At 66.8% G+C, this 57,671-nt stretch carries 44 protein-coding genes (1 of these 44 running past the window's edge); 9 read left to right on the top strand and 35 right to left on the bottom strand.

The genetic code is table 11. The annotated features are described in order from the left end of the window. Positions 1–253 precede the first annotated feature (253 nt). Complete coding sequence (locus tag VG556_RS18615; RefSeq protein ID WP_010481448.1) at positions 254–1,237, bottom strand: LysR family transcriptional regulator; 984 nt, start codon at positions 1,235–1,237, stop codon at positions 254–256. 208 nt (positions 1,238–1,445) lie between these two features. On the opposite strand from VG556_RS18615, the gene cysK reads away from it, so the two are divergent. Further along, a complete protein-coding gene (gene cysK, locus VG556_RS18620) occupies positions 1,446–2,405 on the top strand; it encodes a cysteine synthase A (RefSeq protein WP_100450540.1) in 960 nt (319 codons plus the stop codon). Between the two features lie 273 nt (positions 2,406–2,678). Continuing rightward, positions 2,679–3,278: an O-acetyl-ADP-ribose deacetylase gene (locus tag VG556_RS18625; RefSeq protein WP_014648231.1), complete on the top strand. Its 600-nt coding sequence runs from the start codon at positions 2,679–2,681 to the stop codon at positions 3,276–3,278. A gap of 92 nt (positions 3,279–3,370) precedes the next feature. Here the strand turns inward: VG556_RS18625 and VG556_RS18630 are convergent, their stop codons facing one another. The 8 genes from VG556_RS18630 to gap all read right to left on the bottom strand — a co-directional run bounded on the left by VG556_RS18630 (position 3,371) and on the right by gap (position 15,181). Further along, on the bottom strand, positions 3,371–4,513 hold the full coding sequence (locus tag VG556_RS18630; RefSeq protein ID WP_014648232.1) for a hypothetical protein: 1,143 nt from the start codon (positions 4,511–4,513) through the stop codon (positions 3,371–3,373). 129 nt (positions 4,514–4,642) lie between these two features. Beyond that, positions 4,643–5,647, bottom strand: coding sequence for a class I fructose-bisphosphate aldolase (locus VG556_RS18635; protein WP_032959170.1), 1,005 nt, complete (start codon positions 5,645–5,647; stop codon positions 4,643–4,645). Positions 5,648–5,871: 224 nt separating this feature from the next. Then, positions 5,872–7,338: a pyruvate kinase gene (gene pyk / locus VG556_RS18640; protein WP_014648234.1), complete on the bottom strand. Its 1,467-nt coding sequence runs from the start codon at positions 7,336–7,338 to the stop codon at positions 5,872–5,874. 210 nt (positions 7,339–7,548) lie between these two features. Continuing rightward, on the bottom strand, positions 7,549–8,202 hold the full coding sequence (locus VG556_RS18645; protein WP_100450541.1) for an HAD hydrolase-like protein: 654 nt from the start codon (positions 8,200–8,202) through the stop codon (positions 7,549–7,551). Further along, positions 8,199–9,374, bottom strand: a complete 1,176-nt coding sequence (locus VG556_RS18650; protein WP_049405010.1) for a phosphoglycerate kinase — start codon at positions 9,372–9,374, stop codon at positions 8,199–8,201. Before VG556_RS18650 ends, VG556_RS18645 begins: the two co-directional genes overlap by 4 nt. 625 nt (positions 9,375–9,999) lie before the next feature. Continuing rightward, positions 10,000–11,376 carry a DUF3999 domain-containing protein gene (locus VG556_RS18655; protein WP_100450542.1) on the bottom strand — a complete coding sequence of 459 codons (1,377 nt, stop codon included), beginning with the start codon at positions 11,374–11,376 and terminating at the stop codon, positions 10,000–10,002. Continuing rightward, positions 11,373–14,051: a DUF2339 domain-containing protein gene (locus VG556_RS18660; protein WP_111144314.1), complete on the bottom strand. Its 2,679-nt coding sequence runs from the start codon at positions 14,049–14,051 to the stop codon at positions 11,373–11,375. The genes VG556_RS18655 and VG556_RS18660 overlap by 4 nt, the downstream gene beginning before the upstream one ends. Positions 14,052–14,176: 125 nt before the next feature. Continuing rightward, positions 14,177–15,181 (bottom strand): type I glyceraldehyde-3-phosphate dehydrogenase, encoded by a 1,005-nt coding sequence (gap, locus tag VG556_RS18665; RefSeq protein ID WP_005414333.1) that lies wholly within the window; start codon positions 15,179–15,181, stop codon positions 14,177–14,179. Between the two features lie 192 nt (positions 15,182–15,373). On the opposite strand from gap, the gene VG556_RS18670 reads away from it, so the two are divergent. The 3 genes from VG556_RS18670 (at position 15,374) to VG556_RS18680 (ending at position 17,862) form a co-directional block, all read left to right on the top strand. Continuing rightward, a complete protein-coding gene (locus VG556_RS18670) occupies positions 15,374–16,003 on the top strand; it encodes an OmpW/AlkL family protein (RefSeq protein ID WP_014648239.1) in 630 nt (209 codons plus the stop codon). 228 nt (positions 16,004–16,231) lie between these two features. Next, the gene (locus tag VG556_RS18675) at positions 16,232–17,050 is read left to right on the top strand and encodes a S1/P1 nuclease (protein ID WP_100450544.1); all 819 of its coding nucleotides are present in this window, start codon (positions 16,232–16,234) and stop codon (positions 17,048–17,050) included. An 11-nt stretch (positions 17,051–17,061) separates the two neighbouring features. After that, entirely contained in the window at positions 17,062–17,862 is an 801-nt protein-coding gene (locus VG556_RS18680; RefSeq protein WP_014648241.1) for an MBL fold metallo-hydrolase, read from the top strand. Between the two features lie 53 nt (positions 17,863–17,915). Here the strand turns inward: VG556_RS18680 and VG556_RS18685 are convergent, their stop codons facing one another. Genes VG556_RS18685 through VG556_RS18695 form a run of 3 tightly spaced genes read right to left on the bottom strand, consistent with a single transcriptional unit; the run spans position 17,916 to position 20,075 of the window. Next, a complete protein-coding gene (locus VG556_RS18685) occupies positions 17,916–18,479 on the bottom strand; it encodes a hypothetical protein (protein ID WP_100450545.1) in 564 nt (187 codons plus the stop codon). Next, complete coding sequence (locus VG556_RS18690; RefSeq protein ID WP_100450546.1) at positions 18,476–19,717, bottom strand: M56 family metallopeptidase; 1,242 nt, start codon at positions 19,715–19,717, stop codon at positions 18,476–18,478. Before VG556_RS18690 ends, VG556_RS18685 begins: the two co-directional genes overlap by 4 nt. Continuing rightward, positions 19,710–20,075 carry a BlaI/MecI/CopY family transcriptional regulator gene (locus VG556_RS18695; RefSeq protein ID WP_014648244.1) on the bottom strand — a complete coding sequence of 122 codons (366 nt, stop codon included), beginning with the start codon at positions 20,073–20,075 and terminating at the stop codon, positions 19,710–19,712. Before VG556_RS18695 ends, VG556_RS18690 begins: the two co-directional genes overlap by 8 nt. Positions 20,076–20,193: 118 nt before the next feature. Here VG556_RS18695 and VG556_RS18700 point away from each other — a divergent pair, with 118 nt between their 5' ends. Continuing rightward, positions 20,194–20,751, top strand: coding sequence for a flavin reductase family protein (locus VG556_RS18700; protein ID WP_014648245.1), 558 nt, complete (start codon positions 20,194–20,196; stop codon positions 20,749–20,751). Positions 20,752–20,784: 33 nt separating this feature from the next. Further along, entirely contained in the window at positions 20,785–22,737 is a 1,953-nt protein-coding gene (locus VG556_RS18705) for an acetyl-CoA hydrolase/transferase C-terminal domain-containing protein (protein WP_242883971.1), read from the top strand. Positions 22,738–22,862: 125 nt separating this feature from the next. Here the strand turns inward: VG556_RS18705 and tkt are convergent, their stop codons facing one another. From tkt to VG556_RS18770, 13 genes are all read right to left on the bottom strand, one after another. Continuing rightward, a complete protein-coding gene (gene tkt / locus VG556_RS18710; RefSeq protein WP_069118235.1) occupies positions 22,863–24,860 on the bottom strand; it encodes a transketolase in 1,998 nt (665 codons plus the stop codon). Positions 24,861–25,091: 231 nt separating this feature from the next. Next, entirely contained in the window at positions 25,092–26,411 is a 1,320-nt protein-coding gene (locus VG556_RS18715) for a dicarboxylate/amino acid:cation symporter (RefSeq protein ID WP_014648249.1), read from the bottom strand. Between the two features lie 57 nt (positions 26,412–26,468). After that, positions 26,469–28,184, bottom strand: a complete 1,716-nt coding sequence (locus VG556_RS18720) for a BatD family protein (RefSeq protein WP_100450548.1) — start codon at positions 28,182–28,184, stop codon at positions 26,469–26,471. Continuing rightward, positions 28,181–30,019 carry a VWA domain-containing protein gene (locus VG556_RS18725; RefSeq protein ID WP_100450549.1) on the bottom strand — a complete coding sequence of 613 codons (1,839 nt, stop codon included), beginning with the start codon at positions 30,017–30,019 and terminating at the stop codon, positions 28,181–28,183. Before VG556_RS18725 ends, VG556_RS18720 begins: the two co-directional genes overlap by 4 nt. Then, positions 30,016–31,020 carry a vWA domain-containing protein gene (locus tag VG556_RS18730; protein ID WP_014648252.1) on the bottom strand — a complete coding sequence of 335 codons (1,005 nt, stop codon included), beginning with the start codon at positions 31,018–31,020 and terminating at the stop codon, positions 30,016–30,018. Before VG556_RS18730 ends, VG556_RS18725 begins: the two co-directional genes overlap by 4 nt. Then, entirely contained in the window at positions 31,017–31,466 is a 450-nt protein-coding gene (locus tag VG556_RS18735; protein WP_014648253.1) for a DUF4381 family protein, read from the bottom strand. The genes VG556_RS18730 and VG556_RS18735 overlap by 4 nt, the downstream gene beginning before the upstream one ends. After that, positions 31,463–32,392, bottom strand: coding sequence for a DUF58 domain-containing protein (locus VG556_RS18740; protein ID WP_046432294.1), 930 nt, complete (start codon positions 32,390–32,392; stop codon positions 31,463–31,465). Before VG556_RS18740 ends, VG556_RS18735 begins: the two co-directional genes overlap by 4 nt. A gap of 8 nt (positions 32,393–32,400) precedes the next feature. After that, positions 32,401–33,426 (bottom strand): AAA family ATPase, encoded by a 1,026-nt coding sequence (locus VG556_RS18745; RefSeq protein WP_014648255.1) that lies wholly within the window; start codon positions 33,424–33,426, stop codon positions 32,401–32,403. Between the two features lie 186 nt (positions 33,427–33,612). Then, the gene (locus VG556_RS18750) at positions 33,613–35,583 is read right to left on the bottom strand and encodes a type IV pilus secretin PilQ (protein ID WP_100450550.1); all 1,971 of its coding nucleotides are present in this window, start codon (positions 35,581–35,583) and stop codon (positions 33,613–33,615) included. A gap of 21 nt (positions 35,584–35,604) precedes the next feature. Continuing rightward, positions 35,605–36,138 (bottom strand): pilus assembly protein PilP, encoded by a 534-nt coding sequence (locus VG556_RS18755; protein ID WP_005418914.1) that lies wholly within the window; start codon positions 36,136–36,138, stop codon positions 35,605–35,607. Further along, positions 36,138–36,794 (bottom strand): type 4a pilus biogenesis protein PilO, encoded by a 657-nt coding sequence (locus VG556_RS18760; protein ID WP_005418916.1) that lies wholly within the window; start codon positions 36,792–36,794, stop codon positions 36,138–36,140. The genes VG556_RS18755 and VG556_RS18760 overlap by 1 nt, the downstream gene beginning before the upstream one ends. Next, positions 36,791–37,672 carry a PilN domain-containing protein gene (locus tag VG556_RS18765; protein WP_014648259.1) on the bottom strand — a complete coding sequence of 294 codons (882 nt, stop codon included), beginning with the start codon at positions 37,670–37,672 and terminating at the stop codon, positions 36,791–36,793. The genes VG556_RS18760 and VG556_RS18765 overlap by 4 nt, the downstream gene beginning before the upstream one ends. Next, complete coding sequence (locus VG556_RS18770; RefSeq protein WP_014038321.1) at positions 37,672–38,730, bottom strand: pilus assembly protein PilM; 1,059 nt, start codon at positions 38,728–38,730, stop codon at positions 37,672–37,674. Before VG556_RS18770 ends, VG556_RS18765 begins: the two co-directional genes overlap by 1 nt. Before the next feature lie 219 nt (positions 38,731–38,949). On the opposite strand from VG556_RS18770, the gene VG556_RS18775 reads away from it, so the two are divergent. Together VG556_RS18775 and VG556_RS18780 are read left to right on the top strand one after the other, a co-directional pair. Continuing rightward, positions 38,950–41,373 (top strand): penicillin-binding protein 1A, encoded by a 2,424-nt coding sequence (locus VG556_RS18775; protein ID WP_049407963.1) that lies wholly within the window; start codon positions 38,950–38,952, stop codon positions 41,371–41,373. Positions 41,374–41,928: 555 nt separating this feature from the next. Then, entirely contained in the window at positions 41,929–42,573 is a 645-nt protein-coding gene (locus VG556_RS18780; protein ID WP_014648262.1) for a hypothetical protein, read from the top strand. A gap of 454 nt (positions 42,574–43,027) precedes the next feature. Here the strand turns inward: VG556_RS18780 and VG556_RS18785 are convergent, their stop codons facing one another. The 10 genes from VG556_RS18785 to VG556_RS18830 all read right to left on the bottom strand — a co-directional run. Continuing rightward, entirely contained in the window at positions 43,028–43,774 is a 747-nt protein-coding gene (locus VG556_RS18785) for a membrane protein (RefSeq protein WP_049404510.1), read from the bottom strand. A gap of 69 nt (positions 43,775–43,843) precedes the next feature. Continuing rightward, positions 43,844–48,448, bottom strand: a complete 4,605-nt coding sequence (locus VG556_RS18790) for an ESPR-type extended signal peptide-containing protein (RefSeq protein ID WP_100450551.1) — start codon at positions 48,446–48,448, stop codon at positions 43,844–43,846. Positions 48,449–48,510: 62 nt separating this feature from the next. Next, on the bottom strand, positions 48,511–49,218 hold the full coding sequence (locus tag VG556_RS18795) for a pilus assembly protein (RefSeq protein ID WP_100450552.1): 708 nt from the start codon (positions 49,216–49,218) through the stop codon (positions 48,511–48,513). An 18-nt stretch (positions 49,219–49,236) separates the two neighbouring features. Further along, complete coding sequence (locus VG556_RS18800) at positions 49,237–50,370, bottom strand: CfaE/CblD family pilus tip adhesin (RefSeq protein WP_032962169.1); 1,134 nt, start codon at positions 50,368–50,370, stop codon at positions 49,237–49,239. After that, positions 50,367–53,096 carry a TcfC E-set like domain-containing protein gene (locus VG556_RS18805; protein WP_100450553.1) on the bottom strand — a complete coding sequence of 910 codons (2,730 nt, stop codon included), beginning with the start codon at positions 53,094–53,096 and terminating at the stop codon, positions 50,367–50,369. Before VG556_RS18805 ends, VG556_RS18800 begins: the two co-directional genes overlap by 4 nt. Before the next feature lie 60 nt (positions 53,097–53,156). Then, positions 53,157–53,654: a CS1 type fimbrial major subunit gene (locus VG556_RS18810; RefSeq protein WP_032956081.1), complete on the bottom strand. Its 498-nt coding sequence runs from the start codon at positions 53,652–53,654 to the stop codon at positions 53,157–53,159. Between the two features lie 460 nt (positions 53,655–54,114). Continuing rightward, positions 54,115–55,179, bottom strand: a complete 1,065-nt coding sequence (locus VG556_RS18815; protein ID WP_100450554.1) for a hypothetical protein — start codon at positions 55,177–55,179, stop codon at positions 54,115–54,117. A gap of 414 nt (positions 55,180–55,593) precedes the next feature. After that, a complete protein-coding gene (locus VG556_RS18820) occupies positions 55,594–56,871 on the bottom strand; it encodes a citrate synthase (RefSeq protein WP_014648268.1) in 1,278 nt (425 codons plus the stop codon). A gap of 296 nt (positions 56,872–57,167) precedes the next feature. Continuing rightward, positions 57,168–57,410, bottom strand: coding sequence for a type B 50S ribosomal protein L31 (locus VG556_RS18825; protein ID WP_010484049.1), 243 nt, complete (start codon positions 57,408–57,410; stop codon positions 57,168–57,170). An 88-nt stretch (positions 57,411–57,498) separates the two neighbouring features. Next, positions 57,499–57,671, bottom strand: the end of a protein-coding gene (locus VG556_RS18830) for a nucleoside hydrolase (RefSeq protein ID WP_100450555.1). It continues 766 nt past the right edge of the window; only the last 173 of its 939 coding nucleotides appear in the window; its start codon lies off the right edge, out of view — the gene reads right to left on this strand; its stop codon occupies positions 57,499–57,501.

The following is a 57,671-nucleotide window of genomic DNA, read 5'->3' on the forward strand; positions in this document are numbered from 1 at the left end:
CTGACAGAAGTGTCGACCAAGGTCGACACCTACCAAACGCCATCGGAATCCGTCAGAGGTGGGGCGGTGTCGGAGTGCGGGGTGTCAGCCGCATGGATGCGGCTGCCAAGCTTACAGGGACGTACTTGCAGCGTCCCCGCACTCCGACACCGCCCCGCCAACCCACGGAATGCCGCTTCTGCTGTTGCTGTTGCTGTTGCTGTTGCTTGAATGATTCGGCGGGTGCAGGGCTGCAAGCCCTGCTCGACCAACCTCACACCGTGATGGTCTGGGTCAGTGATTCCCAGGTCGGTGGCACCGGCCACGCGGCCGCCTGGTTGCCATCCAGCACCCGCCGCAGGTCGCGGGGATCGATCTGCGGTGCCAGCACATGCACCAGCTCCAGCGCGTAATCACGCAGCACGCGGTCGCGCGGCAGCACCGCCCAGGCGATGCACTCGCTGATCGGGTCCGGCGCCGGCCACGACCTCAGGTCTTCGTCGTTGGAACTGACCGCCATTTCGGCCAGCAGGCCCACGCCCAGGCCGGTACGCACATAGGTCTTGATCAGATCGGCATCCAGCGCGGTCAGCGCCAGATCCGGCACCAGCCCGTTGGCGGCAAACGCACGCTGCAGCGACGAATTCGGGCGGGTCGAGGATTCGTAGCTGATCAATGGTTGCCGGGCCAGCGCGGCCAGGTCCGGTGCACGCCCGGCGCGGTCCAGCGGGTGGCCCTTGGGCACCACCACCAGGCGTCGCCAGCGGAACAGTGGCACCGCGATGCCATCGGTGGGCTCCCCCCCAGCGGTGCTGATGATGGCGATATCCGCGTCACCCTGGTTCAAGCGATCCAGCGCGTCGGCTTCGCCGGCCTGCTGCAGGTGCACGCTCACCTGCGGGTAAGCCTGCTTGATCGCCGCCACCGCCGGCGGCAGCACGAAGCGCGCCTGGGTGTGGGTGGTGGTCAGGATCAGCTGGCCCTGGCTCTCGCGCCGCTGGTTGGCGGCGTAGGTGCGGATGTTGTTGGCCTCGGCCAGCACGGCGCGGGCGCGGGCGATCACCTCGGTCCCGGCCGGGGTGACCGACTCCAGGCTGCGGCCCTTGCGCACGAACAACAGGAAACCCAGCTCGTCCTCCAGCTGCTTGAGCTGCTTGGACAAGCCGGGCTGGGTGGCATGCACGCGCGAGGCGGCCAGCGTGATGTTCAGCTCGGCGTCGGCGATGGCAACCAGGTAGCGCAGCTGGGTCAGCGTCATGGGCAGGCAGGCGGCGTGGGGCGGAGGTCCACTCTAGGGTCAATTGCCGTCACCAGCTTATAACCAAAGGTTGTTTAAGAAAGGTATCTGGTCATTTCCGGGCGTCATATGCCGGCGCTACGGTCAGCCGGCAGCCGCTGGCCTGAACAGCCAGCCCTCCCCCTTCGCCCGCCGAAGCCCGGCGCGGCCCCGTCTCCGGAGCGCTTCCATGGCCCTGTACGACTCCATCCTCGACACCGTCGGCAACACCCCCATCGTCAAGCTGCAGCGTCTGGCACCGCCGCAGGTCAGCGTTTACGCCAAGGTCGAGTCGTTCAATCCGGGCGGCTCGGTCAAGGACCGCCTGGCTTTGGCGATCATCCTCGACGCTGAAGCGCGTGGCCTGCTCAAGCCGGGCGACACCATCGTGGAGGCCACCTCGGGCAATACCGGCGTGGCACTGGCGATGGTCGCCGCAGCGCGCGGCTACAAGTTCGTGGCGACCATGGTCGAGACCTTCTCGATCGAGCGCCGCAAGCTGATGCGTGCCTATGGTGCCAAGGTGATCCTGACCCCGGCCGCCGAACGCGGCAGCGGCATGGTGCGCAAGGCAGCCGAACTGGCCGAACAGCACGGTTGGTTCCTGGCCAGCCAGTTCGCCAACCCGGCCAACCCGGCCTATCACCGCAACACCACCGCCGCGGAAATCCTGCGCGACTTCGCCGGCAAGCGGCTGGACTATTTCGTCAGCGGCTGGGGCACCGGCGGCACACTCACTGGTGTGGGCGAAGTGCTGAAGGTCGCGCGCCCGCAGACCCGCATCATCGCCACCGAGCCGGCCGGCGCCGCCCTGCTCAAGGGCGATGACTGGAAGCCGCACAAGATCCAGGGTTGGACCCCGGACTTCGTGCCGGACGTGCTCAACCGCGATGTGGTGGACGAACTGGTCTCGGTCGAAGATGACCGCGCGATCGCCACCGCGCGCCGCCTGGCCGCCGAGGAAGGCATCTTCGTCGGCATCTCTGCCGGTGCCACCGTGGCCAGCGCGCTGGACGTGGCTGCCCGCGCCGAACCCGGCGCGGTGATCCTGGCGATGCTGCCGGACACTGGTGAACGCTATTTCTCCACACCGCTGTTCGCCGATGTCAACGAAGGCTCCGACGACGACTGGCTGGCCGGCCTGCCGTAAACCGCCCGGGGTCGGATCCCTTTGCCGCAGGGAAAGGGCTCTGACCCCACCCGCGTGGATCAGCGACAGGGGTCAGAGCCTTTCCCATGCGGGAAAGGATCTGACCCCGTTCTGCTTCAGCCTGCGTGAAGGCGTCGCCCGCCATCGTGCGTGAAGGCCGTCGGATCGCAGCGCGTGAGACGGTCATGACGCAGTATCGATGCCCTGTCCCCTACCGTGGGAACAGCCGGCGCAGATGCTGCGCGGATCACCTCACAGGCAGGAGACGGACGCATGAAGATCGAGGTTTGGCAGGGTGACATCACGACCCTGGCGGTGGATGCGATCGTCAACGCGGCCAACGAAACACTGCTCGGTGGCGGCGGTGTCGACGGCGCGATCCATCGCGCGGCCGGCCCCGCATTGCTGGCCGAGTGCGCGCAGTTGCCGGAGCTGCGCCCGGGCGTGCGTTGCCCGACGGGCGAAGTACGCGCCACCAGCGCCCATGCGCTGCCGGCGCGCCATGTACTGCACACGGTGGGCCCGGTCTGGCATGACGGCCAGCGCGACGAACCGGCGCTGCTTGCCAACTGCTACTGGAAGTCGCTGCAGCTGGCCGAGTCGCTGGGCGTGCAGTCGATCGCGTTCCCGGCGATCAGCTGCGGCGTCTATGGCTATCCGCTGTACCAGGCGGCGCAGATCGCAGTGACCGAAACACTGGCGTGGCAGCGCAGCCATGCGCAACCGATGCGCATCGTGCTGGTGGCGTTCAATACCGCTACGGCCAAGGCCTACCAGCAGGCGTTGAGCGCCGCCGGGCAAAGCGCGGACAGCGAACCGCGCGGGTCGATGCTGCCGCCGCTGGGTGATGCGGGTTTTGCCGCCGCGCACTGAATCCCGGTGCGCGACGTAAAGAAAAAGGCCGGGCAGTACCCGGCCTTTTCCGTTGCACCGTTGTGCTCAGCCACGCATGGCGTGGGTCACGCTCAACGGCTGGCAGCTTCCACCGCGGCGGCGTCATCGGCCACGGCGGCTGCGTCGGCTGCGGCGCGTGCCGCCGAGGCCGCAGCCCCGTCGGCGCTGGCGCCATCCACCTGCACGCGCACTTCCACCATGCCCGCGCCATTGTTCAGGCTGGACACGTCGACCGTGTAATGACCGGCCGGCAGGGTCTCTTCCAGGCGCGAATTGGTGCCGTTGCCACCATCGTCGTCGGTCAGCTCGACGTCGCCACCGACCACGCGCAGCACGGTATCAACCTGGCTGGAAATCGCATCCAGGCGCACATCGGCCGGGCGGTCCAGCGACAGCAGGAAGCGGCGACGGCCATCGTTGTCGAGCATCGTGTACACGCTGCCCGACTTCGGCAGTGCCGTGCCATCGCGCTCGACCAGATTGCCGGGCAGCTCGATGCGGTTGGCCGACAGGGTGAACATGCCGCTGACGCCGTCGCCGAGGCCGCGCGCGGTCAGGGTGTACTTGCCCGGCTTCAGTGACAGGGTCAGGCGCGAGTTGGTGCTGTCGCCGCCATCGTCATTCTCTGCATCCACGCCCTGGCCCGACAGCTTCAGCACCGGATCGAAGACATCCGACACCAGGCGGATCTCGTACAGGCCGGCCTTGTCCACCTGCAGGGTGTAGTCCTGGGAACCACCGGCCAGCATGTCGACGATCTCGCCGCTGCCCGCCAGCGGCTTGCCGTCGTACGGCACCAGCTTCTCGGCGCGCAGGCGGTAAGGACCGTAGTCGGTCGAGCCGTTGGCGTTGACCGCCACCTGGTAGGTGCCGCCACCGTTGGCACGGAAGGCCACCGAGACGTCGCCTTCGCGCTCGTAGCCGGTGTTGCTGCTGGCCACCAGGCTGCCGTTGTTGAACACGGCGATCGAGCCGCTCAGCGAACCGGTCAGCTTCAGCCCGACCAGCTGCTTGTCTTCCAGCTTGATCTGGTAGAGCTGGTGGTGGCTGCCGTCGTTGTAGTTGATGCCACTGCGCGAGGTGATCTCGCCGGATACCGGCTTGTCGAAATCGAGTGACGCGGCCTTGCCCGCGTCCGCGCCGCCGCCGATGCGGTTGCAACCGCTGGCGACCAGGACCGTGGCAACGGCCAGTGTGATTGCTGCCAAACGCATGTTGTTTCTCCTTGGCCTTCCATGTGGTTCCCGCATACCGGCCAGGCACGCGGGGGCGGAAAAGATACCCGCAAAAGCAAACGCCGGCGTGATGCCGGCGCTGCCTTGTTCATCCGGCGATGGGACGGATCAACCGTTCCACTTGCCCAGCGCGGCCAGGCCGTTGTCCTTGGCGCGCTCGTACACCGTCTTCTGGGCAGCAGCGTAGTTGCCCTTCATGTCCTTGGCCCACAGCTTCAGCGCGGCCTGCTGCATGGCGCGGCCGTAGGAGAAGCTCAGCGGCCACGGCAGGTTGCCCAGCTGGTTCATCGCGTTCAGGTGCTCGGTGGACTGCTCGTCGCTCTGGCCACCGGACAGGAACACCACGCCCGGCAGGATCGCCGGCACGGTGCTCTTCAAGCACATCACGGTCGACTCGGCCACTTCCTCGACATCGGCCTGCTCTTCACAGTCCTTGCCGGAGATGACCATCGAGGCCTTCAGGATGGTGCCTTCCAGCAGCACGTTCTGCTGGTACAGCGCGTCGAACAGCGAGCGCAGGGTGGCTTCGGTGACTTCGTAGCAGGTTTCGATGTCGTGGTCGCCGTCCATGATCACTTCCGGCTCGACCATCGGCACCAGACCGCATTCCTGGCACAGCGCTGCATAGCGGGCCAGCGCATGGGCGTTGGACTCGATGCAGGTGCCCGACGGGATGCTCTCGCCGATGTTGATGACCGCACGCCACTTGGCGAAGCGCGCGCCCAGCTTGTAATACTCCTGCAGGCGCTCGCGCAGGCCGTCGAGGCCTTCGGTCACCAGCTCGCCCGGGCAGCCGGCCAGCGGGTGCGCACCCTTGTCCACCTTGATGCCCGGAATCATGCCGTGGTCGGCCATGTACTTGGCGAACGGCACGCCGTCCTTGGTCGACTGGCGGATGGTCTCGTCGTACAGGATGGCGCCGGAAATGTGCTCGTTGAGCTTCGGCGTGGTCAGCAGCAGCTCGCGGTAGGCGCGACGGTTCTCCTCGGTGTTCTCGACACCGACGCCGGCGAAACGCTTGGCGATGGTAGCGGTGGATTCGTCGATCGCGATGATGCCCTTGCCCGGGGCGACCATGGCCTGGGCGGTTTCAGCCAGCTGTTCGATGCTCATGTATTTCCTGTGGCGGGTGCGGGAAAAACGTAAGTATAGCCCTGCTGCCCGTTGCCTCGCCGTGGAGGACAGGATGGAAACGCTTCCACGTCTACGCAGGACAAAGGATGTCCTGCGGCATGGGGTCAGAGCCCCTTCGGGGATCTGACCCTTGGTCAGTACGGGGTCAGATCCCCGCAGGGGCTCTGACCCCAGATCGGCAGCGCCGACCCGACCGTCAAGGCTTACAGATCGCCCAGGCCGATGGCGCGACCGTCCTCGCCCACTTCCAGCAGGCGGAGGGTGTTGGTGGCACCATGGGTTTCCATGTGCTCGCCGCTGGTGAACACAACGCGGTCACCGGCCTGCAGCAGTTCCGATTCGACCAGCAGGCGGATGCTGCCGCGCGCCGCTTCACGCGGGGTCAGGCCGCGGCTGTCGAAGTTGATCGGGAACACATCGCGCATCAGCGCCATCTGGCGACGCGCACCGTCATGGCGGGTGACCGCGAACACCGGCGCCTTGGCGCGGAAACGCGACAGGTAACGCGCGGTGCCGCCGGATTCGGTCATGGCCACGATCGCGCGCACGCCCACATGCTGCGACAGGAACATGGTGGCCATGGCAATTGCCTGGTCGGCACGTTCCAGGTTGCGCGGCGAGGCGTTGAAATCGGTCTCGGTCTGGAACTGGCGCTCGGCACCCAGGCAGATGCGTGCCATCGCTTCCACCGCCTTGACCGGGTAGGCACCGGCGGCGGTTTCCGCCGACAGCATCACCGCGTCGGTACCGTCGATGACCGAGTTGGCCACGTCCAGCACTTCGGCGCGGGTCGGGATCGGGCTTTCCACCATCGACTGCAGCATCTGCGTGGCGGTGATCACCACCTTGTTCTGCGCCAGCGAGGCCTTGATGATCTTCTTCTGCAGGCCCGGCAGCTCGGCATCGCCGATTTCCACGCCAAGGTCGCCACGGGCAACCATCACCACGTCGCTGGCCTCGACGATTTCTTCCAGGTTCTCGATCGCCTCGGTGCGCTCGATCTTCGACACCAGGGCGGCATCACAGCCGTGCGAGCGGGCGATGTCGCGCGCGTCGTTCATGTCCTGCGCGTTGCGGCAGAACGACACGGCGATGAAGTCCACGCCGATCTTGGCAACGATGCCGATCAGTTCCTTGTCGCGCTCGGTCAGGGCACCCAGCGACAGGCCGCCGCCCTGCTTGTTCAGGCCCTTGCGGTCGGACAACACACCATCGTTGAGCACGGTGTTGACGATGCGCTCGCCCTGCACTTCCACCACCTGCAGCTGCATCAGGCCGTCGTCGAGCAGCAGCACATCACCCGGGCCCACGTCCTGCGGCAGGCCGAGGTAGCTCACGCCCACCTGGCTGGCGTTGCCCGGGCCGGCGTTCTCGCTGGCGATCAGGTCGAAGCGGTCACCCGCCTTCAGCTGCACCTTGCCTTCGGCGAAGCGCTCGATGCGGATCTTCGGGCCCGGCAGGTCGGCCAGGATGCCCACTTCCACGCCTACGCGGGCCGCGGCAGCACGCACTTCGGCGGCACGCTTGGCCTGGCCGGACGGATCGCCATGGCTGAAGTTCAGGCGCACCACATTGACGCCGGCGCGGAAAAGATCCTCCAGCACGCCCGGCGGATCAGTGGCCGGACCGAGGGTGGCAAGGATCTTGGTGCGACGCTGACGCTCGAACATGGTGGATGGGCCTCTCCCGTTAAAGAACGGAAATTAGCACATCCTTCACGCCGCATGTATACGGTTACAGCCTTGTGCTGCCTGACTCCGCAGGTCATGCAACGGACATTGTCCGGACATACGCTGGCGCAGGGCATTCCGTAGAGCCGAGCCCATGCCTGGCTGGCCACTCGCCGGAGCAGCCGGGCATCGGCTCGGCGCTACAGCAAGCTAGGCCAGCAGCGTTTCCAGCTGCGCCGGTTCGCGTGCCAGCTGGCCAGCGCCGGCCGCGCTGAGTTCCGCCTCACCGCCAAAGCCCCACAGCACACCCACGCTGCGCAGGCCGTGGTGACGCGCGCCTTCGATGTCCATGCGGCGGTCGCCGATCATCCAGCACTGTGCGGGCTGCACCTGCAGCCGGCGCAGAGCTTCCCCGACCAGCTCCGGCTTGTGGCTGCGCGAGCCATCCAGGGTCGAACCGATGATCTCCTCGAACAGCCCGCCAAACGGCAGGTGCGCAAGGATGCGGCGCGCATGCGGCTCGTTCTTGGCGGTGACCACCGCCAGGCGGTGGCCACGGCCATGCAGCGTGCGCAGCGTGTCTTCCACCTGCGGGTACACCGTGTGTTCGCGCCAGCCTTCGACGTCGAAGCGCTCACGGTAGTAGCCCACCGCCTGTTCCACCCGTGCCGGTTCGACGAACAGCGGCGCGAAGGTGGTGCGCAGCGACGGACCGATCCAGCCCAGCAGCGTCTCCTGCGGCGGCACCGGATGGCCCATCTTCTGCAGCGCATAGGCGATGCAGGCGGTGATGCCCACCTGCGAATCGATCAGCGTGCCGTCGAGGTCGAAGAACAGGACATCCCTGCTACGGTCGGCACTCATGCGCCGCGCGCGTCGAGCGCGGCGACGGCCGGCAGGGTCTTGCCTTCCAGGAACTCCAGGAACGCACCACCGCCAGTGGAGATGTAGCTGACCTGCCCGGCGATATCGAACTTGTCGACCGCCGCCAGGGTGTCGCCACCGCCCGCGATGGAGAATGCCGGCGAGCTGGCGATGGCGCGGGCCAGCGCTTCGGTGCCCTTGCTGAAGGCTTCGAACTCGAACACGCCGACCGGGCCGTTCCAGACCACGGTGCCGGCCTTTCCGATCAGCTGCGCGTACTGCGCAGCGGTCTGCGGGCCAATATCCAGGATCAGGTCGTCCTCGGCGACGGCGTCGACCGCCTTCACTTCGGCAACAGCGTCCGGCATGAACTGCTTGGCGGTGACCACGTCGACCGGCAGCGGGATGTCGGCGCCACGCGCCTTGGCATCGGCCACGATCTTCTTCGCGGTGTCCAGCAGGTCCGGCTCATACAGCGACTTGCCGACCTTGTAGCCGGCGGCAGCGATGAAGGTGTTGGCGATGCCACCACCAACGATCAGCTGGTCGACCTTGCCGACCAGGTTGGCCAGCAGTTCCAGCTTGGTGCTGACCTTGCTGCCGGCAACGATGGCCAGCAGCGGCTTGGCCGGTGCGTCCAGCGCCTGCGCCAGCGCGTCCAGCTCGGCCATCAGCAGCGGGCCACCGGCCGCGACCGGGGCGAAGCGGATGACGCCATGGGTCGAGGCCTGCGCGCGGTGTGCGGTACCAAAGGCATCCATCACGAACACGTCGCACAGGGCGGCGTACTTCTTCGACAGGGCCTCGTCGTCCTTGCCCTCGCCGACATTCATGCGGCAGTTTTCCAGCAGCACCAGCTGGCCCGGCTGCACGTCGACGCCGTCGACCCAGTCACGCACCAGCGGAACCTCGCGGCCGAGCAGCTCGGACAGGCGCTGGGCGACCGGCGCCAGCGACTCCGCTTCGCTCCACACGCCTTCCTTCGGGCGCCCCAGGTGCGAGGTGACCATCACCGCCGCGCCCTGCTCCAGCGCGCGCTTGAGCGTCGGCAGCGAAGCGGTGATGCGCTGTTCGGAGGTGATGCGGCCATTCTCGATCGGCACGTTCAGATCCTGGCGGATCAGCACGCGCTTGCCGGAGAGGTCGAGGTCGGTCATGCGGACGATGGACATGGGCAACTCTTTGGCTCAGGGACGGGATGCCGGGCTACGGCAGGCGGCCATTGTATCGGGTGGCGATGCCTGCGGCAGGCAGAGGCGTACGGCAACAGCGAACTGCAACAGCCAAAGCGCTGGCGCTTCTTGGTGCTGAGGGTGAGCCGGGGTGCTGTGGGGTGGCAGGGGACGCCGTAAACCCGTCCATGGGGGCTTGGTCGCCGCATCCATGCGGCTCACACCCCTGCCACCCCACACCATCCCGGCCTCGACAGGTTCATGAGGCGGAGCGGATGGCAAAGGCAGGAGCAAGAGCGGTTTCTGATGTCGGAGAAACCAATGTAGAGCCGAGCCCATGCTCGGCTGGGTCTACCGCGAGCAGCAGCCGAGCGTGGGCTCGGCTCTACAAAGAGCGCCCAGCCAAGCAGCTTTTGCTCTTCTTTTTTTATTTCCGTGGGTGGACGCACACGGAAAGTGACCGCGGCGGGGGGGGTGGGCGGGCCAGGGGTATCCGCGCCATGGATGGCGCGGCTAAGCCTCCAGGGACGGATTCACGGCGTCCCCTGCCCAGCCCACCCGCTCGGCCCATCCCCGGGATCGCGCTTTGCAGCCACCCACGAGGGGCTGCGCCGTTCGCCGGAACCTACGCCGAAGGCGTCGGCTTCTGCCGAAGCAGGCTGAGCGCCAGGCCGCCAACGACCAACACACCCAGCCCCAGCAACGCCCACAGCAACCACGACTTCCAATCGTGCTGCGGTTTCAGCGCCGCATCGCCCGCCAGCGGTTCCGGGCTGCCTTCCAGTCGCGCCAGCGTCGGCTGCCACGACGGATCGTTGCGCTGCCGAAGTTCCTCGATCAACACCCCGATCGGCGCGTCCGTGCGGCGCGCGGTCGCGCTGCCCACCGCCAGTGCGTAGGGCGCCGCACCCTGGCTCAGGAACACCAGCACTTCGGGTTGGTAGCCCAGGCGCAGCGTCGGCGCAGTGGCAGATTCCGCCGGATTCGCCACCAGCTTCCAGTAGCGGTCGCGGTGCACGCCGCCCAGCGGCTGCGCCGCCGACTGCTGGCGCTGGCCCTGCGTGCCCTGTTGCACCTGGTAGGCGATCCACGGCGCGCTGCGGCGCTGCCACTCGGCACTCTCGTCATCACGACTGAACAGCGTCCATTGCACCAGGCTGTTGTCGGTGCTGGCCACATCGGCGCGCGCCACCGGGAACCGGCCATCCATCTCGAAGGTGTATTCGCCCTTGCCCTTCGACGTCGGCTCCAGCGACAGCCATTCCCACGGCAGCGTGGCCGGCGCTGGCGGCAGTTCCGCCAACACGCCGCGCAGGGTCGGCAACCGCGAGTCGCCCTGCGCCAGGATGCGCAGGTAGTGTGCAGTGCCGTCCACCTGCAGGCGGCGCTGCAGCAGGCGCTTGCCGGCGCGCTGCAGATCCACCAGCGGCACGTCGCGACCCATCGATCGCCAGTGCTGCAGGTCATCACTGGCATCCAGCTGAACCTGCGCCTGCAGCGGCTGGCCGCTGTCGGCCCAGTCCAGCACCAGCGCCGCCAGCGGCTGCTGGCCGAGCATGCTGGCGTCGATCAGCCAGCCGCCCTGCCCGTTCGCCGTCGCCCCGCCACTCACCCGTGCTTCGACCCGGCGCACGCGCCCATCGGTATCACGCTCGGTCAGCAGCTGCAGATCGTTGCGCTGGGCATCGGCCAGCGGCGGCAGCACGAACCACGGCAGCTCACGCTGCACCGGCGGTTGCGCCAGCGGCTGGTCCGGCGCCAGCAGTGCCGACGGCAGCAGCTGGCTGGCTGCATTGAACACCTGCAGGTCGCTGAGGTCGGGGCTCACGGCACGGCGGTAGATCGCCGGCTCCAGCACGATGCGGTAGGCACCGGACTGCGCGCTGGACAATGTGAGCGGCCATTGCTCGGCATACTGCGTGCGGTAATCAGCCGCCTGCACCACGACGGCGGCCAGCATGCCGAACATCGCCGGCAGCAGCGCCCTGCTCCACTTCCTCATTGCTTTTCCTCCACGGTCGGCGCCACGCTCGGCGGAGCCGGTGCCAGATAACCCACGACCGTGCACAGCAGGCCGTAGGCGATGAACGATGCGATGCCCAGCAGGTTGCCCAGGTGCTGGCGATCGACAATAACCAGCTTGGCCAGTACCACGCCCATCAGCACGGCACCGACCATCCACAGCACACGCTGGCCACGACGCGAACCCCACACCCAGGCAATCACGCCCAGCACGCTCCACAACACGGTCAGGCTGGTCTGGGCCAGGCTGAAGCGCATCATCGTCGCGTTCCACGCCAGCCCACCCCACTGGTGCACGCCATGCAGCACCAGGCTGGTCAGCGCGACGAAGGCCGCCAGTGCCAGCAGCGGCATGCGGATGTTCAGCAATGCCTGCGGGGCCTGCGATCCCTGATTGCTGTACAGCCAGCGCGCCAGCAGCAACAGGCTCAACCATTGGCCGATCTCGGCCGGATTCAGCACCGGCAGCCACAACAGCGGTGCGGCGTCGCCCGGCAGCAACTGGCCCAACAGCCAGCCGATCGACAGCAGGCCGAACAGCACGAACTGCAGCGGGACGCGCACGCTGTCGAAGGCCTGTCCCAATGGCCAGCGCAGCGCATTCCAGCGCCACAGCGACAGTGCCGCCATCAGCAGCCATGGCAAGGTCACCAGCAGGGTCGTCCAGCCCTGCGCCAGATCGGCTTCGCCACCGCCCCACAGGGCCAGCAGCGAAAGCAGCGACGGCCACAGCAGCCACCACAGGAACTGCGCGATGCGGGCCACGGTATCGCCGCCCTGACGCAGGCACAGCAGGGTCCGCACGCCCAGCACCGCGAACACCGCCCAGGCCAGCGCGCCATAACCGGCGAACGGCTGGTGGTGTGCATCGCTCTGCACCAGGGCCAGCGGGAAGCCCAGCGCGAGCATGGCCAGTGCGGTCACGCCCAGTGCACGTGCCGGCTGGCGACGCTGCACTTCGGCCACCAGCCAGGCAGTGACCGCGGCCAGCACCAGCAACGCGTCCACTTCGGTGCGGTACGGGAAGAAGCGCGTGATCTCATGGACCAGGCCGCCCAGCCACCACAGCAGGCCCCACAGGTAGTACACCAGTGCGACCTCATGACGTGGCCTGCGCTGGTAGCTCCACGCCGACGCGAAGCCGGCCAGGGCCAGCAACAGCGCGCCGATGGCGGTCGGGTTGATCAGGAAGCGCAGGTCTTCGTGCCAGTGGTCGCCACCGGCAACGAAGGCGAATGCGGCGCCGATCTGCAGCAACGCGCCGGATACCTGCGGCAGCCAGCGCTTCTGGCGCAGCCCCAACCAGGCCAGGCCTGCACCTTCCAGCGCAAACACGGCACCGGTGGCACGCGCCGACAAGGCCAGCGGCACCGCCAGCGTGGCGAAGCCCACCGCAAGCACGGCATGCGACTGCGCCAGCATGGTGTACGACGCACGTGCGATCAGCGCCCGTGCCAGTACCGCGTAGATCGCGGCCAGGCCCAGCGCGCATAGTGCCAGCGTCATCGGTTGTTCGTGCAGCATGCCTGCCTGCAACGAGAATGCGACCAGCGGCGCGCCGAACACCAGGCTGCCATCGATCAGATCGCGCCGGCCGGCCGGCTGGCCGCGCGCGTACAGCAGCGGGATCAGCAGGTAGAACACGAAGAACAACAGCAGGAACGGCTCAGTGCTGCTGAACTTGTCCGGTACGTACTGCAGCACGCCCCAGAAGGTGCCGATGCCGAAAGTGAAGGCGAAGCCCAGCAGGTTCAGCGCGCGCCAAGGGCGGAACCAGGCGATGGCGAAAATGCCTGCGTTAAGCACCGCGTAATAGCTGAACAGCCCCACGTGATTGCCGCTGCCGGTGGACAGCCACAGCGGTGCCATGAAGCCGGCCAGGATGCCCAGCACGGCCAGCGTGCGCGAGTTCTGCACCACCGCCAGCACGCACAGGCCGGCCACCAGGGCAATGGAGCTGGCGAAGGCGAAGCCCGGCGGAATCAGGTCGAAGCGCTTGAAGGCCGCGAAGATGGTCAGCAGCAGCACGCCGATGGCACCGCCCTGCAAGGCCAGCGCAAACAGGCGCCGGCGCTCGCGCTGGTGCCAGCCGAAGGCCAGCAGGCCCAGCGCGCCCACGGTGATGCCGGCCAAGCGCAGCTCGATCGGCAACACCAGCCAGCCCTGGTCGCTGACGTACTTCAGCAGCGCCGCGACACCGGCCAGCAGCACCAGCATGCCGATCTTGACCGGGACGTTGCCTTCGGTGAACCAGCGCTTGACCGCACTGATGCCGCGCTCGATGACGTTGGGCAGTGCCGGCTCGGAAGGCAGCGGCGGCTGCACCGGCACCGGTGGCACCGGCGGTGGCGCAGCAGGTCGGGGAACAGGCGCCTCGGTCGGCGCTGCTTCGCGCACCGGTGGCTGCGGGGGGTGCGGCGCAGCAGCGGCGACCGGCCGCAGGAACGGTGGATCGGCACTGGCCGTGGGCGTGGCCGCAGCCCGTTCAGGCGTGGGCGCGCTGGCGGCCGGCCTGGCGGTGGCAGGCGCGGCGGCCATCGCGCTTTCCAGCGCCGCGACGCGGCGGCGCAGGCCGGAGATCATCACCAGCGCCACCACCAGCAGCAGGGGGATGGCCAACAGGACCAATACGACCAGTGCGATCAGTGCTTCCATTGCGTGCTTCCATTGCGTTCCCGCGCCACAGCGGCAGCGGTCGACCGCCCCATGCTACGACAGGGTGGGCCCCTTAAACGACGAACCCCGGCCAGGCCGGGGTTCGTCTGCGATCTACGCCGGCCTTACTTGGCGGCGATGACCTTGGCCATTTCCAGGCACTTGTTCGAGTAGCCCCACTCGTTGTCGTACCAGGTCACCAGCTTGACGAAGGTGCCGTCCAGGGCGATGCCGGCATCGGCGTCGAACACCGAGGTGCAGGTTTCGCCGCGGAAATCGGTGGCCACCACCTTGTCTTCGGTGTAGCCCAGGATGCCCTTCAGCGGGCCTTCGCTCTGTGCCTTCACTTCGGCGCAGATCTCGGCGTAGGTGGCTTCCTTTTCCAGCTCGACGGTCAGGTCGACCACCGACACGTCCGAGGTCGGCACGCGGAAGCTCATGCCGGTCAGCTTCTTGTTCAGTTCCGGAATGACCACGCCGACGGCCTTGGCCGCACCGGTGGACGAGGGAATGATGTTTTCCAGGATGCCACGGCCGCCGCGCCAGTCCTTGTTGGACGGGCCATCGACGGTCTTCTGGGTGGCGGTGGCCGCATGCACGGTGGTCATCAGGCCGCGCTTGATGCCCCACTTGTCATTGATGACCTTGGCCAGCGGGGCCAGGCAGTTGGTGGTGCACGAAGCGTTGGAGATGATCGCCTGGCCGGCGTAGGTCTTGTCGTTCACGCCGTACACGAACATCGGCGTGTCGTCCTTCGACGGGGCTGACATGATGACCTTCTTGGCGCCGGCATCGATGTGCTTCTGCGCGGTTTCCTTGGTCAGGAACAGGCCGGTGGCTTCCAGCACCACATCAGCGCCGACTTCATCCCACTTCAGGTTGGCCGGGTCGCGTTCCTGGGTCAGGCGGATCTTCTTGCCGTTGACCAGCAGGTCGTTGCCCTGCACCGCCACGTCGGCCTTGAAGCGGCCGTGCACGGAGTCGTACTTGAGCATGTACGCCAGGTAGTCCGGCTCCAGCAGATCGTTGATGGCCACGATTTCGATGTCGTCGCCGAAGTTCAGCACCGCCGAGCGCAGGACGTTACGCCCGATGCGACCGAAACCGTTGATACCAACCTTGATTGCCATTTCTCAAGCTCCTGCGGCCGCGACAGGTGCGGCGGGATGGATAGGGCCCACAAGTCTAGCAAACCGCCGCCGGCCACCGTGGGCCAGCCGGGACCGCCGGCCGGCCCACGGACAGGATTTGATCCGGATCAAAGCGTTAGCGCGGCGTGAGGCCGAGACTGTCGCCATCCACCCAGCAACGAGAAGACCCCCATGCGCAAGACCTCCCCCCTGATCGTGGCCAGCCTGGCCGCCGCCCTGTCGCTCGCCGCCGCCCCGGCCATGGCGCAGTCCAAGGGCGACTGGACCGTCTCGGCCGGCGTGCACCAGGTGGCGCCGAAGTCGAACAACGGCTGGCTGGCCGGCGGCACCCTGAAGGTCGACGTCGACAATGACGTCAAGCCGACCATCACCGGCGAGTACTTCATCGCCGACAACCTGGGCATCGAAGTGCTGGCCGCGCTGCCGTTCAAGCACGACATCAACATCAACGGCCTGGGCCGCGTCGGCAGCACCAAGCAGCTGCCGCCGGTGGTCACCCTGCAGTACCACTTCAACAGCAAGGGCAAGGTGTCGCCGTTCGTCGGCGCCGGCCTGAACTACACCACCTTCTTCAGCGAAGACACTACGGGTGCGCTGGCCGGCAGCAAGCTGAAGCTGCAGGATTCGTGGGGCCTGGCCGCACACGCCGGCGTGGACTTCGCGATCGGCGAGAAGGGCGCCCTGCGCGTGGACATGCGCTGGATCGACATCGACAGCAAGGTGAAGTTGAACGGCGAGAAGATCGGCACGGTCAACATCGATCCGCTGGTCTACGGCGCTTCGTACGTCTTCAAGTTCTAAGCGGTGTATTGGGCGCGGGGGCTTCGCCCCCGCTCCCCCGCTACACGCAAAACCCTCGCAGCATGTTGCCCCGGTAATTGCCGGGGCTTTTTTGTGCCTGGGACTGAAGCGGTTCCGGAGCTGGGGCAAGGCAGGGAGCGGAGCCGGGACACGCCCCTCCCTCTACGCTTCCACTTCGGAACAGGAACGCGCCGCTCTTCAATCCACCTACCCCGCTAGAATGGGCGCATGAAAGCCCTGCACTCCCTGTTCCTCGCCGCCGCCCTGGCGCCGGCCCTGCTGTCCGTCTCCGCCCCTGCCCATGCCTGGGGCGCGCAAGGCCACCGCCTTGTCGCCGAAGTCGCCGACGCCCGCCTCACCCCCGCCGCCCGCGCCGAAGTGGACCGCCTGCTGGCCACCGAACCGGACGCCACCCTGGCCAGCATCGCGCCCTGGGCCGACCAGCTGCGCGCCAAGGACCCGGGCCTGGGCCGTCGCTCGGCCGGCTGGCACTACGTCAACATTGCCGAAGACGACTGCCACTACGAAGCACCGAAGCACTGCAGGAACGGCAACTGCATCGTCGAAGCCCTCAAGGCGCAGAGCGCCATTCTGGGCGACCGCAGCCTGACTGACGGCGAGCGCCTGCAGGCGCTGAAGTTCGTCGTGCACCTGGTCGGCGACATCCACCAGCCGATGCACGCCGGCTACGCCCACGACAAGGGCGGCAATGATTTCCAGCTGCAGTTCGGCAACCGCGGTACCAACCTGCACTCGCTGTGGGACAGCGGCATGCTCAACACCCGCAAGCTGGACGATGCCGGCTACCTGCCGGTGCTGCAGAGCCAGCGCGCACCGAAGCTGGCGCGCCAGTCCAACCCGCAGCGCGAACCGCAGGCCTGGGCCGAGGCCAGCTGCCGCATCTCCATGCAAGCTGGCGTTTATCCGGCCTCGCGTAAAATCGGTGACGAGTACACCGAGCGCTACCGGCCGCTGGCCGAAGCGCAGCTGCGGCTGGCCGGTGAAAACCTGGCGCAGTTGCTGAACCGCGTGCTCGGCACGCGCTGAGGAGAGCTCCGATGCCGGTCCAGGTGCAGTCGTTCTTCCACCGTGACAGCAACACCTTCAGCTACCTGGTCAGCGACCCGGCCAGCGGCGAGGCGGCGCTGATCGATCCGGTCCTGGACTATGACCCGGACACCGACGCCAGCAGCGAATCACCGCTGCGCGCGGCATTGCAGGCCATCGAACAACAGGGCCTGCAGCTGCGCTGGCTGCTGGAGACGCATGCCCACGCCGACCATGTGTCGGCCGGGCGCCGGCTCAAGCAGCGCTTTCCGCAGGCCACGCTGGCCATCGGTGAAGGCATCCGTGCGGTGCAGGCGACGTTTGCGCCACGCTATGGCCTGCAGCTTCCGGGCGCCGATGAAATCTTCGACCACCTGTTCAGTGACGGCGAGACCTTCACTTTGGGCGAACTGCGCTGCCAGGTGATCGCCGTGCCCGGCCACACCAGCGACAGCATCGCCTACCTGATCGACGATGCGCTGTTCACTGGCGACTCGCTGTTCATGCCCGACGGCGGCACTGCCCGCTGCGACTTCCCCGGCGGTGATGCCGCACAGCTGTACCGCTCGATCCAGCGCCTGCTGGCCCTGCCGGATGCCACCCGCGTGTTCGTCTGCCACGACTACGGCCCGGGCGGCCGCGACTTCGCCAACGAAACCACCATCGGTGAACAGCGCGCGCACAACATCCACGTGCACGACGGCGTGGCCGAGGCGGAGTTCGTCAGCGTGCGCCAGGCCCGCGATGCGACGTTGGAAGAACCGAAGCTGATGCAGCCTGCGGTAAAGGCCAATATCCAGGGCGGGGCCTGACGTACGCCGGGCAGAGCCCGGCGCCATCGGTTTCCATCACGGACCGCGAGCGTTCATTTTCCCTGCATCCGCACCACGTGCTGGCCCTTCACGATCTCGAACGTGAAGGCGTACTGCAGGGTGACCGCTACCGGCTCGACGCGCTCGGCGCCCCGGCAGTCACCGCGGTCGGCAGGCACCTTGCCCGCCGCGAAGTGGCAGACCGCTGCGGACGAGTACTTCCACATCGCCACGGCTTCCTGGGCAGCCTGCAGCAGGGGCGCATTCTCGCCCGCAGCACCTGCCGCGCACTCCGGACGATCGGTCAATGGCAGGCTTCGCTCCACGGCGCCATTGGCATCAACCACCACCTGCAGGCAGATCGTGGTCGGCGCCAGTTCCGCGCGCGGGTCACGATCGCCAACCTCCGGGTCTGGTGCCGCGTACAGCTGGGGCATCCGGTAGCCTTCGGTCGCACCCAGCGAATACACCTGCAGCTGTCCACCGCCGCTGCCCGCCTGCGGCTGCAGGCGCTGGTGGCCGACATTTTCGCTGCGGGTATCCACCGTGGTCAGGCGGTCCTGGCTCGCACACCCCACCAGCAGCGCTGCCGCCATGATCAGCGGCATGGACTTCATTGGGTGTCCTCGGTGTTGTCCATGGCGAATGTGATCGGAATCTTCACCGCCGCTGCAACCGGCTTACCGTTCTTCATCGCCGGCCGATAGGTCCAGCTGCGTGCCGCAGCGATCGACACCGCATCGAACACGCCCGGATTGGTGGCACTGAGCACGCGGACATCGCTGGGACGCCCCTGCGCATCCACCTCCACGCGCAGGTTCACCACGCCTACCTGGCGCTGCTCGAACGCGGATTTCGGATAGGACGGCGGTGGCATCCTGTCGATCTGGATCGGACGGTCCAGCCCAGCCTTGGCTGCATCTTCTTCAGCGTGCTCGAACGGCTCGACACCGATCCCCGGGCTCCCAACCGCGCCGCCCTGGCTGGCCCATGCCACCGCGCCCATGCCCACACACAACCCGACCACCAGCACCTGCCCGGACACCCACGGCAATGCCTTCCGCTTGGACTGCTTCAACATGGCGATACGCTCCTTCAACACGGGTTGGCTGCGCCAATGGCAGACCGCGGGCGCAACCGGGTGGACCAGCTGCGCCTTCAGCAGCGTGCTGGCGTAGAGGCCGCGCAGCGCCGGCTGCGGGGCCATGGTGCGGGCATCGCAGGCCAGTTCCTGGTCGCGCAGGAAGCGGCCCGCAGCCCACGGCAGAAGCGGGTGGAACCAGAACACCGCGCGCACCAGCAGCAGCGCACCGTTGGCCCAGTGATCGCCATGACGGTGATGGCTGCGCTCGTGCTGCAGGATCAAGCTCTGTTCCTGTGCGGTGAACTGCAGGTCGAAGTCGGGACCAACCACGATGCGTGGGCGCCACAGGCCAACCAGCGCGGGCAAGCCGGGATCGCCGCTGGCCTGCCAGCTGCCATCGGTGCGCGGCGTCAGTGGGCCCATGCTCCGTTCGAAACGATGTTGTGCGTGCAGGTCGCGCAACAGGCGGATGCCCGCACCCAATGCCCACAGCGCGAACAACAGCCCGGCCCATGGCAACGAGGGCCCGCTCATGGCATCGAGGGCACCGGGCATCACTTTCAGCGGCAGCGTGGGTACCTGCTGCAACACCGCAACCTGTGGCAATGGCAGCGTCAGGGCCACCAGCAGCAGCGGCAGCAGCCACCAGCTGCGGTAGGCCAGCCCAGCGCCCCCCAACCGCACCAGCAGCGGTCGCAGCACCGCCAGCAGGACCACACCCACGGCCAGCCACAAGCTGGCCCGCCACAGTCCGTCGAGCAGCTCAGTCATGGTCCAGCTCCTGGATCAGCTTCTTCAGTTCGGCGATGTCCTGCGCGCTCAGCTGGCCCCGTTCACTGAAGTGCGCGACCAGCGGCGCCACGCGCCCTTCGAAGACACGGCCGATGAAGTCCTGGCTCTGCGCCTCCACCCACGCCTGTCGCTGCAGCAGCGGCCGGTACAGGTAACGCCGTCCATCGCGCTCGGCAGTGATCGCGCCCTTGGTCAGCAGGCGGTTGAGCAGGGTCTTGATGGTCGGCTCGGCCCAGTCGCGATGGGCCAGCGCGGCCACCACGTCATCGGCACTACGCGGTGCCTGCTGCCACAGCACCTCCATCACGACGGCTTCGGCTTCGCTGATCGGGGTCATGGTTTACATCCGTAATCGACGTATTGATTACGCGCGTAATCGAACTGCCTGTCAAGCCCCTCGACTCCGGGTTCATCCCGGCTGCGCCAGCATCGGTTCCTCCCGCCCCTGGCCCCGGATGAAAGCACTGCCGAAGAAGGATTTCCCGGTCGAGCAGGCCCGCCGCTTCCTCGAACCCGGCCCGATCGTGCTGGTCAGCACGGCATGGCGCGGCCAGCGCAACCTGATGACGATGGGCTGGCACATGGTCATGGGCTTCTCGCCTTCACTGGTCGCCACCTACCTGTGGGACGCAAACCACAGCCACGCGTTGGCGCGCGGCAGCGGCGAGTGCGTGATCAACGTGCCCGGGGTGGAGCTGCTCGATACCGTGGTGGACATCGGCAACTGCAGCGGCCGCGAGGTCGACAAGTTCGCCCGTTTCGGGCTCGACGCACTGCCCGCGCGTGAGGTCGGCGCGCCACTGGTCGGCCAATGCCATTCGTGCTTCGAATGCCGCCTGTACGACGACAGCCAGGTGGCAGCGAGCAATCTGTTCATCTGGGAAATCGTGCATGCCCATGTTGCGCCCCGGCCGAAACTGCCGCGCACGGTGCATTACCGCGGCGATGGGCAGTTCATGGTGGCCGGCGCGGAAGTCTCGCGTCGACGGCGGTTCAAGCCCGACATGCTGTAATGCCCGCACTCCCCCGACGCAGGACCGCCGCGCATGACCGAACACCTCACCGACCTGGACGCCGCCGTCGACTGGTTGTTTGCGCGCGTGGACGGGCCGCTGCGGATCGGGGCACCGCTGGCACTGGGCAAGCCGCATCGGCTGCTCAATGCCCTCTACGCACGCGTCGAACATGATCCTTCGCGGCCGCTGCAGCTGTATACCGCGCTGTCGCTGAATCCGCCGAAGGCGCGGGGCAACGGCCTGGAGGCGCGCTTCCTGGCGCCGTTCGCGCAGCGCCATTTCGGCGACGACTTCCCGCGCCTGGCCTATGCCGATGCGATCGCACGCGACGCGTTGCCGGCACATGTGCAGGTGGAAGAGTTCTACATGCAATCCGGCGCCCTGCTCGGGTCGCGCCAGGCGCAATCCAGCTATACCAGCCTGAACTACACCCACGCCGCCGATGCGGTGGCGCAGCGCGCGCCACAGGTGATCGTGCAGAAAGTGGCGATGCGCCCGAACGACCGCCGGCTTTCCCTGTCGTGCAACAACGACATCACCCAGGACACGCTGGACGCGATGACCGCACGTGGCCTGCCGCGTCCGCTGCTGATTGCCGAGATCGATCCCCAGTTGCCCTACCTGGGCGGCTCGGCCACGGTCGATGTCTCGTTCTTCGATCTGGTGATCACCCCACCGCCGCCGTACCCGGCGCTGTTCGGGCTGCCGCGGCAGCCGGTCGGCGATGTCGACTACGCCATCGGCCTGTACGCCAGCACGCTGGTGCGCGATGGCGGCACGCTGCAGATCGGCATCGGTACGCTGGCCGACGCGCTCAGCCATGCGCTGGTGCTGCGCCACACAGACAACGCGCGCTACCGCCGCGTGCTGCACGCGCTGGATCCGCAGCTGGCCAGCCACCCGCTGGTGCAGGAGATCGGCGGCGTGGGCCCGTTCGAAGTGGGCCTGTACGGCTGCAGCGAGATGCTCAACGAGGGCTTCCGCAGGCTGGTGCAGACCGGGGTGATCAAGCGCAAGGTACACGATGACCTGGCGCTGATGCAGCGCATCGAGAACGGCAGCACGCTGTCGATCGACCACGCCACCCTGGCGGCCGAAGGTGAGTACCTGCACGGCGCGTTCTACCTGGGCTCGCCGGAATTCTACGAGTGGCTGCGCACGCTGCCAGAGGACGAGTGCCGTGCGATCGGCATGCGCCGCATCAGCGAGATCAACCAGCTGTACGGCGGCAACGAAACGCTGGAACGCCTGCAGCGCCGCCATGCGCGCTTCTTCAACTCCTGCATGATGGCCACCGCGCTGGGCGCGGCGGTGTCTGACGCGCTGGACGATGGACGCGTGGTATCCGGTGTGGGCGGCCAGTACAACTTCGTGGCGATGGCACATGCCCTGCCGGAAGCCCGCAGCGTGCTGATGTTCCGCGCCGCGCGCGATGACAAGGGCCGACGCGAATCCAACGTGCGCTGGAACTACGGGCACACCACCATTCCGCGCCACCTGCGCGACATCTACCTCAACGAATACGGCATTGCCGACCTGCGCGGACTGACCGACGAGGACTGCGTGCATGCGATGACCGCAATCACCGAGGCCCCGTTCCAGGGCGGCCTGCTGCAGCAGGCGCACGCTTCGCGCAAACTGCTGGCGGTCGCGCAACCGGATCCGCAGCGGCAGCAGCGCAATACGCCGCAGGCGCTGACAGCGGCGCTGGCCCCGTTCCGCGCCGATGGCAGCCTGCCGGACTATCCGCTGGGCAGTGACTTCAACGAGATCGAGCAGGTGCTGGTGAAAGCGCTGGCGTGGCTGAAGGCCAATACGCAGACCCGCGGCGACAAGCTGCGTACCGTCTGGGCAGCACTACGGCAACCGGCCGGCGACGGCGATGCGGTGTACCTGCAGCGCATGGGCCTGCAGGCACCGAAGGATTTCGCCGAACGCCTGGACGCGCGCCTGCTGCGGCTGGCACTGGCGCGCACCGCCTGAGAAAAGGGGACGGAGGGGATTAAGTCGTTTGTGCACAAACGACTTAATCCCCTCCGTCCCCTTTTTCCTGCGGCAAAGAAAAGGCCGGCGTGCGCCGGCCTTTCCTCATTACGTCGCGATGCTGCTTACAGCGACTTGGCGGCTTCCACCACGTGGGCGGTGGTGATGCCGAAGTGCTTGTACAGCTGGTCGGCCGGGGCGGAGGCACCGAAGGTGTCGATACCGATCACGGCACCGTCCAGGCCGACGAACTGGCGCCAGAAACCGGTGACGCCGGCTTCCACGGCCACGCGCTTGCGCACGGCGTTCGGCAGCACCGATTCACGGTAGGCCGCATCCTGGCGCAGGAACACGTCGGTGGACGGCATCGAGACCACGCGGGTCTTGAGACCAGCCGCGTCCAGCTGGGCCTTGGCTTCGGTGGCCAGCGAGACTTCCGAACCGGTGGCGATCAGGATCACATCCGGGGTGCCGGCGGCATCGGCCAGCACGTAACCGCCGCGCTCGATCTGCGCGATCTGCTCGGCGCTGCGCGGCTGGTGCGGCAGGTTCTGGCGGCTGAACACCAGGCAGCTCGGGCCGTCCTGGCGGGTGATCGCGGCCTTCCAGCTCACCGCCGACTCGACCGCATCGCACGGACGCCACACGTCGTTGTTCGGGATGTAGCGAAGCGAGGCCAGGTGCTCCACCGGCTGGTGGGTCGGGCCGTCTTCGCCCAGGCCGATCGAGTCGTGGGTGTAGACGTGGATGGCGTGCGCCGGGATCAGCGCGCTCATGCGCACGCCATTGCGGGCGTAATCGCTGAACACCAGGAAGGTGGCGTCGAACGGAATGAAGCCACCGTGCAGGGCCAGGCCGTTGGCAATGGCGGTCATGCCGAACTCGCGCACGCCGTAGTACACGTAGTTGGCGTTGGCGTCGTCGCTGGCAACCGATTTGCTGCCCTTCCAGAGGGTCAGGTTGGAGTGCGCCAGGTCGGCCGAGCCGCCGACGATTTCCGGCAGCAGCGGGGCATAGGCTTCGATGGCCAGCTGCGAGGCCTTGCGCGAGGCGATCGTCGGGCCTTCCGCGGCCACCTGGGCGATGTACGCATCGGCCTTGGCAACGAAGTCGGCCGGCAGTTCGCCATGCGAGCGGCGGGTCAGTTCGGCTGCTTCAGCCGGGTACTGGCTGGCGTACTTGTCGAACAGCTGTTCCCACTCGGCCTGGCGCAGGGTGCCGGCGCCATTGGCGCGCCAGCCGTCGTAGATCGCCTGCGGGATCTCGAACGGACCGTATTCCCAGCCCAGCTGCTTGCGGGTGGCTTCCAGCTCGTCCTTGCCCAGCGGTGCACCGTGGCTGGATTCCTTGCCCGCCTTGTTCGGCGAACCAAACCCGATGGTGGTGCGGCAGCAGATCAGGGTCGGCTTGTCGCTCTGCGACAGCGCGGCCTCGATGCCGGCCTTGATGCTGTCCGGGTCATGGCCATCGACGTCGCGCACCACGTTCCAGCCATAGGCCTCGAAACGCTCCGGGGTGTTGTCGGTGAACCAGCCCTCGACATTGCCGTCGATCGAGATGTGGTTGTTGTCCCAGAAGCAGACCAGCTTGTGCAGGCCCCAGGTGCCGGCCAGCGAAGCGGCTTCATGCGACACGCCTTCCATCAGGCAGCCATCGCCCATGAACACCCAGGTGCGGTGGTCGACCACTTCCAGCTCCGGGCGGTTGAAGCGCTGTGCCAGCAGCTTCTCGGCCAGGGCGAAGCCCACGGCATTGGCGAAACCCTGGCCCAGCGGGCCGGTGGTGGTCTCCACGCCCGGGGTCTCGTGGCGTTCCGGGTGACCGGCGGTGTGGCTGCCCAGCTGGCGGAACAGCTTCAGCTGCTCAATCGGCAGGTCGTAGCCGCTCAGGTGCAGCAGCGCGTACTGCAGCATCGAACCGTGGCCGTTGGACAGCACGAAACGGTCGCGGTTGAACCAGTGCGGGTTGCTCGGGTTATGGCGGAGGTAGTCGTTCCAGAGGACTTCGGCGATGTCGGCCATGCCCATGGGCATGCCGGGGTGGCCGGACTTTGCGGTTTCAACCGCATCGGCGGCAAGGAAGCGGATGGCGTTGGCCAACTGGCGACGGGTAGGCTGCGTCATGGTTCTGTCGGAATCGGGAGGCGGCCGCGGACGTGCGGGCGGCCTATTGTCCCATAGTCGCCGGGCGGGGGGTCAGTTCACCTTGCCCGGTCGTGCCGGCCGCTGGCCCGCAAGGACGTGATCTCCGCCGGATTCCGCATGTGAAAAGGGGCCGGAGCCCTTTCCCTGCGGAAAGGAATCCGACCCCGATCAGGTCCGACCCCGATCAGGTCGCCAGCAGTGGCGTTGGACTCAGTCCTGCTGCGGACCCAGCGCCGGGCCATCGTGCGACTCGCCCTTGGCCACCAGCGTGGTCAGGGCCAGGTCGCCGGTCACGTTCAGCGCGGTACGGCACATGTCCAGGAAGTGATTCACGCCCAGGATCAGGCCGATGCCCAGCGGGTTCACACCGACCATCGCGCAGATCATCGCCACCACCGGCAGCGAGCCCGACGGCACGCCGGCAGTGCCGATGCCACCGAGGATGCAGACCGCCATCACCATGATCTGCTGGCCGATGCTCAGGTCCACGCCGAAGAACTGGGCCAGGAAGATCACCGTCACACCCTCGAACAGCGCGGTGCCGTTCTGGTTGGCGGTGGCACCCACGGTCAGCACGAAGCGCGACACGCGCTGCGGCAAGCCCATCTGGTCGGCCACGCGCAGCGCGGTCGGCAGGGTGGCATTGCTGGAGGCGGTGGAGAACGCCATCACCGTTGCTTCCTGGGTATCGCGGAAGAACGACAGCGGCGAGCGGCCGGACAGCCACACCGCGGTACCGTAGGTCACGATCATGTGCAGACCCAGCGCCAGCACCACCACGCCCACATAGGCACCCAGGCGGATGATCAGCTCGAAGCCGAACAGCGCGGCCAGGTTGAACATGAAGCAGGCCACCGCATAAGGGGCCAGGCGGATGACCAGGTTGATCAGGGTCATCGAGATTTCGAACACGCCTTCGATGGCGCGGCGCAGCGGGGCAACCTTTTCATTGTCGGTCAGCACCATGCCGATGCCGAACATCAGCGCGAAGAACATCAGCGACAGGATCGCGCCGTTGTCCGACGCGGCCTGCAGCACGTTGCTCGGCACGATCGACAGCAGCATGTCCATGCCCTTCGGCGTGCCGTGGATGCCAGCGACGATTTCCTTGCTGCGCTCGGCGTTCTCCGAGAGCATCAGTGCCGCAGTCTGCGGATCGACGCCCGCGCCCGGCTTGAGCAGGTTGACCAGCACCAGGCCGATGCCCACCGCGATGCCGGACAGCAGCACGGTGTAGGCCAGGGTCTTCCAGCCGATGCGGCCGAGGGCGCGGATGTCGCCCATCTCCGACACGCCCATGATCAGCGCCGAGAAGATCAGCGGCACGATCAGCATGAAGATCAGGTTGAGGAACAGGCCCGACGCCGGGGTGGTGACGTAGTCCATTACCCACTTGGCACCAGCCTGCAGACCATCGACGCTGCCGCCCAGGGCGTGCACGATCAGTCCCAGGACCAGGCCGATCGCAAAGCCGATGCCCATCTTCCAATGCAGGGGCAACTTCTTCTTGTCGGCAGCAGCTGCTGTCATACGCGGGTTTCCTCGAAAAATGAATGCACTCTAACAAAGCGCGCAAGCGGCGCCGGTTCAGGTTCGCCGCGGCGGATACAGCGGCGCCAGGTCAGTGTCGGCGGTGCCCGCAGCCGCCGACCAGTGCGGTCCGTCACGGAAGACCTCGCGCAGGCGCGTGCGCAGCGGCGCCAGATCCCCCTGCCCGCCCCACCGCGCCTGCTGCAGGTCCTGTAGCACTTGACGCTGGGCTGCATCCCCAAGCCGCGCGATGACCTGCTCGATGCGTTCCACACCAGCCATCGCACACAGCTGTGCTTCCACCTGGTCGAAGCCCTCGCCATCCAGCGCGCGGCGCAGTTCTGCCAGGCCGGCACGCCCGCCCGCCGCAGTCGGCACAGAGGCCTTGCCCGCTACTGGCGCCACTGCGCGCGGGCGCCGACCTCGCTGCCAGCCCCACAGGAGAGTCAGCAGCCACAGCAACGCCAGGCCGATGGCCGCCGCCATCCACGGCCACGGACGCTCGGACAGGCCGCTGGCACGCGGATCGGTCGCGGCGATGCGGCTGTCCCGGCCATCGGCGCCCGGCAGCGCGGCATCGGTGTCGATCGGCGGCAATGGCGCCGGTGAGGCAGTGCCGGTGCCGGTGCCGGCCGCGACGGCCAGCGTCAGGTCCGGCAGCTTCGCCTCCTGCGCCTTGCCGTTACGCACATCCCACCAGGGCAGGCGCGGCCCCGGCACCACCAGCGAACCCGGCTGGCGCGGCACGATCGAATAGCGGCGGGTGATCTTCAGGCGCGGCGTGCTGCCGTTGAAGGTCTCTTCGTACTGTGCCGGTTCGGCGAACACCTGCGCATTGGCGCCGACATCCGGCACCGGCAGGTCGGTGAACTGCGCGCGCGTCGCGCCTTCGGCAACCGCTTCGACCACCACGTTGGCGGCCTCACCGGTGCGGGCACTGGTCGGCGCACTGGTGTAGCGCAGCTGCAGGCTCTGCAGTGGCAGCCACGGCTGCGGGGCCTGCGCCGGCTGTGCCTGCACCTGCAGCGTGCGGTCTGCGCCGGTGGCATTCATGCGGCCATCGCCACCGCCGAAGAAGTCGTCGAAGAAGCCACCCGCACTGCGCCCACTGAAACGGGCACCGGCCAGGCGCAACGCGCCGCTGCGCTCGGGGATCAGCAGGAAACGCCGTTCGACCACGTTGTAGCGGCGCCCGTTGACCTGGCGTACATCGGTGCGGTCGTCGCCCACACGCTGCAACGACGCGCCCGCCGGGGTATCCAGCACCAGCTCGCCGGAGGCCAGCTGCGAGGCGAAGTACAGCCGCACCACCACGCCCACGCTCTGCTGCACATACGGCGTATCGTCATCGACAACGGTTTCGATGAAGGCCATCGCATTGCTGTCGGGCCCCGCCACGGCGGCCGCATCGACCTGCAGCGTCAGCGCTGCGGTGCGCACACTGCCCACCTGCAGGCCCGGTACCACCAGCGCACCACTACGTCGTGGTGTCAGCGCCACGCCATACAGGTTGCGCTGCTGCATGCTGCCATTGCTCCATTCCACCTGGCGGCTGCTGGTCTGCCCGCTCAGGTCGAAGTCGGTGCGCAATGGCGTGAAGTCAGGGGCGCCCTGGTCGCTCTCGATATTGAGCGTGACCGTGTCGCCCATCGCGATGCGGTCGCGGTCCAGCCACGCGCGCGGCTGCGCCCAGGCCAGCAGCGGCAGCCACAACAGCAGCGCCGCCAGTACCTGTCGAGGCCAGTGCCCGTGCATGTTGATCGACCGCGTCATCGCCCTTCCCTCTTCCTGCGTTCGTTTTCCAGCTGGAACTTGGCCCGCAGCAATGCGCCCGGATCATCCGGCACACGCCGCATCCATGCCTCCACCGCCTGTTGCTCCTCGCGCTGGCGCGGCGTGCGGCCCTCACCACCCGGCACTGGCTTGCCGCCCTTGCCGGCCTCACCCTCGCGTGCCTGCTGCATCGCCTGCTGCATGCGCTGGCGTTGCTGTTCGTCGGCCTGCGCCTGCGCCTTGGCATCTTCCACCTGCGGCGGTGCCTGCTGGCCATCGCGGCCACGTTCGCCAGGCTGAGGCTCCGACTGCGCGTTGTTGTCACCCGCCTTGGGCTGGCCCTGCTGGCCCGACGGCGGCTGGCCATGGCCGGATTGCTGCTGGCCCTGCTTCGGCTGCCCCTGTGGGTTCTGCTGGCCCTGCGGGCCCTGCGGTTGTTTCTGCTGCCCGTTCTGCGGTGGCTTCTGCTGATCTTGGCCTTGGCCGCCCCCGGATGGCCTGCGCTTGCGTGCGGCATCGACCACGGCACGGTTGGCCACCGCATCGGCCATGCCCGGATGCAGCGCCAGCGCGCGGTCGTAGGCGGCAATCGCGTCGTCGTAGTTGCCTTCGCGTGCCAGCGTGTTGGCCAGGTTGTACCAACCGGCATCGCTGTCGATGCCTTCGAACTGTCTGCGTGCAGTGGCGAAGTCGCCCTTGCGGTAGGCCTGAACCCCCTCGGCCAGGCGTTGATGCTGCAGCTGGTCGCTGCGCTTCCACAGCGTGCCCTGCGCCGGCTGCGAGACAGGCGTCGCAGGGGCCTGCGCCTGCGCGTCATTCATCCATGGCAGCAGACCCACCGCGAGCACCGCGGCCAGCACCGCGCGACGGCGGAAGGCCAGCAATGCCAGCAGCATCACCGGCGGCAGCAACCAGAAGCCTTCGTCACGCCACTGCTTGCCTTCGCCCGGCCGCTGCGCCGCCGTGCCGTCGCGCGCGTCGAGTACACCGAGCGCACGCAGATCGCCGTCATCGGCAGAGATGCGCGCATAGCGGCCGCCACCGGCAGTGGCGACTGCACGCAGGCTGCCCTCATCCAGCGCGGCCTGGCGGATCTGCCCATTGCCATCGCGGTACGCCGCACCGGCAGGCGTGCCCAGGCCCAGCACCGACACCTGCAGGCCCAGGCTGCGTGCCTGCGCCGCCGCCAGTGCAGCTTCGCTGTCCGCCTGATCGCTGACCAGCAGGATCTGCCCCTGCAACGCGCCGATCTGCCGCATCAAGCGTGTCGCCCAGTCGATGCCGCGGTCGGCACGCTGGCCATCACGCGGCATCACGTCCGGCGACAGCGCATCCAGATACAACGCAACATTGCTGCCGTCGTCGGTCAGCGGCGCCACGGTGTAGGCATCATCGGCATACACCACCAGCCCCACCTGCCCGCCCTGGCGCGCGCGCAGCAGTTCGCCCACTTTCGCCCGCGCCTGCAGCAGGCGCGACGGCGGAAGATCGGTTGCCGTGATCCGGCTGGACAGGTCCAGCACCACCAGCAGCGGTGCGCTGGCCTGGAACATCGGTTGTGCCTGCTGGCGCCAGCTCGGCCCGGCCATGGCCAGCGATGCCAGTGTCCAGCCCAGCAGCAGCGCCCATGGCAGGCGCACTCGCCGCTTCGCGCCCGCGGCCAGCAGATGTGGCAACAGGTGTGCGTCCACCGCCTGCCGCCACGCATCACTGCGTCGCTGCCGGTACACCGCGAGCGCGAGGATCAGGGGCAACGCCAGCAGCGCCCACAACCACTCCGGTCGCAGGAAGTGCAATGCGCTCCAATCGGGGAGATTCGAAGCAAACGCGATCATCGGCGACGCTCCGGCCACAGCCAGGCCAGCACGCCCAGCAGCAACGCCAGCCCCAACGGCCAGGCATAGCGTTCTTCGCGCGGACGCAGGCTCGGCCCCTTCGCGGCGACCGGCTCCAGGCGATCGAGCTCGGCGTAGATCCCGGCCAGCTGCGCGGTGTCACGCGCGCGGAAGAACTGGCCACCGGTCATGCTGGCGATCTTCTTCAGGGTGGCCTCATCGACCGGATCCTGGTCGGTGGAAATCGGGATACCAAACAGGCGCATGCTGCCATCGCCGCCGAATGCAACCGTGTGGATGCGCACGCCTTCGGCGCGCGCGACTTCCGCGGCGCGCAGCGGCTCCAGCACACCGGCGTTGCTGACACCATCGGTCAACAGGATCAGCACGCGCTGTCCCTCCGGCTGGCTGCGCAGGCGCTTCACCGCCAGGCCGATGGCATCACCGATGGCGGTCTCGCGCCCGGCCAGGCCGACCACGCTGTCGCGCAGCTGATCGCGCACGCTGGCCAGGTCTGCGGTAAGCGGCGTAAGCGTGTAGGCGCGATCACCGAAAATCAGCAGGCCGACGCGGTCGCCGGCACGACGATCCAGGAAGTCGGCCAGCACGGCCTTGGCCGCGGTGAGGCGATCAACCGCCTGGGCTCCCAGCACCATGTCACCCTCGCCCATGCTGCCGGACACGTCCATCGCCAGCATCATCTGCCGGCCCTGCTGCGGCGGCGTGATGGCTTCGCCCAGCTGCTGCGGCCGTGCCAGCGCGATGCACAGCGCGCACCAGCCCAGCCATAGCAGCAGCGTGCGCAGCCACGACACGTCGACGCGGCCCCCACCGGACAGCGCTTCGAGCTCGGCGGCGGCGTAGGGCACACGCAGCGCGGCGCCCGGTTCTGCACGGCGCTTCCACCAGCGCATCAGCAACGGCAACGGCAGCGCGAGCAATGCCAGTGGCCATGCCAGCTGCAGGTCCGGCCATGGCCAATAGGTCGTCCAGAGGTTCATCGGCGGCGCTCCAGCAGCATCGCCAGATAGCGCTCGCGGGCCCAACTGCGCACGGCCGCCACGTCGCTGCTGTCGACGCGTGGGCGATACGCGCCTTCGGCTAGCAGGCTGCGACGCGCATCGGGCAACGTGCCCTGCGGGTCTACACGCTGCCACCAGGCATCATCGCGCAGCGATTCACTGCCCGGCTTTGCACGGCGTGCGGCACGGCGCAGCAATCCGGCAATGGCCGCCAGTTCGGCCGCAGCGTCGGTGGTGGCTGCCAGTTCGCTATCGAACAGCTGCAACCAACGCTGGCGGCGACGGCGACGCCGCCACATCAGCACGGCGATCACCAACAGCACCAGCACCACCGCCGCGCCGACCATCAGGTAACCGGGGGCAGGCGGCCACCATGAAGGTGCCGGTGGCAACTGCACATCGCGCAGCGGCAGCGCGGCGCTCACGCCGGCACCTCGGTCGGTGATGGCGCCAGCCACGCGTCGCTGGGCGCATCCGTGGACAGCACCTGCACATCGACACGGCGTGCGCCGAGCTGGCGCCGCAGTTCCTGCAGCGGTTCGACGAAGTGTGCCTGCCAATGCGCCTGCACTTCACTGCGGCGCAGGTCGAGGCCGATGCGCTGCTGTGCGGTCTGGAACTGCAGCGCCGCCGAGGGGGGATGCAGTTCCAGCGGATCAACCAGCAGCACCAGGCTGAGATCGTGATGCTGGGCCAGCGCGCTCCAGCGCGCGGGCGGAATACGGATGGCCTGCTGCGGATCGGCCAGCACCAGCATGCGTGCCCCCGGGCGCAGCACGCGACCGGCATGATCCAGTGCACGCGCCAGGCCCAGATCGTCGACCGGCGGCTGTGCATACCAGCGGGTCAGCGCGTCGAGCACGCGCAGCACGCCGCGTGGCCCGCCCGCAGGGGCAATCGGCGCTTCGCGGTCACTGCCGCGCAGCGCACCCACGCGGTCGCCGCGGCGCTGCGCCGACCACGCGGCAACCGCACCGGCACGGGCGGCCTGTACCGATTTGAAGCGCACGCGCGTGCCGAAGTACAGCGCCGGCGACGTATCGGCCACGATCAGGCTGACCCGCTCGCGCTCGGCCTGGAACAATTTGGTATGGGCGCGGCCGGTGCGCGCAGTCACGCGCCAATCGATGTGGCGCGCGTCGTCGCCAGCCACATATTCGCGCGACTCGGCGTATTCCATGCCGCGGCCGCGCAGTTGGGACGGTGCCTGGCCCGCGTTGCCGGTGCGGCCACGGCGCGGCGGCGGCGGACGCTGTGCCAGCCGCCGTAGCGCGACCAGTTCGGCCAGCTGCGGGCGCAGCCCGTCACCTTCGAGCGCGGACGGTGCCTGTTCCAGCGATGGATCGGTCATGCGCAGGCTCAGGGTGCCGGCACCCGGGCCAGCAGCTCCTGCACCAGGCGCTCGCCGTCCCAGCCCTCGGCGGTGGCTTCATAGCTGGGCAGCACGCGATGGCGCAGCACGTCGGCGGCGACTGCACGCACGTCGTCGGGCGTGACGAAGTCACGGCCGGCCAGCCACGCCCGCGCACGGGCACAGCGCTCCAGTGCGATGGAACCGCGCGGGCTTGCCCCCCAGGCGATGCGGCGGCCGAGGCCGGCGTCGTAGCGCGCGGGATCGCGCGAGGCCAGCACCAGTTCGATCAGGTAGCGCTCCAGTGCCGGTGCCATGTGCAGGTCCAGCACTTCGCGACGGGCGTCGAACACGTCCTGCATCGGCATCTTGTCCGGCGCCGGCGCAGCCTCGCCCAATGCACCACGGGCACGCTCACGGGCCAGCCGCAGGATCTCCGATTCGGCGGCCTGGTCCGGGTAACCGATGCGCACATGCATCAGGAAACGGTCCAGCTGCGCTTCCGGCAGCGGGAAGGTGCCCTCCTGCTCGATCGGGTTCTGCGTGGCCATCACCAGGAACAGCGGCGGCAGCGCATAGGTATGGCGGCCAACCGTGACCTGGCGCTCGCCCATGGCCTCCAGCAGCGCCGACTGCACTTTGGCCGGTGCCCGGTTGATCTCGTCGGCCAGCAGGATCGGGTGGAAGATCGGGCCGGGCACGAACTCGAAGCGGCCCTCCTGCGGGCGCCAGATCTCGGTGCCGGTGAGGTCGGCCGGCAGCAGGTCGGGGGTGAACTGCACGCGGGCAAAGTCTGCTTCCAGGCGCGAGGCCAGTGCACGGATCGCCGTGGTCTTGGCCAGGCCCGGCGCGCCCTCCACCAGCAGATGGCCGTCGGCCAACAATGCAATCAGCAGGCGTTCGACCAGTGCCGCCTGGCCGACGATCTCGGCCGACAGCGCGTCGCGCAGCTGGGTGAACGCCGCATGCAGGCGGGAGGTGGCCGGCGCGGGCGGCGGCGAGACGGTTTCGGGCATCGGCGGTGGCAGGTTCATGGGGGCCTTTGACCGGCGCAGGACGGCACGGGTTCCCGACATCATCGCAGGGTGCCCTGCGATTGGCATCAAGAACCGCTGAACAGCCGTCCACACCGGGCATGGATCTGCTTCGTGCATGCCGCCGGCCCAAACGAAGAAGGGCCGCACGGGGCGGCCCTTCTTCGAAGACTCCGGTGCGACGGCTCAGTTCTGCTTGGCCACGCGCAGCACCTTCGGGGTGACGAACACCAGCAGCTCGGCCTTGTCCTTGTTGCGACCGCGCTTCTTGAACAGGTTGCCCAGGAACGGCACGTCGCCCAGGAACGGCACCTTGCTGATGCTGTTGCGATCGGTGAACTCGTAGACGCCACCGATCACCACGGTCTGCCCATCCTCGACCAGCACCGCGGTGTTGACTTCGCGACGGTTGATCGACGGCACGGTGCCGTAGCCCTCCAGCTGGATCAGCTGGTCGACTTCGTCCTTCTTCACCTGCATGTTGAGGAACACGCGGTTGTCGTTGGTGATGGTCGGGGTGACCTTCAGCTCCAGCACCACTTCCTTGAACTGGACGTTCGGGGTCGCGACGCCGCCAGCGCCACCACCGCTGATGGTGACGTAGCCGATTTCCTTGCCCTGCTTGATCATCGCTTCGCGCTGGTTGGTGGTGACCACGCGCGGGTTGGAGATCACCTCGCCTCGCGACTCCTGCTGCATGGCCGACAGCTCCACGTCCAGCAGGTAACCGGCATTGAGGATGGACAGCGCCAGCGAACCCGGGTTGCTGGCGGCAGCCACCGGCAGGTTCCAGTTCAGGCCACGGGTGATCGCCGAGCCGGACTTCACCGGCGGCGGGCCGACCCGGCCACCGGCTACCCAGTCACGCTCGGCCTTGGCATTGGCCAGGTCGGTCGCAACCTGCGACTCACGGGTCTTCGCATTGGCATCCAGGCTACCGCTGAAGTACACGTTGTCGCGGCTGCCGCTGACACCGAACTTCGCGCCCAGCTCGCGGGCGAAGGTGTCGGTAGCGATGACGATGCGGCTTTCGATCAGCACCTGGTCGACCGGGCGGTCGATCACGTTGATCAGCTCGCGCATGCGCGCGATCTTCTTCGGGATGTCGCTGATCATCAGCGTGTTGGTGCGCTCGTCGGCCACGATGCGGCCGCGCGAGGACAGGAAGCCACTGTCTTCCTGCGAGGAGCTGCCCGAACCACCACCACTGCCACCACCACCGCTGCCGCCGATGCCCTTGGCCTCGGTCAGCGCTTTGAAGATCTGCGTGGCGCTGTGGTAGTTGATCTGGATGTAGTCGGTCTGCAGGTCTTCGCGGTTCTCGATGGCGATGCGCGCGTCTTCCTTTTCCTGCTCGAACTTGGCCAGTTCGGCCTGCGGCGCCACCCAGATCACGCTGCCGTCGCGACGCTTGTCCAGGCCCTTGGCGCGCAGGACGATGTCCAGCGCCTGGTCCCACGGCACATTGACCAGGCGCAGGGTCACGTTGCCCTGCACCGAGTCGGACGCCACCACGTTCAGGTTGGACTCCTCGGCGATCAACTGCAGCACGGTGCGCACCGGCACGTCCTGGAAGTTGAAGGTCACCGGCTTGCCGGTGAAGCCGCGCTGGCCGACGGCCTTGGCCGCCTGGGTGACGCTGCCGGCGGTGACCGCACCCACGGCGGCCTGGGCCTGGCGCGGGCTGATCTCGACCACGTATTCGTTGCCGCTCTGGTAGGCCAGCGACTCCACCGCGCCACCGGTGCTCAGCACCAGTTGGGTGCCGGCGCCCGACGGCTTGGCGTCGATGCGCTGTACCGGCGTGGCGAAGTCGGTGACGTTCATCGGCTTCTGCAGGTTGGCCGGCAGTCGGGCATTGCCGACGTCGACCACCACGCTGTTGCCCTGCGTGCGCAGGTCAGGGATCGCGCCCTGCCCGTCGAACTGCACGATCAGGCGCCCGGCGCCGTCATCGCCACGCTTGAAATCGATCTTGGCCACCGACAGGCCCCCCGGCGCGGCGGCCGGTGCCACGGTGGCGCCCACCGGCTTTTCCGCCGGTGCGGCAGCCAGCGCCGGAGCGCAGGCCAGCATCAGCGCGACTCCCAGCGCGCTGACACGGTTCAAGGTAGAGCGCCGGATGGGACGCAGCCCCTTGGCTTGGTGAAAGGTCATCGTGCTATCCCCAGTAAACGATCATTGATCTTCAAGCGAGAGCGTTGCCGGCCGTTCCAGCCAGCCACCCGCGCCATCCGGCACCAGTTCGATCAGCTCCACGCGGTCTTCGAAGACCGCCGTGACCCGCCCGTCGCTCTGCCCCAGGTAACCGCCCGGGCGAACCCGGTAGGTGACCTTGTCCGGCCCCATCACCAGCGCCACGGTACCTGCGCCGGTACCGATGGTGCCGACCATGTCCAGCGCATCCAGCGGGAAGCCTTCCAGCGGCTCCTTGCGTCGGTTCGGGTCCGGTCGCAATCCGCCGTTCCCCTGCTGCGGATTGGTCCAGGCATCGGTGAACGGATCGCGCATGCCCTGCGCGGAGTATTCGAAGGTCTCGAACTGCTGCATCACCGGCAGCGGCTCCAGCGGTTGCGCCGGTCGCGCGCGCTCGCCTTCCACCCACTTCTCAAGGTTCGGTGCGTCGCCGGGCGTGCTGGTCACGCCACGGCCGCAACCAGCCAGCAGCAGCACAGCCAGCACCATCGCACCACGTACGGTCTGCGCGCGCATCACTTCTTGCCCTCCTTGCCAGCGTCGGCCGCCTGCTGCGCCTGCACCTCGGTCTCGTCCAGGTAGCGGTAGGTCTTGACCGTACCGGACAGTTCCAGTGCACCGCTGCGGACGTTGCCGCCGGTCTTTTCCTTGGGCTTGAGGTTGATGTCATGCATGGTCAGGATCACCACCCGCGGCAGCGAGGCCACGCCACTGACGAACGCGCCGAACTGGTGGTAACTGCCCACCATGCGCAGCTTGATCGGCTTCTCGGCGTAGAACTCCTTGATCTGCTCCTGCTCCGGCTCGAACAGCTCGTTGGTCAGGCCGCTGGACAGCGCGGTCTGCGAGATGTCGATGATCAGGTCGGGCATTTCGGTCTTGCTCGGCAGCTGCCGCAGCATCTGCTGCAGCACCTGCTCCATCTGCGCCAACTGCTGCTTCAGCGGCCCCAGGTTCACCGCGCGTTCCTGCTGCTTGGTGAACTCGGTGCGCAGCTCGACTTCCTTCGATTCCAGGCCGGCCAGTTCTTCGCGCTTGCCGCTGATCAGCAGCATCCACGCCACGAACATGATGACCAGCGCCAGCAACGAGCAGAAGACGATCTTGGCCTTCTGCGGCCAGTTGCCGATGTCGTTGAAATCCAGGTTCTTGATGTCGATCTTCTGGCTCATGCGCGGTCCCCCTGCAGCAGCGCATTGAAGGCCTGCGGCGGCTGCGCCAGGCGGCTGCCCTCAGGCTTCGGGGCAGGTGCCGGGGCCGGCGCGGCGGCCGGAGCGGCCGGTTGGTTCGGCTTGGCCGGCGTGGCCGGTGCAGTGGCCGGTGCGGCGGGAGCTGCTGCCGGCTGGCCCGCTGCCGGGGCCGCAGGCGTCGCGGCATCCGGACCTGCGGCCAACGGTGCCACCGGTGCCGGGGCAGCCGTCGCCACCGAGCCATCGGCGTTCAGGCCCGGCGTCGCCGACACCTCTTCGCTCTGTGCCGGCAGTTTCACCTTGACCACGAACACGTAGGGCAGCGCCTTGATGTCGGCCAGCGGGCCGGCCTTGCCGTCCTTGTCCTTCTCCGGGTCGCGCGCTTCGATGATCGACAGCTCCGGGTTGGTCATCCAGCCGGAGGTCTCCAGGTTGCGCATGTAGGCCGAAACGCGGGCGTTGGACTGGGTGCGGCCTTCCAGCGTCAGCACATCCCCTTCCTGCTTCAGCGCGGTCAGCACCACGCCGTCGGGAATCGTGCGCACCAGCGCGTCGAACAGGTGGACCATCTGCGAGCGCTTGGCCTGCAGTTCCTCGATCACCTTCTTGCGGGCCAGCAGGCGTTCCTTCTGCGCGTCGAGGCGATCGATCTCCTTGTTCTGTTCCTTGACCTTCTCGATCTCGGCTTCCAGATAGGCATTGCGGTCCATCTGGCCGCTCACCTGACGGTCGTAGTAGAACCAGATCATCAGCGACAGCAGCAGGCCACCGACGGCGGCCATGCCCAGCATTGCGTAGAACTCGCGCTGGCGTTGCTTGCGCCGCTCGGCGCGCCAGGGCAATAGATTGATGCGTGCCATCAGTCAAAGCTCCTCAGCGCCAGACCGGTCGCGATCATCAGCGCGGGGGCATCCTGGGCCAACGCATGCGCGTTCACCTTCGGCCCCAGGGTCATCTGCGCCAGCGGGTTGGCGACCACGGTCGGCACGCCCAGCTGTTCCTCGACCATCTCCGGCAGGCCACCGAGCACGGCGCAGCCGCCGGCCAGCACGATGTGATCGACGCGGTTGAACTCGCTGCCTGCGTAGAAGAACTGCAGCAGGCGGCTGATCTGCTGGACCGTGGCTTCCTTGAACGGCTCCAGCACTTCCATCTCGTAGCTTTCCGGCAGGCCGCCCTGGCGCTTGGCCAGCCCGGCTTCCTCGTAGCTCAGCCCGTAGCGGCGCATGATCTCATCGGTCAGCTGCTTGCCACCGAACACCTGCTCGCGGCTGTAGAGGCTGCGGCCGCCGCGCAGGACATTGAGGGTGGTCATGGTGGCGCCAATGTCGACCAGCGCGACCACGCCGTCGATGGATACCGGCAGCTCGCTGGCGACCAGGGCGTAGGCGTTCTCGACCGCGAAGGCCTCCACGTCCATCACCTTGGCCTGCAGGCCACCGAGTTCCAGCGCGGACTGGCGCAGCTCGACATTCTCCGAACGCGACGCGGCCAGCAGCACCTGGACCATCTCCGGGTTGTTCGGGATCGACCCGATCACCTCGAAGTCCAGGTTCACTTCCTCGATCGGATACGGAATGTAGTTGACCGCTTCCAGCTCGATCTGGGCTTCCATGTCGTTTTCGTCGAGATCGGCCGGCATCGGGATCACCTTGGTGATCACTGCCGACCCCGCGACGGCGGCAGCGGCCAATTTGGCCTTGCTGCCTGAACGGTTCATCGCCCGACGGATGGCCTCACCCACGGCCTCCACTTCAACGATGTTCTTCTCCACCACCGCATTCGGCGGAAGAGGTTCCACAGCGTAATGTTCCACGCGGAAACGATTGCCGCTGCGGGACAGCTGCAAAAGCTTTACCGCAGTCGAACTGATGTCGACGCCTACGAGCGGCGACTGACTTTTTGGGATGAGCCCCACGGTTTCTCCCCTGCCGACGGGCACTTGGACGCAAGACCTGCGCCCAAGCATTAATAACGTATTCTTAGCAAATGGCAACGGCCCTGCTGTGAATTCCTTCACGGATTCACCATGCAGCCCCTGACTGTTCCCCTTGCGCTCCCCGGTGCCGACCCCAGCCGGCACCTTGCGTAATCTATACTCTGCGACCACGAAATTCGCAATCGGAATCTGAACCCGATGACTCGACTCCGCCGCTGGCTGCGCTGGATCTTCCTGATTGTCCTGGTCCTGGCGCTGATCGGCGCGGCCGCCGTGGGCGGTCTGTACTATGCCGTTTCCTCCAAGCTTCCCGACGTGCAGACCCTGCGCGACGTGGAAATGCAGGAGCCGATGTACGTCTATGCTGCCGATGGCAAGTTGATGGCGGTGTTCGGCGAGACCCGGCGTACCCCGATCACCATGAAGGACGTGCCGGAGAAGCTGAAGCAGGCCTTCCTGGCCACCGAGGACGCCCGCTTCTACGAGCACGGCGGCGTGGACTACATGGGCATCGGGCGGGCGGTCTGGCTGCTGGCCACCACGAGCGACAAGCGCGTGCCGGGTGGCTCCACCATCACCCAGCAGGTGGCCCGCCAGTTCTTCCTCAGCTCCGAGTACAGCTACACCCGCAAGCTGGCCGAGATCCTGCTGGCGCGCAAGATCGAGTCCGAGCTGAGCAAGGACGAGATCTTCGAGCTGTACCTGAACAAGAGTTTCTTCGGCAACCGCGCCTACGGCGTGGCCGCTGCCGCCGAGTTCTATTACGGCAAGAAGCTGAACGAGCTGGACCTGGACGAGATGGCCTCGCTGGCCGGCATCCCCAAGTTCCCCTCGTCGGGCAACCCGATCTCCAACCCGGAGCGTGCCCGCCAGCGCCGCGACAACTACGTGCTGCAGCGCATGGCCGACCTGAAGTTCGTCAGCCAGGCCGAGGCCGACGCGGCCAAGGCCGTGCCGATGCATGCCACCGCGCATGAGCCGCCGGTGCAGGTCGATGCCCCGTACGTGGCCGAGCTGGTGCGCCAGGAAATGATCGCCCGCTTCGGCGGCGACGTGGTCAACAAGGGCTATCACGTCACCACTACCATCGACTCCACCCTGCAGACCGCCGCGAACCAGTCGGTGCGCGACGGCCTGCTGCTGTACGACCACCGCCACGGCTGGCACGGCGTGGAGAAGCAGGTGCAGGTGGGTGCCGGCGAAGACGCCGCCGCCCTGGCCGAGCACCTGCGCGGCATGTACGGCCAGGCCGGCCTGCTGCCGGCGATCGTCGCCAGCACCGGCGCCGACGGCAGCGCCACCGTGGTGCTGGCCAACCGCAGCGAGATCGTGCTGCCGGCCGGTGCCGCCAAGTGGACCAACAAGACCCCGGGCAAGCTGGTGCAGCGCGGCGACATCGTGCGCGTGCGCGCCGGTGCCAAGGAGGGCGAGTGGCTGCTGGACCAGATCCCGCGCGGCCAGTCCGCGCTGGTCTCGCTGGATGCCCACAGCGGCGCGCTGAAGGCGCTGGTGGGTGGCTTCAGCTTCTCCGGCAACAAGTTCAACCGCGCCACCCAGGCCCGTCGCCAGCCGGGTTCGAGCTTCAAGCCGTTCGTCTATGCAGCCGCCTTCGACAAGGGCTACAACCCGGCCTCGATCGTGCTCGACGCCCCGGTCGTGTTCCGCGACCGCCGCGGCAAGACCTGGGCCCCGCAGAACGACGGTGGCGGCTTCCGCGGCCCGATGCGCCTGCGCGAAGCGCTGGTGCAGTCACGCAACCTGGTATCGGTGCGCCTGCTCGATGGCATGGGCGTGGACTACGCACGCAAGTACATCAGCGAGTTTGGCTTTGCCGAATCGGAGCTGCCGCCGAACCTGTCGATGTCGCTGGGCACCGCCTCGTTGACCCCGCTGTCGGTGGCGCGCGGCTACGCCGTGTTCGCCAACGGCGGCTCGCGCGTGGACACCTGGCTGATCGACCAGGTCAATGACCGCGACGGCAACCTGGTGTTCAAGGAAAACCCGGCGCTGGCCTGCCGCGACTGCGCCGGCAGCAGTGACCAGCCGGTCAACCAGGTGGTGGACGGCTTCAACTTCGGCGCTCCGGCCCCGAAGGTGGACCCGGCCGCCGCCGCCAAGGCCGAAGCCAAGGTCGAAACCCAGGCGGCACCGGCCAACCCGGATGCCCGCACTGCCCCGCGCGCGATCGACGCCCGCACCGCCTACCAGCTGGTATCGATGATGCGCGACGTGGTCCAGCGCGGTACCGGCGTCCAGGCCAAGGTGCTCGGCCGCGAGGACGTGGGCGGCAAGACCGGCTCCACCAACGACCACCGCGACGCCTGGTTCTCCGGCTTCGGTGGCCCGTACGTGACCACCGTGTGGGTGGGCCGCGACGACTTCCGTTCGCTGGGTTACCGCGAGTACGGCGGCAAGGCCGCCCTGCCGATCTGGATCGACTACATGCGCACCGCGCTGAAGGACACCCCGATCGCGCAGAACGACCCGCCCAGCGGCATGGTCCAGGCCACCCTCAACGGCGCGACCGAGTGGGTGAAGGTGGAAGACATGGACCGCCTGACCGACTACGACCTGAACCTCAATACGCCGCAGGCCGACGCCGCCGCGTTCGACATCTTCTGAGGAATGGTCCGGTGGGTGCCAACCATGGGTTGATACCGATGCGGCTCTGGTAGAGGCCAACCTTGGTTGGCACCTACCAAAGCGTTGGTGGGTGCCAACCGTTGGTTGGCGCCGATGCGGCTCCGGTAGAGGCCAACCTTGGTTGGCGCCCCGTGCCGACCAAGGTCGGCACCTACCAGAGCGTTGGTGGGTGCCAACCGTTGGTTGGCACCGATGCGGCTCCGGTAGAGGCCAACCTTGGTTGGCGCCCCGTGCCGACCAAGGTCGGCACCTACCAAGGCGTTGGTGGGTGCCAACCGTTGGTTGGTACCGATGCGGCTCCGGTAGACGCCAACCTTGGTTGGCGCCCCGTGCCGACCAAGGTCGGCACCTACCAGAGCGTTGGTGGGTGCCAACCGTTGGTTGGTACCGATGCTGCTCCGGTAGACGCCAACCTTGGTTGGCGCCCCGTGCCGACCAAGGTCGGCACCTACCAGAGCGGTTGCCTCCGCCATACCCACGCGGATGTCACATCCTTGCGCTAGTCTGTAGCCAGGTCGCAACAGGAGTCATCGCATGCATCGCGCCCGTCAGCATGCTGCCAGCCAGACCCGCGAGCGGCGCCATCGCCTCGCCCACGAAGCCGCCCGCCTGATGGCCGAAGGCGGCATCCGCGACTACCACCAGGCCAAATTGAAGGCTGCCAGCCGGCTCGGCATCCACGACGATGCCTCCCTGCCCCGCAACACCGAGATCGAAGACGCCCTGCGCGAGTACCAGCGGCTGTTCTCCGGCCCCCAGCACGGCAACGAGCTGCAGCGCCGCCGCGAAGCCGCGTTGCGTGCGCTGGAGTTCCTGCACGGCTTCGCACCGCGGCTGGCCGGCCCGGTGCTGGAGGGCACCGCCGATGCCAACAGCCCCGTACAGCTGCACCTGCACAGTGACGACCCGGAAGCCGTGCACCGCTTCCTGGACGAGCACGGCATTCCCGCCGAATCGCGGACGCGTCGACTGCGGATGGACCGCGAACGGAGCCTGGACGTGCCGGTGTGGGTGTTCAGCGCCGAAGAGCTGACCTTCGACCTGGCCGTGCTGCCGTATGACGCCCTGCGCCAGGCGCCCTTGTCGCCGGTGGACGAGAAGCCGATGCGACGCGCGTCTGTCGCACAGTTGCGGCAGCTGCTGGCCGAGGCGGAGATCACCGCGTATATCGGCGGGTAGCGGTAGCTCCGGCCTTGGTGGGTGCGGACCGTTGGTCCGCACGATGCATCAGGCATGCGGACACCTGGCCCAAGAGCAGCCGAGCATGGCTCGGCTCTACAGAAGGCGCGCTACCTGCTTCCTTCTTCTGGTGGGTGCGGACCGTTGGTCCGCACTGTGCATCAGGCATGCGGACACCTGGCGCAAGAGCAGCCGAGCATGGCTCGGCTCTACAGAAGACGCGCTGCCTGCTTCCTTCTTCTGGTGGGTGCGGACCGCTGGTCCGCACGATGCATCAGGCATCCGGACACCTGGCCCAAGAGCAGCCAAGCATGGCTCGGCTCTACAGAAGGCGCGCTGCCTGCTTACTTCTTCTGGTGGGTGCGGACCGTTGGTCCGCACGATGCATCAGGCATCCGGACACCTGGCCCAAGAGCAGCCGAGCATGGCTCGGCTCTACAGAAGGCGCGCTGCCCTACCAGACATCATGGTGCTGCTCCTCCGTCTCATCGCCAAGCAGGCGCATCAGCCACGGTGCTCCCACCCGCTGCGGGTACGCCATCATCATCCGCGCATGCATGTTCTGCAGATCGCCCAGCAACCAGGTCTGGTTGTAGACATCGCCGAACGGGTCCGACCACGCCGTCTGTATCCGCGCGCGCTCACCGCCGTTGAGGTTGGGCATCCTGTCCAACGGCACCTCCAGCACCGGCTCCAGCCCCCGGTTGATGGCCGCGTTCTCCGCCTCCGCCGCACGCATGAGCTCCAGCCGGTGGCTCACCTGCCAGCATGGAAAGGGGAAGCAGCTGCCCGTGGCTTCGATGTACGCCGCCATGTCGGCCAGCATGTGGGCTTTCAGCTGCCACACCCTCTCACTGTCCAGCAGTTGTCGCACCCGCAGGGTGCGCAGCGTTCCCGCGCGGACGTCTTCCGGCGTGGTGAACGGCTCGCCCGGTGTCGGGCCACCATGCCGCACCAGCACGATGCGATGGATCGCCTCCTGGGTGATGTTCTCCACGCGCACCGCGGCCGCCTCCGGATGCACGCGCGGTGGCGGCACGCTCGCCACCCGCCAGTGGTACCAGAGCACCAGCACCATGCCCACCAGGCACAACAAGGTGAACTGCACCCAGCGATCCAGATTGCGGGTGTAGTAGTAAAAACGCGCCCGCCACAGATAGAACGTGCGGTAGCTGATGAATCGGCTTACCCATCGATACATTGCCATCTCCTCGGCAAGGACCCCGGCGCGGCGGGGTTCATTACGCGCACCACGCCGGGGCTGCACGGCTTACCAGCCGATGCCCACGCCGACGCCCATGCTGCGCTCACCGCTGTTGGTGAACGCACCATTGAGGCTGAAGGTGGCCGAACCCTTCTCGTTCAGCACGCGCTGGTAGCCCACCGCCATCGCCGACTCACCCTCGCTGTAACCCACGCCCGCACCCAGGCGGTTGTAGGTGGCCAGGCCGGCGGTATTCATCGCCATCGCACTCTGTGCGCTGCTCATCGCCGCCATGCGGTTGAAGCGCTTGTCCATCTTGTCCAGGCGGCGTTCGAAGGTGCTGATCGCACCATCGGTGTACTCGTTGGCCCGGGCCAGCATCTTTTCCAGGTCGGCGGTATCGACCTGCGGCTTGGGCGTGTTGTCCTGCTTCGGCTTCGGCTGCGGCGTGGGCTTGTCACCTTCACCGGTCGAGGCGATCTGCGGCGAGCCGTTGGTTTCCGGTGCCGGCGCGATGTCTTCGGTGGACGGCGAAGGCGTGGATGCTGCCGCCATGGCGCGGGCCTGCGGCTGACCGTCGATGCGCTGCTCCAGCCCATCCATGCGGCCGTTGATCTGCTGCTGCATCGAATGCAGCTGGCCACCGTTGACCGCATCGCGGCTGCCGGCCGCGATCAGGCCGTTGGCCACGTTGGAGATGACCATGCCGTTGGCACCGGCCAGTGTGAGCTGATGGGTACCATCTGCGCGGACCGAGGGGCTTTCCTGGAACACGGAGCGGAGCTGGGATTCGACCTGGTTCACGCGCGAGGTGGTGCTGACGACTGCGCCGTCGAGCGCTTCCAATGCGCCGTTGAGGGTGGATTGGGACTGGCCTTGGACATTGAAGCTGGGACCGACGATGTTGCCATTGGTATCGACTTCGCCGCCGAGTGCGGACAATGCGCCGCGCAGCTGGCCGACGGTGGCGGCATTATGGTTGGCGGTGCCGTTGGCGATGTTTACGAGGCGGCGCTTCGTACCAACACTGCCAAACGACACAACCCCCGCCTCGGCTGCATAAGAGCTGGTTCCGAGCGCTATAGAACCATGTGCCCCGGGTTCGACTCTCGAACCAGCACCAAACGCTATGGCTCCGATTGCACCAGGCTCGCCGGCCCTACCAACCTCAGCTCCAGTTCCGATGGCAAAGCTGGAATCTGAGCCTTGGTAGACAGTGGACGCCCGTCCGATGGCAATTGAGTTTTTGCCCATTGCCTCAGTGAATGTTCCAATTGCCGTGCCCCCCTCAATGCCCGTCTTTGCCAAGTTTCCAATGGCGAGACCACCCGGACCAGCCTGAGCACCGCCATACTCAGGAGCCGTACCCACACTGACGTACTGGCTGATGCCTTCCATGGCCGAAACACGGCTGTTGGTCTCATAGAGCTGACTTCCGCGAACAACGTCCGAGCTGTCAGCCGACAGCTTCGCCTCGGCCACGCCAGTCAAACGTGCACCGCCAAAGTCGATTGGACCGCTCGCATCCAATCCACGCATGGCCTGCTCACCTATCTCCCGCTCCTTACGCATCGCCTCCAGATCATTCCGATTTTGCGAGATCTTCTGTTCTGCGGCGTACAACTGACTGCCGGTTACGGCATCACGGCTTCCCGCCGCCACTCGGCCGTCAGCCAGGTTGGTCAGCACCATGCCATTCACGCCATTCAGCGCGACCTGGTTCATGCCGTCGGCACGGGCCGAAGGTGATTTCTGGAAGATCGAACTCAGCTGGCCTTCCACCTTGTCCGCGCGACGGTCTGCGGTGACGACGGCGCCATCGAGTGCCATCAGTGCGTCCTCGACGGTGTTCTGCGTGCCACCCTGCATCGTGTAGGTCGGGGCGATGATGTTGCCGCTGGCGTCCATGCCTGCGCCGCCGCCGAGGGTGGCTAGGGAGTCCTTGAGCTGAGAGACGGTGGTGGCGTTGTGGTCGGCGGTGCCTCGGGCGATGTTTACAAGGCGGCGCTGCATACCACTGTTTCCGAACGATGCAACTCCGGCTTCATTTGCCTGAGCGCTGCTTCCGAGTGCCAGCGAGCCATGGGCTCCACTCCCGATCTTTGCGCCCGCACCAATAGCAACACCGCCATCTGCTCCACCGCCCGCTGCCCCCACCTCAGCACCGGCCCCCATTGCAAAGCCACTCTCGGATTGCTCAAAAACGGTTGCCCCTCTACCAATCGCAGTCGAACTCCTGCCCATTGCCCTGGCTCGAGTACCAACCGCAGTTCCACTTTCAGAACCTGTCTTGGCTGAGTTACCGATAGCGACCCCTCCTGCCCCCGCTGCAGCAGGCTCACTGATGGGCGCCACGCCAATACTCAGGAACTGACTAACCCCTTCCAGAACTGAGATCCGTGAATTGCTTGAATACAACTGCTTCCCAGAGACTGCTTCGGCGCTGCTGGCGCTCAATATCGCGTCCGCTACACCACTGATCTTCCGATTGACATTGGCACTGTTGCGCACGTCCAACGTCGTGCCGCGGTTCTGCTCACCCAGGCGGACAATCCCCGTGGCCGAAACCTGCCCGACGAGCCCACCCAATACGGTAGCTTCAGCCAAGGCCTTGGTGGCATCAACCTGTGCGGCATTGGCCGTTGCCTGCGCGCCGTTCGCAGCATTCTGTGCAGTCGTTACCCGGCCGTTGGTTTCATTCAACTGCTTGCCCGTAATGGCCTCGGTACTGCTGCTGCTGACAGCGCCATCCGCAAGGTTGACGATCTTGCGCTTGATACTGGAGCTGCCGACCGAGACCTGATTGATGCCGGTGGTCTGGGAGCCGTTGCCCAGAGCGACACTTCCCGTGTGCGATGCCAGGGCGCGGTCGCCCAACGCAACGGCACTTTCGGCACCCGCCTTTGCAAGATTGCCAAGCGCCGTCGAATACAAGGCCGATGCGGCGGCCTCCCGGCCAATGGCGACGGCCTGATTGCCGCTCGCATCTGCCTTGTAGCCCAGCGCGGCGGCATGGGTCGCCGCGGCCGTCGCATCATTGCCTACGGCCACGGCGCGATCACCCACCGCCGAAGCACGCAGGCCTGCCGCCACCGCGCCATTGCCACCGCGCGTTGCAGCACCGAGAGCAACTGCACCGGTGGCAGCGCTCTTGTCGCCGTTGGCGTCGACACCGGCCCGAGCATCTGCACCAACTGCGATGCTGTTGGTGTTGTAGGCCTTCGCCGAGCGCCCCATCGCTACGCTGGCGGTGCTTCCGCTCCCTTCCGCCTCTGCCGCCAGCCCGATAGCCGGGGCGGATGCGTTCAGGCGCGCGGCTGCCGCGTCTGCGACGCGCTGTGCATCTGCCAGCTTGGTGTTGGTGGCATTCAACTGCTTGCCTGACACAGCATCGGTGCTGGACGTACTCAGCGTGGCATCCGCCACGCCCGTGATCTTGCGATTGGCGCTGGCACTGTTGCGGACGTCCAGTGCGGTGCCGCTGTTGCTTGCGCCTATACGGATATTTCCCGAAGCAGACGTCTGGCTCAGAAGGCCGGAGAGCGTATTGGCCTTTGCCAGCGCACTGTCGGCATTGGACTTGGCGGAGTCGGCGACGGACCGTGCGGCCGTTACATTGGTGTTGGTGGCATTGAGCTGCTTGCCAGACACAGCATCCGTACTCGTCGTGCTTAGCGTGGCATCCGCCACGCCCGTGATCCTGCGATTGGCGCTGGCGCTGTTGCGGACGTCCAGCACGGTTCCGCTGTTACTTGCACCTAGGCGAACGTTCCCCGAGGCAGACGTCTGGCTCAGGAGGCCGGAAAGCATATTGGCTTTCGACAAGGCATTGTCCGCATTGGACTTCGCCGTATCGGCAACAGTCCTGGCCGCCCTGGCGGTCGAGTAAGCCGAATCCGCTGTGCTTCGCGCCGATGCTACATTCTGATTGGTTTCATACAGCTGACCACCGGTGACCGCGTCCGCACTACCGTAGGAAATGTTGCCTGATGCGACATTCACGATCCTTCGTTTAATGCTGTTGCTTCCCACCGATACTGTGTTGCTTCCGTTGGCTACCGAGTTGGCACCAATGGCCACCGCATTCGATGCGGTGGCCGAGGCGCCGCTTCCAAGGGCGACAGCATTCTCGGCGCGAGCCGTTGAGCTGTTCCCCAAAGCGGTTGCGCCAATGTAATCGGCAAACGCTCTCGTCCCGATGGCAATGCTGTGACCACCATTTGCGCCAGTACGCGACATATAGCCGATGGCGACGCTGTCGACGTCGGAGGTTGTAGAGTGGTAGCCGAACGCGACACTGTTACGCTTCTCGACTCGCGCACCTTGACCGAACGCGAACGAGTAACTTCCGTACATTCTGGACCCCGCACCGATCGCCATCGAGTTCGTCACATCCAAACCCATGTCAGCATAGCCTGTCGACATGCGAGGGTCCCACGAACCTATGAATGGAATGCAATGCCGGATGTTCCCGTTGTCACCCGAACAACCGACATCGAGACCCGCATTCGCGCTGCCCGCCGCACCGGCCAGTGCGATGAAGACAATCAGTGCGGTCCCGCGACGATGAATCAAGGCGCTTCGTGGCTTTCCACGCGCTGCTACCAGCTCGCCCACGACCACCCAACACTGCTTTGCATTGCTCCAGATACGACGATAGATATGATTCATGCTCTTTTCCTTAACAGGACATCGAAAATGAGGCCCCGCGAACAGCGCGGGGCCAGGAACGATCAGGCGCTTGGCGCCAGTGTGGTTACGTGCTCGCGGTAGCCGTCCTTGGACAGGCGGTAATGCAGCTGCACGGTGTTGCCCGGCTGAGGCTGGAACGGCAGCTTCAGCTCCGCGTCCGGGTACAGGCTTTTGGCAAAGTCGTGGGTGGTACAGGCACCACTGGCGCTGCACTCGGCCAGTCCGGTGATGCCGACCCGCAAGGTCCCCACGTTGCGCAGGGTGTCGCCCTGCAGTTGCAGATCCACGCTGCCGTTGGTGGGCAGCACGTTCACCAGCGCGCCCCAGACCAGGCTGACGCCGACGTTGGCCTGTGCCGCCTGCTCGTCACCCTCGAGCAGAGTCCCGTCCGGTCCCCTGACACCCTCGAAGTAGACGCGGTAGGCCACTTCCTTCTCCACGCCGCGTAGCGGAATCACCCGGATCAGGCGATTGCCTCCGCCACTGAGTGCGAACTTCCCAGGGGTGATGGCGACCGCGGCGTCGGCCGCCTCCATTTCCACCTCTTCCTCGCCAACCTGCGCAGGATTCGCGATGCGCAACAGGCGTGCCTGCACGTACTGCGGCTGGGTGGAGTGCGAGTAGACGCGGATCTGCGTACCGCGCTTGCCATCGACGGCCGCGCGCATCGGATGGATGGAGAGGTTGGCATGCGCCGGCGGGGCCAGCAGCGCGCTCAGCGGCAACAGACAGAACAGCAGCTTCTTCATGATGAGGCTCCGTGGGGATCAGGGTTTGGCAGTCGGCACGCGCAGCTCTACCGTCAGCTCGCCGTCGTAGAGACCGGGCCGCTTGCTGGCGATGGGCGTAGGCGGCGTTTCCAGCACCAGCGGCGTGGGCACGCAGTACACGGGTTGATTGATGCCCGGCAGCATCACCAGGCGCAGCTGCGCGCTGTCGATGCCGCGCAGCAGCTGTTCCTCGCCGTGTTTCATGGCCAGCAGGTTTCCGCCGTATTTCAGGCCAACCTGGTAGTCCAGGCGCTGGGTGTCATCGCTGCCGCCATCCCCGTGCCAGACCGCATAGTCACGCCCTGGTGGTGGCCGTGGACCGCTGTCGCGCACGGTGACGCCAAGGAACTCGCTCTGCGAGCCCACGCCGTCGTACAGGCACATGTCCACTTCCTTGTAGCCGCCGACCATCTTGCGGATGGGGTCGTAGCGCAGGTCCATGTTGACCAGCGGTGCGATGCCGTCGAAGCCCGGGAAGTAGATCGAGATCGCGTCGTAGTCGGTGACGGTGAAGTCGAAGTTGAAGGTGGCTGTGGCGACGGGTGCTGCGGCGGGGTCGGCCTTGATTTTTAGGCGCATTGTGGCTCTCCAGTGACCAGCGACGAGACGCGTCAGCTCGGATGATGGAAATACGAGCTGGGAACCTGTACCGATTGGCTGATCGCTACCACAGGTGTAATAGAACGCTTCATGGAGCGCCCGCTGATTTCTGTCCCAATAATCTGGGTTACAACTCCAATCACTCAGGACTCTCTGAAGGCTCCCGAGCACCCGAAGCTCCGTGCGCAGGCCTGTCCGGCTCTCCACAAGCCGCAGGACAATTTCGGACGGTCCGCTAACTATCGATGAATCTCCTTCCGTCGCGCATCGCCCAAACTCACTATCAGAAGCAGACCCACAAACCACATGGATCTGCCCATACTTGAACGCCAGATCGTGACTGAACCCCAGCACCGTCCGCGGCGCCCACAGCTCCACATCACCCGGCACCGCCGAGCGATCCCAGCTCATCACGATGTCCCGGCTCTGGTCCGTCGGATGCGTCTCCGGCGGCCACTGCGCCCACGCCCGTGGCATCACCAGCACCAGCGCACACACCAGCATCAACACACACATCCAACGCCGGCTCATGGCGTACCTCCTGCAGCAGCGGTCTGGGGCGTGGCGGCGATCAACGCGCGTTCCTGCAGCAGGCGGGTCACGCGGGCCTGCTGGCGGATCTCGGGCGGCAGCTGGGCCACGGCCAGCGGCTCGCAGTGCACGGCGCCGACCAGCAGCACCACCTGGCGGCGCTCACGCACCTGCAGCGGGCAATGCAGCAGGCGGTCGTCCTGCAGCAGGTACAGCGTTGTTTCGCGGCGCGGAAAATCGGCGACGAAGCTGCCGTTGGCGCTGGTGCCGGGCACCGGCGCATTGAGGATGCGGGCGCCGCCCAGCGGCGACCCCGCAAGGTCCTTGGCATTGCCGATGAAGGTGTAGGTCACTTCAATCGGCACCGGCATGCGCATCAGCTTGCCGGGGGTGAGGAACATCGGTCGTGCACCGCCCACGCCGGTCACGCGGATCGCGGCGATGCTGTCCAGCGTGCTGGCGTCCTGCACTTCGGCGCGCTGCGACTGATAGGCCTGCAGCGGCAGCAGCCGGCGCTCGCCGATCTGCAGACGCTGTCGGCGCAGCCCACCCACCTGCAATTCCGCGGCCACGCCATGCAGGTCGGCATCGTCGAAACCGTCCACCTGCACGGCCAGGCCGGCCTCGGCACCGTTGGCACCGCTCCAGAAGAAACCACGACGGCCCAGTGCGAAGCCGGAGCTGTGGCTGCCGCTGTAGCCGGTCTCGCCACGCCCGCGCTGCTGATAGTGCGCGATGCTGGCGGCGGTGTTGCCGATGCCGTTCTGCAGCTGGCCGCTCAGCGACGCGCTGTAACGGTCAGTGTTGTTGGCGCGCAGTTCGGCATTCAGCTCCCGATAGTGCGTGTCCCGGTCCTGGCGCAGGCTCTGGCCCACGCTGTAGTCGATGGCCGGGCGCTGACGCTGCGGCTGGCGCACGTCCACCGCGTAGCGGCGCTGGCCGCTGCTGTCATGGTTACGCTGCAGGCGGGTCAGGCTCAGGTTGAAGTAGATGCCACGGTCACGCTCGTTGCTGCCGCGCACGCTGTCGGTGCTGCGCTGCTGCCATAGCCCCACGCGCGTGGACACGCTGAAGTCCTGCCAGCGGTGGCTGCGGCTGAAGCTGGCCTGCCAGGTCCGGCTCAGCACGGGCTCGCGGCGCGGCTCCAGCGGACCGGGCGGCAGCAAGGGATCCAGCCCGAACAACGGGTCCTGCTCGAATTCAGGCCGATGCCAGCCGGTGCGCCAGGTCTGGCGCCGGGTGTAGCCCACGTAGACGTTGCCGCCGGCCAGCGGCAGCGATACCGAGCCGCTGAGTGAGTTGGTGCAGCCCAGCTGGTCGCGTGCATCGGCCTCGAACTGGCAGGCCTTGCCGCGCATGCGCTGCTGGTAAAGATTCCACGACGCCTTGCGCCGGTATGACAGTTGGTGCTGCTGACCATTGCTGCCATCGCTTCCACGCATGCCGCTGAGCGAGGCGCGCATTTCCTGGGTGGCCAGCACGCGGCGCAGGTCCAGGCGCAGCTCGCCGTAGCTGTGGCCGCCGAGGTTGGCGGCGCCCGCGGTAAGTGCGGCATCGCGGCCCAGCGGCACGCGCACGCCGGCCATTGCCACGCTTTCTCCATCGAAACGGTCGCTACGGCGCTCGTTGCGACGGCCACCCTGCACGAACCACTGCCACTGGCTGTTGGTCCAGTCGCCGCCTTTGTCGAACGGCGCCTCCTCGGTGCGCACCAGTACACCATCTTCGTAGATGCGCATGCGCACCAGGTAGTTGCCGAAGGGGAAATTGCGGGTGTCGATCTGGTTGATGCCGGCCTGCAGGTAGAAGGTCTGCAGCAGGCGCTCACCGTCGAACACATCGACGCGTGCATCGCGCGCCAGCAGCACGGTCAGCGGCGTGGCCTGCACGGCCGCGTCGGTGTCCACATAGGCCTGGGTGGTGCCCACGCGTGCGCCCTGGAAACGGTCCAGCGGCAGCATGCTGAAACTGAAGGTGCCGCCCTGCGGGCTGGACAGGTTGCGGCGGTCCATGCGCCCGGCCTGCAGGTAATGCGCTTGGCCCAGGTCATGGCGGTAATAGACGTTGTCGAACTGGAAGTCGTCGTTGCTGCCACGGCTGCGGTAGCGCTGCTGGGTGTAGTACCAGTCGGCGGACAGGTGGCCGCGATCAAACAGGCCCAGCGTGCCCACGCCGCGCGCGGACAGTGCCTGATAATCGCGACCACCGCTCACATTGAGCGTCTGCTGGTGCAGGAAGGCGTTCTCGGCGTTGGCCGTGACCGTGTGGTAACGCTCCGCTGCCGGCTCGCCGGGAATCCACTGCCGCGCCACGAACAGGCGCACCGCGCCCTCGCCCTCGTCGTACAGCGCGCGTGCCGCGGTGGGCTCTTCGGGCGGGTCCAGATAGCCGCACCCCGCCGTGGCGCCACCAAAACGGCAGGCCAGATGGCTGTTGCGCGGCAACGGTTGCGACAGCGCCGGTAGCAACGCGGCCTGTGCTTCGGCAGGCAGGGCCAGCGCCTGCAGCACGCGCGCGGGGTCTTCCAGCTGCACGTGTTCCAGGGTCACGCGTACCGGCGACAGCCCGGCCGAGCGGCCGAACAGCTGGATGTCGAGTTGTTCGGTCTGGCCTTCGACCAGATCCTCGAAGCCGGCGGGGACGCCGTGGGCCGCTACCGAGGGAGCAGCCAGCGCCAGGGCGAGCGCGACCGCCAGCCGGGTAACGGCGGGGGCATGTGGGGTCATGGGGGGTACCGCTGGAGTAGCGGCCGGCCCGGAGTGCGGGCCGGCGCGGGAAGCCGTGGATCAGGGCTTCTGGTTCATGACGATGTAGACCATGCCTTCGTAGCGGCCGTTGACCGTAAGCGGGCCACCGGCACCCGCCTGGGCGATGGTCAGGGGCATCGAGATGGAGGCACCCGGCGTCGAGCTGGCGCCGTTGAACAGGTCAGCCGCCTTGAACTCGGTGACCGCAGTGGTCAGCGCGTCGGTATTCAGGCTGACGGCCAGCGGCACGCGCGTGGCGCCATTGAGCAGCACCGGATCGTGGCGGAGGCGCACCTCGATGTCCGCGGTTTCGTCATTGGAATGGATGCGCACCTGCTGCGTCGACGGCAGCAGGCCACGCAGCGGATCGTGGGTCAGCTGCACGGTGTCCGGCAGCGGGGTGCCATCGTCGCGCAGCAGCGCCAGGGTCGGGTCGACGTCGGCGTAGACGGTGATCTTGGTTTCCAGCGCGTGCGCGGACAGCGAAGCAGTAGCCAGCGCTGCAGCGAGCGCGGCCTTCTTGATAATGGCGTGCATGGTTGTCTCTCTCGGACAAGGGGGAATTTGAAAGCTCCCCTCCCCAAGGAGAAAAGGGAGGGAAGCGCCGCCCGCGGGGATGGGTGCGGGCGACGGAGAGAATGTTAGAAATCCATTGCCATGCAGGCCATTCAAGCATTCCTAAAACGTTGAACGTTAAGGAGAATTTTTGAAGGCGCTCTATGTTTGAGGGTTATGCAATTTCCCTCACTGCTTGAATGCAATAAACCTCATTGCATTGCGTTTGTAGAGTCGGGCATGGCTCGACTCTACTGTGGGGCATCCACGCGTGGCGTGGATCTGCGGGATGGCATCAGGCCGCCTTTCGGCGGCCTGATGACACGGCGCGGTGGTGCGCGATCAGAAGAAGATCGCGTACAGGATCAGCAGCGGAATCGGCACGCCCAGCAACCAGAGCAGAATCATCTTCATGGCAGGTCTCCTTGCATGGAAGGGTGGATTACAGGTCGCGGCGGCGGCCGCCCCAGGTGGCGCTGAGGCTGGCGAAGAACGCACCGATCAGCAGGGTGATGAACAGCCACAACGCGGCATAGGCGGTCGCCTTTCGCGCATCGTCGGCAGCCTGCTTGGCGGTATTCCTGGCCTTCTGCAGCGCTGCACGCATGCGCGTCTGCACATCGGTCACGCGGGCCTGCGCTTCAGCCGGGCTCATCCCGGTCTCGCGCGCGATCAGCTGTGACAGGTACTGGGTATCGGCCGGATCCAGGCCTTCCCCCTGCAGGCTGTTGACGATGATGTGGTTCACTTCGGCACGCACTTCGCGGCGATCGCCGATCGGACCGTTGCCCGGCGCCGGTCGCGGCGGCGGGGCCATGCGCGCGTCGCGCGGACCGGCGCCCGCTGCCGGCGGTGGCGCGGCATCCGGGTCCATCGGTGCGCCCGGCGGCGGCGCTGCGGGATCGGCCGGCCCTGCGTGGGTCGTGCTGCGGAACAGCGCATCCACCCAATAGTCGAGGTCGCCTTCCGGTGCAGCCGCCACAGCGCCGCTGGCACCGGCTGCAGCCACGCCGACGGTGGACGCAGCGGCACCGGCAGTGGCGCCGGCCACCTTTGCGCCCGCACCCAGCACGCCACCGATGGCCGACGTCAGCAGGCCCGCGGTCAGCAGCGTGGCCACCGCCCACGACACGAAGCCGTGCGCGGTGTCGCGGAAGTAGGTTTCGTCGCCGTGGATCTGCGTCCACTTGGTACGCAGGCGACCCGCCAGATAGCCACCCAGGCCGGAAGCGGCCAGTGCGGTGAAGGTGAGCCAGGCGATGCTGGACCAGCCGAAGGTTTCCTTGCTGACGCCTTCGAACGACCAGGGCGACACCGACGACAACCCCAGGCCCACGCCGAGGATCAGCAGGATGAGAGAGAGCGCAGCGGCGGCGGCGGCGCCAGCGAAGATGGCTCCCCACGACACCGCGCTTTCGCTGGCGGGCGGAACGATGGGGGCAGTGACGACAGCGGCGACGTCAGTGCCGAGCGGGCCGCGCTCGGGTGGGTCGAATCGGGTACTCATCGGATGGACGCTCCATTTCAGGTGCTGCGAATGCAGCTGGCGTCCTGAGGCTGCGCGAGCGCTTGTGAAGCTGGTGAGACCCCTGAATCACGCGGTCTTGGCGCGTTGAAGAGCGTGCCAACCAAGGTTGGCACCTACCAAAGGCGGGAACGCGGTAAATCCATGCCACGCGTGGATGGGGGAGCGTGCCAACCAAGGTTGGCACCTACCAAGGCGGGAACGCGGTAAATCCATGCCACGCGTGGATGGGGAGCGTGCCAACCAGGGGCGGGAACAAGTGGATCCACGCCATGCGTGGATGGTTTTTTGCGAGTGTCGAAAGCGTGCCAACCCAAGTTGGCACCCACCAGGGCGGCAGAAAAAAAAAACGCCCCGCGCATGCGGGGCGTTCTCGGCACAACCTACGCGGGGCGATCAGCCCTGGTAGTCGCGCACGTCGCTGCCGGTGTAGACCTGACGCGGACGGCCGATCTTCATTTCCGGATCGACCTGCTGTTCCAGCCAATGCGAGACCCAGCCGGAGGTACGGCCCAGGGCGAACATGACGGTGAACATTTCGGTCGGGATCTGCAGCGCCTTGTAGATGATGCCGCTGTAGAAATCGACGTTCGGGTACAGCTTGCGCGCGACGAAGTACTCGTCCTGCAGCGCGGCCTGTTCCAGCTTCACGGCCACGTCCAGCAGCGGATCCTGCACGCCCAGCTGCTTGAGCACCTTGCTGGTCATCTCGCCGATGACCTTGGCGCGCGGGTCGAAGTTCTTGTAGACGCGGTGGCCGAAGCCCATCAGGCGGAAGCCGGAGGTCTTGTCCTTGGCCTTGACCACGGCGGACTCGACGTTGTCGGCGCTGCCGATCTCTTCCAGCATCTTCAGCACGGCTTCGTTGGCACCGCCGTGGGCCGGACCCCACAGCGCGGTGACGCCCGCGGCGACCGACGCGTACGGGTTGGCACCGGTCGAACCGACCAGGCGCACGGTCGAGGTCGAGGCGTTCTGCTCGTGGTCGGCGTGCAGGATGAACAGCAGGTCCAACGCCTTGACCACATCCGGGTTCAGATCGTACTGGCCGTCAGCCGACTCGAAGGTCTGCTTCAGGAAGCGGCTGACGTAGTCCAGCGACGTGTCCGGCTTGTTGGCCGGCAGGCCCTTGCCATGGCGGTAGATCAGCGCCGACAGGGTCGGCACCTTGGCGATCAGGCGCACGGCGGCCTGGCGGCGCTGTTCGGCGTCGGACAGGTCCAGCGCGTCGTGGTAGATGGCCGACAGCTGCGCGATCGCAGCAGCCAGGATGGCCATCGGGTGGGCGTCCTTGGCGAAGCTGCCGATCAGGGTGTTGATCGAGTCGTCGACATTGGCTTCGGCAGTCAGCTCATCGGTGAAGGCCTTCAGCTGCTCGGCGCTCGGGCGCTCGCCGTTGATCAGCAGGTAGGCCACTTCGACGTAGCTCGACTTTTCCGACAGCTGCTCGATCGGGTAGCCGCGATACAGCAGCACGCCCTTGTCGCCGTCGATGTAAGTGATGGCGGACTTGCAGCTGGCCGTCGCGGTGAAGCCGGAATCGTAGGTGAAAAACCCCGTTTCCTTGGTCAGCTTCGCGATGTCGACGCAGTCGTTGCCAAGGGTGGGTTTGATGACGGGCAGAACGACGGACTTATCGCCGGCGTTGAGCGTGACCTGATCAAGATCGGACACTGTGTGCGCTCCTTCATGGGAAGGCGCCTGCCCAAGCGCATTGGTCAGGCACGTGAATGACGTCCTCGGCCTGTGCCGGGGATCATGCCATTATCGCACAGCAGCATTTGCCCGGCGCTAGACAGAAGTCGTAGACGGCAGGCGGCCAGAACCCGGCCAGCAAGCGGCCCGGATCGGCAAAAGCGTTGTCACACGAACGCAGTGTTCTGTCCATCCAAACGCCCGTTGGGTAGGCGTTGGGGAAAAACAAACGGCCGCGCAGAGCGCGGCCGTCGGTTCGAAGCTGGATCGACAGATCAGCGCGCGTAGCGCTTCTGGAACTTGTCGATACGGCCCGAGGTGTCGATGACCTTGTGCTTGCCCGTGTAGAACGGGTGCGAAGCCGAGGAAATTTCAACCTTCACCAGCGGGTAGTCGTTGCCGTCTTCCCACTTGATGGTTTCCTTCGTCGCCATGGTCGAGCGGGTCAGGATCTTGAAATCGGAGGTGACGTCATGGAAGACGACGTCGCGGTAGTTCGGATGGATATCGGCCTTCATGGGCTCACACCGTAAATGGGCTGGTGGTCAAGAGCGGCATTATAAGCACCGGTTGCCGCCCGGGGCAACCGGTGCCGGTCAATCGGCTTCAGTCCGCGCCCAGGGCCTGGCGTACCAGGGCCTCGAAACGCTGCTGGTCGTAGGCCATCAGCAGATCGCAGTTGTCCGGCTGGCCGGTCTGGCGGTTCCAGTCGACGATGGTGGCGCCGCGGCTGAACGTGCCATTCAGCTCCACGTTCAGCGGACGCGACTCGACCCGCA

The organism is Stenotrophomonas sp. CASM106, assembly GCF_049384825.1.
Classification (GTDB): domain Bacteria; phylum Pseudomonadota; class Gammaproteobacteria; order Xanthomonadales; family Xanthomonadaceae; genus Stenotrophomonas; species Stenotrophomonas muris.

Excerpts from the sequence above, each read along its gene's own strand:
- VG556_RS18790 (WP_100450551.1), bottom strand. The coding sequence starts at position 48,448 with ATGAATCATATCTATCGTCGTATCTGGAGCAATGCAAAGCAGTGTTGG.
- VG556_RS18635 (WP_032959170.1), bottom strand. The coding sequence starts at position 5,647 with ATGAGCATCGAACAGCTGGCTGAAACCGCCCAGGCCATGGTCGCCCCG.
- VG556_RS18745 (WP_014648255.1), bottom strand. The coding sequence starts at position 33,426 with ATGAACCTGCCACCGCCGATGCCCGAAACCGTCTCGCCGCCGCCCGCG.
- VG556_RS18765 (WP_014648259.1), bottom strand. The coding sequence starts at position 37,672 with ATGGCACGCATCAATCTATTGCCCTGGCGCGCCGAGCGGCGCAAGCAA.
- VG556_RS18695 (WP_014648244.1), bottom strand. The coding sequence starts at position 20,075 with ATGACCCCGATCAGCGAAGCCGAAGCCGTCGTGATGGAGGTGCTGTGG.
- VG556_RS18650 (WP_049405010.1), bottom strand. The coding sequence starts at position 9,374 with ATGTCCATCGTCCGCATGACCGACCTCGACCTCTCCGGCAAGCGCGTG.
- VG556_RS18700 (WP_014648245.1), top strand. The coding sequence starts at position 20,194 with ATGAAAGCACTGCCGAAGAAGGATTTCCCGGTCGAGCAGGCCCGCCGC.
- VG556_RS18720 (WP_100450548.1), bottom strand. The coding sequence starts at position 28,184 with ATGACGCGGTCGATCAACATGCACGGGCACTGGCCTCGACAGGTACTG.
- pyk (WP_014648234.1), bottom strand. The coding sequence starts at position 7,338 with ATGTTCGAGCGTCAGCGTCGCACCAAGATCCTTGCCACCCTCGGTCCG.
- VG556_RS18780 (WP_014648262.1), top strand. The coding sequence starts at position 41,929 with ATGCATCGCGCCCGTCAGCATGCTGCCAGCCAGACCCGCGAGCGGCGC.
- VG556_RS18625 (WP_014648231.1), top strand. The coding sequence starts at position 2,679 with ATGAAGATCGAGGTTTGGCAGGGTGACATCACGACCCTGGCGGTGGAT.
- VG556_RS18795 (WP_100450552.1), bottom strand. The coding sequence starts at position 49,218 with ATGAAGAAGCTGCTGTTCTGTCTGTTGCCGCTGAGCGCGCTGCTGGCC.
- VG556_RS18725 (WP_100450549.1), bottom strand. The coding sequence starts at position 30,019 with ATGATCGCGTTTGCTTCGAATCTCCCCGATTGGAGCGCATTGCACTTC.
- VG556_RS18815 (WP_100450554.1), bottom strand. The coding sequence starts at position 55,179 with ATGAGTACCCGATTCGACCCACCCGAGCGCGGCCCGCTCGGCACTGAC.
- VG556_RS18785 (WP_049404510.1), bottom strand. The coding sequence starts at position 43,774 with ATGTATCGATGGGTAAGCCGATTCATCAGCTACCGCACGTTCTATCTG.
- VG556_RS18675 (WP_100450544.1), top strand. The coding sequence starts at position 16,232 with ATGAAAGCCCTGCACTCCCTGTTCCTCGCCGCCGCCCTGGCGCCGGCC.
- VG556_RS18775 (WP_049407963.1), top strand. The coding sequence starts at position 38,950 with ATGACTCGACTCCGCCGCTGGCTGCGCTGGATCTTCCTGATTGTCCTG.
- VG556_RS18615 (WP_010481448.1), bottom strand. The coding sequence starts at position 1,237 with ATGACGCTGACCCAGCTGCGCTACCTGGTTGCCATCGCCGACGCCGAG.
- VG556_RS18645 (WP_100450541.1), bottom strand. The coding sequence starts at position 8,202 with ATGAGTGCCGACCGTAGCAGGGATGTCCTGTTCTTCGACCTCGACGGC.
- VG556_RS18630 (WP_014648232.1), bottom strand. The coding sequence starts at position 4,513 with ATGCGTTTGGCAGCAATCACACTGGCCGTTGCCACGGTCCTGGTCGCC.
- tkt (WP_069118235.1), bottom strand. The coding sequence starts at position 24,860 with ATGACGCAGCCTACCCGTCGCCAGTTGGCCAACGCCATCCGCTTCCTT.
- gap (WP_005414333.1), bottom strand. The coding sequence starts at position 15,181 with ATGGCAATCAAGGTTGGTATCAACGGTTTCGGTCGCATCGGGCGTAAC.
- VG556_RS18825 (WP_010484049.1), bottom strand. The coding sequence starts at position 57,410 with ATGAAGGCCGATATCCATCCGAACTACCGCGACGTCGTCTTCCATGAC.
- VG556_RS18810 (WP_032956081.1), bottom strand. The coding sequence starts at position 53,654 with ATGCACGCCATTATCAAGAAGGCCGCGCTCGCTGCAGCGCTGGCTACT.
- VG556_RS18705 (WP_242883971.1), top strand. The coding sequence starts at position 20,785 with ATGACCGAACACCTCACCGACCTGGACGCCGCCGTCGACTGGTTGTTT.
- VG556_RS18755 (WP_005418914.1), bottom strand. The coding sequence starts at position 36,138 with ATGCGCGCGCAGACCGTACGTGGTGCGATGGTGCTGGCTGTGCTGCTG.
- VG556_RS18760 (WP_005418916.1), bottom strand. The coding sequence starts at position 36,794 with ATGAGCCAGAAGATCGACATCAAGAACCTGGATTTCAACGACATCGGC.
- VG556_RS18670 (WP_014648239.1), top strand. The coding sequence starts at position 15,374 with ATGCGCAAGACCTCCCCCCTGATCGTGGCCAGCCTGGCCGCCGCCCTG.
- cysK (WP_100450540.1), top strand. The coding sequence starts at position 1,446 with ATGGCCCTGTACGACTCCATCCTCGACACCGTCGGCAACACCCCCATC.
- VG556_RS18715 (WP_014648249.1), bottom strand. The coding sequence starts at position 26,411 with ATGACAGCAGCTGCTGCCGACAAGAAGAAGTTGCCCCTGCATTGGAAG.
- VG556_RS18690 (WP_100450546.1), bottom strand. The coding sequence starts at position 19,717 with ATGACTGAGCTGCTCGACGGACTGTGGCGGGCCAGCTTGTGGCTGGCC.
- VG556_RS18750 (WP_100450550.1), bottom strand. The coding sequence starts at position 35,583 with ATGACCTTTCACCAAGCCAAGGGGCTGCGTCCCATCCGGCGCTCTACC.
- VG556_RS18680 (WP_014648241.1), top strand. The coding sequence starts at position 17,062 with ATGCCGGTCCAGGTGCAGTCGTTCTTCCACCGTGACAGCAACACCTTC.
- VG556_RS18730 (WP_014648252.1), bottom strand. The coding sequence starts at position 31,020 with ATGAACCTCTGGACGACCTATTGGCCATGGCCGGACCTGCAGCTGGCA.
- VG556_RS18805 (WP_100450553.1), bottom strand. The coding sequence starts at position 53,096 with ATGACCCCACATGCCCCCGCCGTTACCCGGCTGGCGGTCGCGCTCGCC.
- VG556_RS18660 (WP_111144314.1), bottom strand. The coding sequence starts at position 14,051 with ATGGAAGCACTGATCGCACTGGTCGTATTGGTCCTGTTGGCCATCCCC.
- VG556_RS18740 (WP_046432294.1), bottom strand. The coding sequence starts at position 32,392 with ATGACCGATCCATCGCTGGAACAGGCACCGTCCGCGCTCGAAGGTGAC.
- VG556_RS18655 (WP_100450542.1), bottom strand. The coding sequence starts at position 11,376 with ATGAGGAAGTGGAGCAGGGCGCTGCTGCCGGCGATGTTCGGCATGCTG.
- VG556_RS18685 (WP_100450545.1), bottom strand. The coding sequence starts at position 18,479 with ATGAAGTCCATGCCGCTGATCATGGCGGCAGCGCTGCTGGTGGGGTGT.
- VG556_RS18800 (WP_032962169.1), bottom strand. The coding sequence starts at position 50,370 with ATGAGCCGGCGTTGGATGTGTGTGTTGATGCTGGTGTGTGCGCTGGTG.